The following is a 56,651-nucleotide window of genomic DNA, read 5'->3' as shown; positions in this document are numbered from 1 at the left end:
CAGAACCCCCACCATCACCCTCGCCGCATGACCACCCCAAACGCCCGCATACCCGGCACCACGTCCTTGACGAAGGACATAGAGACACCCCCCCCCGCAAAGCCCCTCGAAACGCCCCTCGAAACGCCCCTCGAAACGCCGCCGCACTCGGAGCCGGGTGCCCCCGTCTCCCGGGGCCGGTGCACCGACCCGGAAAGGTGGGTGCGGGGTCACATCGGACCTCGTCCACAGGCTTCCGCACCCGCATACTGCAGCGGATAGGCTGGGCGGATGACGCGAGCCGAGCAGCCGGCGGTCGTGACCGCCCCGGCGAACCCCACCTACGACGAAGCCCTAGCCGCGGATTCCCGCGAGCGTGCGGTGCGCGCACTGCTGCGCACTCCCAGGCTGCGCCGACTGTGGAGCGCCCAGTTGGTGAGCGGCATCGGCGATGCCCTGGCCCTACTGGTGCTGGTGCTGCTGGCCTACCAGGCAGCGGCCTCGGAAGGGGGCTTCGGCGGCGGGTACCGCGGCCAGGCCCTCGCCGTCGCCGCCGTCTTCGGGGTCCGGATCCTCGCCACCCTGTTCTTCGGCGCGGTCCTCCTCGGCCCGCTGGCCGGGCTGCTGGGTGCCGGCGGCAAGCTGGACCGCCGCTGGACCATGATCGGGGCGGACGGGGTCCGTCTCGGACTCTTCGTCGTCGCCCCGCTGTGGCTCGACTGGATCCCGGCCCACGCGCTGATCGCGCTGCTGGCCACCGTCTCCGTCTCCGGCGCCGCCGAGCGGCTGTGGACCCTGGCCAAGGAGAGCGCGGCGCCCGCCCTGCTGCCCGCGCCGCCGCCGGAGGGGGCGACCGTACGGCCGCTCCCGGACCACCTGGACGCGCTGCGCCGGCTGACCCTGCGCACGTCCTTCGCGGCGCTCCCGATCGCCGCGGCGGCGCTGCTCGCCGCGACCCTCGTCGGCAAGGCGCTCGGCCTCGGCATCGACTGGTTCGCCGCCAACCAGGCCGCCCTCGGCTCGTACGTGGCCTCCGGCCTCTTCGCCGCCTCGGTCTCCCTGCTGCTGCCGCTGGTGCTGCCCGGTGGGGCGACCCCGCGTCCGCGTTCGCCGCTGGAGGGCTTGCGCACCCCCAAGTCGGGCGACCGCCCCGACAAGGGCCGTACGGGTGCCGTCCCGCTCCTCGTCCTGAGCTGCGCCGCGGTCGCCGGAGCGGTGTCCTGCGCCGCAGCCGTGTCCGTACTGCACGCCTTCGACCTGGGCGGCGGCCCGGCCGCCTTCGCGCTGTTCGTCCTCGCGCTGGTCGGCGGCACCGCCGCGGGCATCCGTGCCACCCAGGCCGGCAAGGTGCTGCCCGCCCTGTCCCGCCGCCGACTGCTGGCCCTCGCCATAGCGGTCACCGGGCTCGCGCTGCTGCTGACCGGGCTCGTCCCGGACACCGCGACCGTGCTGTTCCTCTCGCTGCTCGCCGGCACCGCCGCGGGCGTCGCGGCCAACACCGGCCACACCCTGCTGGACCAGGAGACCGAGGAGTTCCGGCGGGCCCGGATCACCGAACACCTCCAGGCGGTCGTACGGGTGGCCGTGGCGCTCGGCGCCGTCGCCGCGCCCGCCCTGGCCGCGGCCATCGGCCCGCACCGGCTGACCGGCGCCGAGGTCGTCTTCGCACACGGCGGCGCCGCCTTCACCCTGATGCTGGTCGGCGCCCTGTTGCTGCCCGTCGCCGTGGTGGTGCTCACCAAGGCCGACGACCGCCGGGGCGTGCCCCTGCGGCGGGACCTGCGCGAGGCGCTGCGCGGCGGGGAGCCCGTACAGGCGGCGTCGGCCGCCGGGTTCTTCATCGCTCTGGAGGGCGGCGACGGAGCCGGCAAGTCCACCCAGGTCCAGGCGCTGGCCGACTGGATCAGGGGCAAGGGCCACGAGGTCGTGGTGACCCGGGAGCCCGGGGCGACCCCCGTCGGCAAGCGGCTCCGCTCGATCCTGCTCGACATCTCCTCGGCCGGCCTGTCGAACCGCGCCGAGGCACTGCTGTACGCCGCCGACCGGGCGGAGCACGTGGACACGGTGGTGCGTCCGGCCCTGGAGCGCGGCGCGGTGGTCATCTCGGACCGCTACATCGACTCCTCGGTGGCCTACCAGGGCGCCGGCCGTGACCTCTCCCCGACGGAGATCGCCAGGATTTCGCGCTGGGCCACCGACGGACTCGTTCCGAACCTGACCGTGCTGCTCGACGTATCGCCGGAGGCGGCGCGCGAGCGGTTCACGGAGGCACCGGACCGGCTGGAGTCGGAGCCGGCGGAGTTCCACGAGCGGGTGCGGTCCGGGTTCCTGACCCTTGCCGCGGCCGACCCCGGCCGCTATCTCGTGGTCGACGCGGGCCAGGATCCGGGGTCGGTGACCACCGTCGTACGGCACCGCCTGGACCGGATGCTTCCGCTCTCGGAGGCGGAGGTGGCCGCCCAGGCGGAGGCCCGGCGCCTCGCCGAGGAGGAGGCCCGGCGCAAGGCCGAGGAAGAGGCCGCCCGCAAGGCGGAGGAAGCGCGGCTGCGGGCCGAGGAGGAGGCCCGGCTGGCCCGCGAGGCCGAAGAAGCGCGGATCAAGGCCGAGGCGGAGGCCGCCCGCAGGGCGGAGGAAGCGCGGCTGCGGGCCGAGGAGGAGGCCCGGGCCCGGGCCGAGGCCGAGCGGCTGCGCCTGGAGGCCGAGGAGAAGGCGCGCGCGGCGGAGGCCGAGCGGCTGCGCCGGCAGGCCGAGGAGGAGGCCCGGCTGCGGGCCGAGGCCGAGGAACGGCGGCTGGAGAAGCAGCGGCGGGCCGAGGAGGCCCTGCTGAAGGCCGAGGAGGCGCGCCGGCTGGTGGCGGCCGAGGCGGCGGCGAAGGCGGCAGCTGCCGCGGCCGTGGCGGCCGCGGAGGCTGCTGCGGTCGCCCCGGTGGCTCCTGCGCCGGCTGCTCCCGCCCCTGCTCCCGCTCCCGCCCCTGTGCCTGCACCTGGGCCGAAGGTCGCCATGACCAAGAAGCCGGAGCCGGAGGCGGAGCCCCACCCGGGCGACGCGGTGACGGTGGAGACCCCGATCGTCCCGACGGCTCCGGTGGTCCCGGAGACCAAGCCGGTCAAGCGGGTCGTCCAGCCGGACGACGTCACCCAGACCGTCCCGGTGCCGAAGATCGACCCGGCCTCCATCGCGGAGACGGCGGTGCTGCCGCCCGTGCCTCCGGCCGCCCCGCAGGCGCCGCAGTCCCCTCAGGACAGCGGGACCGGGCGCGCCCGGTCCGCCACGCGGCCGACGGCCCAGCGCCCCGAGGAGAACCCGACCGACCGGGTGCCGTCGGGCATCTTCCGGGACTCCGGCAACGACCGGACGCGGGAGCTTCCCGTCCTCGACGGCGAGGGCCGGCCGCGCCGGCCGCGCCCGGACTGGGCCGAGGAGACCCCCCTGGACGACCTGCCGACGCTGGCGGACGAGCTGCTGGGCCGCCACCGGGACGACGAGGACGGCGACGAGGGCGACCGGGGCGAACAGGGGCCGCGCCGCCGCCGCTGACCTCGGCGGGGACGGGATTGTCAGTGCCGCCCGCCACAATGGGTGCACGGAGAGTGAAAGGTGGTGGGCGGGATGCCCGTATGGGACGACCTGGTGGGACAGGAGCGGGTCCAGGCGCAGCTGGCCGCCGCCGCCCGCGACGCCGATGCCCTGGTCACGGCCATTACGGCCGGGACCGAGCCGCCCGCGGCGTCCAAGATGACCCACGCCTGGCTGTTCACCGGTCCGCCCGGATCCGGGCGGACCACGGCCGCCCGGGCCTTCGCCGCTGCCCTGCAGTGCACCAGCCCCGACCGTGCCCTCGGCGGTGAGCCCGGCTGCGGGTTCTGCGACGGCTGCCACACCACGATGGTCGGCACGCACGCGGACGTCTCGACCGTCGTCGCGGTCGGCAGTCAGATCCTCGTCGACGACATGCGGGACACCGTCCGCAAGTCCTACACGTCCCCCGCCACCGGTCGCTGGCAGGTCATCCTGGTCGAGGACGCCGAGCGGCTGAACGAGAAGTCCGCCAACGCGGTCCTCAAGGCCGTGGAGGAGCCCGCGCCCCGCACGGTCTGGCTGCTGTGCTCGCCCTCCGTGGAGGACGTGCTGCCGACCATCCGCTCCCGCTGCCGCCACCTCAACCTCAGCACCCCCTCGGTCGCGGCCGTCGCCGACATGCTGGTGCGGCGTGACGGCATCGAGCCGACGACCGCCCTGGCGGCCGCCCGGGTCACCCAGGGGCACGTCGACCGCGCCCGTCGGCTGGCCACCGACGAGGTGGCCCGGGAGCGCAGGGCGACGGTCCTGAAGCTCCCGCTCCGGGTGGACGACGTCGGGGCCTGCCTCAAAGCCGCCCAGGAGCTGGTGGACGCCGCCGCCGAGGACGCCAAGCAGGTTGCGGAGGAGGTCGACGCCAAGGAGACCGAGGAGCTGAGGACCGCGCTCGGAGCCTCGGCGGGCGCCGGTAGCCGGATGCCGCGCGGCACGGCGGGCGTGATGAAGGAGCTGGAGGAGCGGCAGAAGCGCCGTCGCACCCGCACCCAGCGCGACACCCTCGAACTGGCGCTGACCGACCTCACCAGCTTCTACCGGGACGTCCTGGCCCTGCAGCTCGGTTCGTCCGTGGCCATCGCGAACGAGGAGATACGGCCCGACCTGGACCGGATCGCCCGTGCCTCGGGCCCCGAGCGGACCCTGCGCCGGATCGAGGCGATCATTGCCTGCCGGGACTCCCTCGACCGCAACGTCGCCCCGCTCCTCGCGGTCGAGGCGATGACGATGGCCCTGCGCGCGGGCTGACCGCGTCCGGGCGGCAGGGCGGTGGTCCACATCCGGTTGACCGGCTCACCCGTACGGGCGAACCGGTCGTCAGGGCCGGGTAGCAGCCGGTCCGTGCCGGGGCAGGTAGGGGCCACGGAAGGCGTGCGGCCGTCTGGTCCCGGAGCGCCTGCTCACGTCCTCCGTTAAGACGTACGCTCCGGGGATGGACACCAGTCGCCTGCTGCGTACCACCGGAACCGTGATCGCAGCTGCCGGGCTGCTGCTCTCCGGGTGCACCTCGGGCGGGCTGGGGGAGCCCGGGGCCGCCGCGTTCTCCCCATCGGGGTCCGGCACGGCAGCGGCGCAGCCGTCCCCCGACGCGGCCGCGTTGCGCCCGTACTACAACCAGAAGCTGACCTGGCGCGACTGTGGTGTCCCCGGATTCCAGTGCTCCACCATGAAGGCCCCCCTGGACTACGCGAACCCCGGCTCCGGCCAGGACGTCGACATCGCGGTGTCGCGCCGAACGGCCACCGGTCCCGGCAAGCGGCTCGGCTCGCTCGTGGTCAACCCGGGCGGCCCGGGCGGCTCCGGCATCGGCTACCTCCAGGCGTACGCGGGCATCGGCTATCCCGCGGCCGTCCGGGCCCGGTACGACATGGTGTCCTTCGACCCGCGCGGGGTGGAACGCAGCAGCCCCGTCGAGTGCCTGAGCGGCCCGGCCATGGACAAGTACACCCAGGTGGACCAGACGCCGGACGACCCGGCCGAGCGGGCCGAGCTGGTGAAGGCCTTCAAGGAGTTCGCAGCCGCCTGCCAGACGAAATCCGGGCGGGTCCTGCCGCACGTCTCCACCGTCGACGCCGCCCGGGACATGGACCTGCTGCGCGCGCTGCTCGGGGACAAGAAGCTCAACTACGTCGGCGCCTCGTACGGCACCTTCCTGGGCGCCACGTACGCGGACCTCTTCCCGGACCGGGTCGGCCGGCTGGTCCTGGACGGGGCGATGGACCCCACCCGGCCCGCGCTCGAATTGAACCGGGACCAGACGGAGGGCTTCAACACCGCCTTCACCGCCTTCGCCAAGGACTGCGCGAAGCAGCCCGACTGCCCGCTCGGCAAGGGCGACCCGAACGCGGTGGAGGCGCGCCTGAAGGAGTTCTTCCGCAAGGTCGACGCCCAGCCCGTGGCGAGCGGCGACCCGGACCGCCCGTTGGGTGAGGCCCTGGCCACGACAGGGGTGATCGCGGCGCTGTACGACGAGAGCGCCTGGCCGCAGCTGCGCGAGGCGCTCAGCTCGGCGATGAACGGCGACGGATCGGGCTTGCTGAGCCTGGCCGACACCTATTACGAGCGCGAGGCGGACGGCAAGTACGCCAACCTGATGTTCGCGAACGCCGCCGTCAACTGCCTCGACCAGCCCCCCGCCTTCAGCGGCCCCGAGGCCGTCGACACCGCCCTGCCGTCCTTCGAGAAGGCCTCCCCGGTCTTCGGCACGGGCCTGGCCTGGGCCGCGCTGAACTGCACGTACTGGCCCGTGAAGGCCACCGGCAAGGCGAGGGAGCTGACCGCGAAGGGCGCCGCGCCGATCGTGGTGGTGGGCACGACCCGCGACCCGGCGACCCCGTACAAGTGGGCCAAGGCATTGGCCGGCCAACTCGAATCGGGCCAGCTCCTCACCTACGACGGCGACGGCCACACGGCGTACGGGCGCGGCAGCGCCTGCATCGACACCGCGATCAACCGCTACCTCTTGGAGGGCAAGGCCCCGCAGGACGGCAAGAAGTGCTGAGACCGCCGCCCCGGTGCACGGCTTGCTCCCGGCGCACCTGCGGGACCCCCGTCCGGCTTGGTAGCGAAAGGTGTCGGCTATGAGGCGATCACCCTGATATGTGACCTGCGTCGCGCCGCGGCGAAACCTGGTTCGGGGCACCCGTCCAGAGCCTGTAGACTTGGCGCCGCTGCTGATGAGCGCCCCTCTTCGAGGGAACACTTGTCTGATCAGCGGTGCCGCCTTAGCTCAGTTGGCCAGAGCAACGCACTCGTAATGCGTAGGTCTCGGGTTCGAATCCCGAAGGCGGCTCCAGCGAAGCCCCGGGAATCACTCGCCGTGACCCGGGGCTTTTGCTATTCACCGGATCTTGCGCCGCCGCCGTGCACGGGCTGCCCGGGTGCTCTCGCTTTCGGTCCTGGTCTCAGACGCCGGATCTGGGCCAGGTGCGGACACCTCGCCCATCCGGCGCATCGCCTCGCGCGAGGGATCCGATCGCTGAGGATCGTGCCGGCCGTGTGACGGCTCCCGTCGTCACGCTGCCCGCTCGGGGCCGCACGGGCTACTGGATCCCTGAACACAGCTGGCAGAAGCACGAACAGTTCGTACACACCCATGTTCACGGCGGGCCACGGGACGGGCCGCGGCTCGCCGAACAGCTGCCGGTAGCGGTACGAGGCGCGGCCACGCGGAGCGGCGGGCGGGCGATCACGGCCCGGGGCCGGGGTCCTTGGGGTCGCCCGCCAGCCGGACCGTGCTCAGGATGCGCATGATCAGGGCGTCGTCGACGGCGCCCGGGACGCCCGTGCGGCCGTAGAAGTCCCAGGAGACGAGGTCGCCCCGGGAGTTCTTGAAGCCGAAGACGACCGCCTGGCCGTCGCCCGCGCAGCGGTTGGGCCGCGGGGCGCCCGAGGAACGGGCCTTGACGTAACTCCCCTTCACCCCCGACTTCGTGGTGTACGCCACCGGCGCGTCCGCCTTGACCACGCTCTTGTCCGGCTGGGTGTAGGCGGCGTAGACCCAGGTGGGCGCCTCCTTCACGGCGGTGTCGGTGGGGTCCTTGGCGCCACCGGCGCCCTTGGTGCCCACGTTGGCGAGCCGGACGTCCGTGACCTGGCCGTCGCCGTCCGCGTCGATGCTGCACCACTGGGACTTGTAGAAGGCCGGGGCCGTGTGCCCGATGAGGACCTTCTCCGGGTCCTTGCTGTCCTCGTAGCCGCTGAAGACCTGGGGTTCGAGGACCTCCCACCCGGGCGGGACGTCGAACGCCGTGCCGTGGGTGGGGTTGATCACGGTCTTCCAGCCCGCGACGAGCGGCTTCGTCGGGTCCGCCGCCGACGCCGCCGCGGCCGCCCGGATGCGGTCCCGGTTCGTGCGGGCGCCGAGTGCGACACCGGTCGCGGCGGCGGCGACCGCCAGGGCGGTCACGGTGCAGATCCCGACGGCGAGCCGCCTCCTGCTGATCCGGCGCCCGCCGCCGGGCTGCTGCGACGGCCGCGGCGGCGGCGGGTACGGGCCGCCGGGGTGACTCGGCTGCTGGTACGGATTGTCCACGGTGTCCCTCCTGGTACCTGCCTGCCCTACGTGCCGAAGGACAGGATCGCGCGGCTCGCCTTGCGCGGCTCGGGGCTGTAGACCCGGCCGTTGAGCAGGAACAACCGTCCGCCCGCCCACGCGATGCGGACGCCGTGGGGGTAGAAGACGCCCTCGGCGCCGCGGGCCGCGGCCGGGCTCTGCAGGACCGATCGCACGGCTCCGTCGGTCGCGGCGAGGGAGACGACCGCCCCCGCTTCGCCGTTGCCGGGGGTGACGTACGTGAGGACCCGACCGTCCTCGACGGCCAGCGGCCACATGGTGCGCCCCTTGGGCTGCTCGGCGGTGCGCCACCGCTCCTTGCCGGTGTTCAGGTCGACGGCGACGACCTGGCCGGTGTCCTCGGTGTCGAGGGTGGCCCCGGGCTTGCCCGCGCCGATGTAGAGGGAGTCGGCGTCGGCCGTGGCGGCGTAGCACTCCTGGAAGCCGCTCGCGTTGCCGAACCCGTTGCACCGGCCGCTCACCCCGAAGGCGGGGGAGCCCTGTGAGCGGACCGCGCCGTCGCCGGCGAACGCCGTGAGGTTCCAGGTCTTCTTGTCCTTGTGGTGCGCGGCGATCACCAACGGGTCGATGGAGAGCACGCGGCCGACCGTCCAGTTCTGGGCGTACTTGTAGCCCCACCGCGCGACGCCGGTGGCCGGATCCAGCTCCTCGACCATCGCCTGTCCGCGCGCGACGGCGTCCTTGGGGTCGGGGCACTGGCGGATGGCGATGAGCCGCGAGCCCCCGGCGACGGCGGACGGATAGCAGCCGTTCGGGCTCGACGTACCGAAGAGCTTGTGGCCGTCGGTGACCGAGAAGCCGCTCATGACGGCCGCCCGGGCGACGACCACGGTGTCACCGCTGATCGCCAGCTCGAACTGCGTCGTGGTGTCGTGGGCGTTCTCCGGCGGCACCGGAACCTTCCACCCCGCCCGCCCCGTGGCGAGGTCGATCTGCTGGAGGTGGGTGCAGCGCGAGGTCTCCGACGCGCTTTCCTTCACCCCCACGACGAGCTTGCCGTTCGTGGACGGGGCCGGCGGGACCCCGCACAGCGGGGTCTGGATCGAGAGCTTCCATTTCTCCTGGCCGTCGGCCACCGCATAGCCGGTGAAACCGCTCGTCAGGGCGCCTACCACGGTGTCGCCCACCCGCCAGGGGCCGTACTGCGAGGTGCCCGCCCCGGCCACCTCGGCCTGGTTGTCGCGCAGCCAGACCCGGGCCTCGCCCGCCCGGATGCCGGCGTTGGGGTCGTAGGCGTCGGGTCCCCCACCGGGGCCCTTGCCGTCGCCGCGGTCGACCGGGGGCGAACCGGAGGGTCCGGCCGGGGGCTGCGCGGACTCGTCGCGGACCGTGAGGTGGTGGGCGCCGCCGCCGATGAGGAGCAGGGCGGCGAGCAGCGCCAGGGCGGTGCCGACGGCGGCCACGGGCCGGGGCAGCCGTCGCCGGCCGCCGGATCGCGGGGCGCCCGGTGCGAAGGGTGCCGGCGGTGCCGGCGGTGCGGGCGGTGCGAAGGGTGCGGGCGGCGGGCCGAAGCCGTCGGGTCGCTGCTCGTCGGGTTCCGGCCAGGGGCCGGAGGTACGACCGGTCATGGGGGGAAGTCTGACCGATCCGGAGATATTTCTAGAATAGATTTTTGGACGAATTCGTCGTTGCCAGCTCCGGTCGCCCGCCCGGGTGCACAGGTCTAGCGTGGAGAGATGGTTCCTTGGCTCGGCGGGTGAGGAGGCCGGACATGACGACGCGCTGGTGCAGTGCCGCCGTGGCAGTGGCGGCGTTCGGACTCGTGGTGGGGCCCGTGGGTACGGGGGCCGGCGCGGGCACGGTGTACGCGGGGGACGCGGCGCGCGTGCCCGCCGCGACGGTTCCGGCGCCGAGCCCGACACCCGCCTCGGACGGGTTCGCGCAGCTGACCCCCGCCGTCACCCGCCAGTTGGACGCCGCGATCAAGAAGGTTCTGGCGGAGGCGAAGATCCCGGGCGTGATCGTGGCCGTGTCGGCTCCGGGCAAGGGCGACTACGTACGGTCCTTCGGCATCGCCGACAAGGCCACGGGCGCGCCGATGACCCCGAACCTGAACATGCGGATCGGCAGCGTGACCAAGACCTTCACCGTGACCGCCCTGCTGGAGTTGGTGGACGAGGGGAAGGTCGGTCTGGACGACCCGATCGGCAAGTACGTCGACGGCGTCCCGAACGGCGACCGGATCACCCTGCGCGAGCTGGCCGGCATGCGGAGCGGTCTGTTCAACTACTCGGCGGACGAGGACTTCTTCAAGGCGCTGACCAGCGATCCCGACCGGCGCTTCACTCCGCAGGAACTGCTCGACTATTCCTTCAAGCACCCGGTGCTCTTCGAGCCGAACGCCAAGTTCTACTACTGCAACACCAACCTGATCCTGCTCGGCCTGGTGGTGGAGAAGGTCAGCGGCGTCCCCCTCGACCGGTTCATCGACCGGGAGGTCGTCGAGCCCGCCGGGCTGAAGCACACGGTGTTCCCCACGGGCCCGGAGTTCCCGAGTCCGCACGCCCACGGCTACACGAACCAGACGGCCTCCGGGAAGGTCGAGGACTCCACCGACTGGGACCCCTCCTGGGCCTGGGCGGCCGGCGCGATGATCTCCGACCTCCCCGACCTGCGCAGCTGGGCGAAGACCCTGGCGACCGGGACCCTGCTGACCCCGGCCACCCAGGCCCAGCGCCTCGACGTGGTCGACGCGCTCCCGGGTACGGGCTACGGCCTCGGCATCTTCAACGTCCAGGGCTGGATCGGGCACAACGGCTCACTGCCGGGCTACGGGTCGCTGGTCCTCTACCTACCGGAATCGAAGGCCACGCTGGTCGTGTTGCTCAACACGGACATCGGGTACCAGGGCCAGGAGCCCAGCACTCTGTTCGGCGAAGCGATCACCAAGATCGTGACCCCCGACCGGGTCTACACGCTCCCCGCCCAGCCGACGTCGTAGCGGTGACGGTCGACGGCCCTTGTGCACGGCCGGCCCCGGGACTCCGGTCCCGGGGCCGGCCGTCGCACGGGCGGCCCGTCCTTCGTCACGGCCGACTCCGGCCGTAGCGTAGGCAGTCGAGGGCGCCGGGGGTCCGGACGGCTCGGCCCCTCCACCCACCATGGTCCACGGCGCGCCAAACACCCCTGAGGGAGACGCACATGAACGGTCAGGCAGTACAGCGGGACGGCCGGTCTCCGGCGGAAGACTCCGCTCCCGCAGTCTCGGTCCGTGCGGCCGGCGAGGCGGACGTCGACGCCGCGGCCGTGCTGTTCCGCGGCTACCTCGACTTCTACGAGGTGGACGTCGAGGACCCGGACGCCCCGCGGGCCTTCCTGGAGGAGCGGATCGCCAAGGACGAATCGCTGGTGTTGCTCGCCGACGTCCCGGAGGTCGGAACGGTCGGCTTCGCGCAGGTCTACCGCGGGTTCTCGTCCCTCTCCCTGCGCACCGCCTGGGTCCTCAACGACCTCTACGTCGCTCCTGCCGGCCGCCGCACCGGAGCCGGCCGGGCGCTGCTGCGCGAGGTGCTGCGCCGGGCCCGCGAGGCCGGGGTGTCCGGCGTGCAGTTGGAGACCGCGTACGACAACACCGTCGCGCAGGGGCTGTACGAGGCGGAGGGCTTCGTCCGGGAGGAGTTCCACGTGTACTTCCACGAGCTGGGCTGACCGGCCCGCGGCAGGAGTACCGACGGGGACGGCGGCGGAAAGGGCGGCGGGGGATGAAACATTCTCCGCCGCCATCGCGTCACAGGAGTGGGACGGACGCGAGGGGGGAGCAGATGCGCCACGGGCGCAGGGACGGGTTCCGTGAGTTCGCCGCGGGCCGCTCGGGCCCGCTGTACAGGTCGGCATGCCTGCTCGTGGGCGGGGACACCCACCTCGCGGAGGACCTGGTGCAGGAGACCTTGGGGCGGATGTACCAGCGGTGGGGCCGGATCTCCCGCATCGACAATCCGGCGGCCTACGCCCAGACGGTGCTGGTACGGGTCTTCCTCACGCACCAGCGCCGTCGTTCGGCGGGCGAACGGCCGGTCGGGGAGCTCCCCGACCGGGGTGCGCCCGCGCCGGGCGGCGGGGATCCGGCGCTACGGCTGACGCTGCTGGAGGCGCTGGGCCGGCTGGCGCCCAAGGACCGGGCGGTGCTGGTGCTGCGCTACTGGGAGGACCGCAGCGTCGAGGAGACCGCCGACGCGATGAACGCCTCCTCGGCGGCGGTCCGTACCCGGACCTCACGGGCGCTCGCACGGCTGCGGGAGCAGCTGGGCGGCAGCCTCACCGCCTTCGTGGACCACTGACACCGCCGGTCCGTTCGCTCCTCCGACCGCACCCGGCAAACGGAAGGCCTGGTTTCCCATGTCCTTTGAAGACGAACTCGCCGAAGCCCTCCGGCGCACGGGGGCGGGCTTCACGGCCGACCCCGGTGCCCTCGCCGAAGCGGGTGAGCGGCGGGGCCGGCAACTGGCGCGCCGCCGGGCCGCCGTGGCCGGCGGATCCGCGCTGGCCCTGGTCCTGATCGCCACCGCGGGGGCCTACTCCGGCGGCCTGTTCGCCGACTCCGGGGCCGCGGGCGCGGTCCGTGTCGCGGCGCCGGCGCCGAACCCGCCGGGCAACGGGCGGCTGACCGGCACCGGCGCGGTCACCGCCGAGCAGATGATCGCCAACCTGAAGTCGCTCCTGCCGGGCGGTCGACTCACCGAGCCCGAGGCGCGGGGCACGGACGCCGAGCTGGGACCGCGGGTCGGGGTCGTCTACGACGACGGGAAGGGCCCGGCGGCCATCTCCCTCAGCCTCCAGCGGGTGGACCCGTTCGGCAGCGGGGCCCGCGCACAGACCGAGTGCGGGGACGAGAACCTGCACGCCTACGACGCCTGCCGGACCGAGCAGTTGCCGGACGGCTCCCGGCTACTGCTTCACCAGGGGTACGAGTACCCGGACCGCCGTACGGACACCAAGGTCTGGCGGGCCGTGCTGGTGACCGCGCAGGGCTTCCTGGTCGACGCGTCCGAGTGGAACGCCGCGGTCGACAAGGGCGCCCCCGTCTCCCGGACCGACCCGCCGCTGACCATCGCGCAGTTGAAGACCCTGGTCACCTCGGACACGTGGCACCCGGCCCTGAACGACCTGCCGGCGGCCGATCCCGAGCCGGCGCCCGCGCCGGAGTCGATCGTCCTGCGGGACCGGAAGGCCGTGGACGCCCTGGAGCAGTTGCTGAACCAGTTCGCGATCACCGTCCCGATCGTCTCCAAGGGCGGGCAGGGGTCCTACGGCTACGTCGTGCACGACGACGGCAAGGGCAAGTCCCTGGTCCAGATCAACGTCCAGCCGAACGCGAACCCCTCGGGCTTCACCGGGAACTCCGCCGTCACCGAGGAGTCCGACGGGACCAAGGTGAAGGTCATGGCGGGGCCCGGCGAGAAGGACAGGAGCGTGACCCAGTGGAAGGTGGACACCCTGCGCAAGGACGGGCTGCGCGTGGTGGTCAGCGCCTTCAACACGGCGGACCAGAACGGTCCGACCACCCGCCCCGCACCCGCGCTGACGATGGCGCAGCTGCGGCAGATCGCGCTCGCCCCGGAGTGGAAACTGACGGCGCCCGCCGGCTGATCCCCCTCACTTGGCGTCCGCGTAGCACTCCACGACCGCCGTCGTGAACGGGAAGCGGACCGGGGTGTCACCGAAGGCGATTCGGCCGGCCCGCTCGCCGGCGGCCCGGATCGCCTCCACGACGGCCCCGGCCTCCTCGACCGGGCAGTGCACGATCACCTCGTCGTGCTGGAAGAACACCAGCTCGGCCCGCATTCCGGCGGTCGCCTGCCGCAGGGCCGCGAGCAGCAGCAGGGCCCAGTCGGCCGCACTGCCCTGGACGACGAAGTTGCGGGTGAACCGGCCGCGGGCCCGGGTGTTGGTGGAGGCGTAGCTCGGGGTCCAGCCGTCGTCCCGGTCTTGCGCGGTCCCGGCCCCGCCCTCCCCGTACCCCTCGCCCGGGTCGACACCGCCGTCACCGGCCTCGTCCCCCTCGCCGGAGCCGGCGGGCGGCGGGCAGGTGCGGCCCAGCCAGGTCCGTACGAGCCGGCCCTCCTCCCCGGCCTTCGCCGCGTCGTCCACGTACGCGACGGCCCGGGGGAAGCGGCGGCGCAGCGCGGCCAGGTTCTTCAGGCCGTCCCCGGAGGTCTGGCCGTAGACGGCGCCGAGCACGGCGAGCTTGGCCTTGTCCCGGTCGCCCGAGAAGCCCTGGCGGGAGACGGCGGTGTAGAGGTCCGAGGCCTCCCCGGCGACCTCCATGAAGGCGGGGTCGCGGGAGATCGCGGCGAGGACGCGCGGCTCCATCTGGTCGGCGTCGGCGACGACGAGCCGCCAGCCGGGGTCGGCGACCACGGCCCGGCGGATCACCTTGGGGATCTGCAGGGCCCCACCGCCGTTGGTGACCCAGCGGCCGGTGAGGGTGCCGCCGGGGATGAACTCCGGGCGGAAGCGGCCGTCCCGGACCCAGTCCGCGAGCCAGGCCCAGCCGTGGGCGGTGTAGATCCGGTACAGCTTCTTGTACTCGATCAACGGCTCGACGGCGGGATGGTCCAGCTCCTGGATCTCCCAGCGGCGGGTGGACCTGAGCTTGATCCCGGCCCCGGCGAAGGCCTTGATGACGTCGGCGGGCAGATCGGGGCGCACGCGCCTGCCGAAGGCCTCCGACACGCGGTCGGCCAGCTCGGCGAGGCGCCGGGGCTCCCCGCCGCCCCCGTACCGCTCACCGAGCAGCTCGGTCAGCAGGGCGCGGTGCACGTCGGCCCGCCAGGGCAGGCCCACGCGGTTCATCTCGGCGGCGACGAGGAAGGCCGCCGACTCGGCGGCGGCGAGCAGCCGCATTCGGTCGGGGTGGGCGGTGGCGCCGAGCCGCTCCGTCTGGTCGGCGTGGACGGCGAGCAGGGCGTCCAGGGGGACCGGGGCGGGCTGCGGCTCGAAGAGGGAGTCCTGGGCGCGGGGTCCGGCGGCGCGCGGGCGCGGATCGGGCGGTACGGGGGTGTGGGTGAGCCGGGCCCAGGCGGCGGCCGCCGAGCGGGGCTCCCCGAAGCGGCCCTCGTGGCCGAGGAGCAGCAGCTCGGCGTCCTCGATGTCGTGGCACCGCTCGACGCGGGTGCCCGTGGCGAGCAGGCGGGGGTAGACGGCCGCGGTGGACCGCCAGACCCAGCGGGTGCCGGGCGGGGCGGAGCGGATCGCTTCGGCGGGGTCGCGGACGCGGAGCCGGACTCCGTCCGTGGGGGGTACGGGCGCGGCGTGCCACCACCCGTCGCCGTCCTCGGCGAGGGCCCACCGGGGAGTGCTGTCGCTCATGGGTGCGAGTGTCCCACCGGGGTCTGACAGTGGCCGTGCCGCCGTGCCGCCGTGCCGCCGTGCCGCCGTGCCGCGGGGGTGCGGGGGTGCAGGTCCGCGGGGCAGGTGCGGCGCCGTCGCCGGAGGCCAGCCCCCGGACCCCCGCGCCTCAAACGCCGGCGGGGCTGGAGATCGGGCCGGTGGGGCTGGAGATCGGGGCTCCGCCCCGGATCCCCGCGCCTCGAAATCTCCCAGCTACTGCTGGGAGGTACCCCCTGCGGGGCTGGGCATCGGGGCTCCGCCCCGGATCCCCGCCGCCGTGGCGTAGATCTCCAGGGCCGGGCGCGGGGGGCGGCCGAGGAGGTGGCGCAGGGTGCCCGTGTCCGGGGCGTCCAGGAAGCCCGCCGCGACGGCCGAGTACGTGGCCACCAGCATCGGGGGTTGGAAGGGCGCCGCGGCCGGGCCGGAGAGGGCGCTGCGGGCCCGGGCCAGCGAGCCCGGGGCGTAGCGGGCGCCCACCGCCGCGGCAAGGTCCGTTCCGCCCAGCGGGCGGTCGCCCACCAGCTCGTGGACCTGCCCGGCATGCGCGTCGGGTGCCAGGGCCACCCGGACCGCCACCTCCGCGAGGTCCTCCCGCCCGACCGCCGCAAGCCGGCCTGCGCCCAGCGGGGCGGTGATCACCCCGTCGGGCCCCGGCGCGGCGAGCGCGGCCAGCAGCTCCGCGTACAGGCCGTTGCGCAGGACGGTCCAGGCCAGGCCGGAGCCGCGCAGGCGCCGCTCCGTCCAGCGGTGCGCCAGTGCGTACGGCAGGTGGTCGCCCGCCCCGGTGAGGCTGGTGTAGACGACGTGCCGCACCCCGTCCCGCTCGGCGGCCGAGACGGCGGCCCCGTGCCGCGCGATGACCTGGTCGTCCTCGCCGTAGCCGGCGGAGATGAGCAGCAGGGTGTCCACCCCGGTGAAGTCGAGGGAGTCCGGGTCGTCGAAGTCCACCCGGACCTGACCGGGGCCGTCCGGGGCGCGGGTGCCGAACCGTACCTCCGGCCGGCCCGCATCGACAGGGTGGTCCGCCAGCCGGCGCGCGATCAGTGAGCCGAGTCCGCCGGAGGTGCCGGTGATCAAAAGCATGGGGAGTCCTTCGTGTTCGCGCCCGTCGGCCTGATTGGCTTCAGGGGCGGGAACATCGTGTGCCGAAGGGTGCACGACGCGTAAGGAGGCACTTCCATGTCAGTAGGGCACACCGGGATAACCACCCCCGAGCCCCTGCCCGAGCCGCTGCTCAGCTGCGACGACGACTGCGGCATCCGCGACGTCCTCGACCGGCTCGGCGACAAGTGGTCCGTCCTCGTCGTGGTGGAACTCGGCGCCGGCATGCGCCGGTTCAAGGAGCTCCAGCGCGCGGTCGACGGCATTTCGCAGCGGATGCTCACCCTCACCGTCCGCCGCCTGGAGCGCGACGGCCTGGTCACCCGGACCGTGCACGCCACCGTGCCGCCCCAGGTCGAGTACGAGCTGACCGACCTCGGCCGCAGCCTGACCCTCCTGGTCAAGGGCCTCGCGGAGTGGTCGCTGGAGCACCGTGCACGGATCGAGGCCGCCCGCCGGGAATGGGACGCGAAGGCGGACATGCCAAGCTGAGGGGTGTGAGAGACCTTGCCGAGACCGTCGACCGAGCCTTCGCCGCCGCCCTCTACGCCCAGGATGACGCCGGGCTGGACACCGGCGCCTCGCTGCTCGTCGCGGACCAGGGGGGCTGGCCCGCGGTCGGGCGGGAGCTGCTGGCGCGCGGGGAGGCGTACGTACGCCAGGGCTGGGAGCGGGGCTGGCAGCCGGCCGACGTGCTGCGGCTGGTCCGCCGGGACCTCGACGAGCGGCACCTGCGGATCACCGGGGACCTGATCGCCGCCGAGGCGCGCCGCTACGCCCGGCTCCCGGCGCGTTGGGGCGCCGCCGAGGTGTGGTGGACGGGCGACGAGGAGTACGCCGACCGGCTCGCGCAGCGGGAACGGGCCGACCGGTTCACACTGGCCACCACCTTCCTGGAGGTGCTGCGGCTGCTGATCCGGCTGCCCTCGATAGAACCGGTGGGTCCGCTGCCCGGTGACCCGGTCGACGCGCTCGCCGAGCACGCCCACATCGAGCCGCGCATGTTGGGCCGGATCCGGGCCCTGCTCGCCAAGGCCGAGGCGACGACCTTCCCGGACGAGGCGGAGGCGCTCAGCGCCAAGGCCCAGGAGCTGATGGCCCGGCACACCGTGGACGAGGCGCTACTGGCGGCGAGCGGCAGGGGACCGGCCCAGGTGCCCGGCGCCTGCCGGATCGGTGTCGAGCCGCCGTACGAGGAGGCGAAGGCGGTGCTGCTCGACGCGGTGGCCACCGCCAACCGCTGCCGGGCGGTGTGGAACAGCGGCTTCGAGTTCTCCACGGTGGTCGGCTTCGAGAGCGACCTGGAGGCGGTGGAGCTGCTCTACACCTCGCTGCTCGTGCAGGGCACGGCGGCGATGACCCGTGCGGAGGCCGCGCAGCGCTCCGGCGGGCGCAAGCGGACGAAGACCTTCCGGCAGTCCTTCCTGCTCGCCTACGCCAGCCGGCTCGGCCACCGGCTCGCCGAGACCGCCGAGCACGCGGCGACGGAGGCCCCCGACAACCTGCCGGCCCTGGTGGCCCGCGACGTGGCGGTCACCTCGCGGGCGGAGGAGATGTTCCCCCGGACCACCACGACCCGGCTGCGCGGCGCCACCGACCACGCGGGCTGGGAGGACGGCACGGCCGCCGCCGACCGCGCCCACGTGGGCGGCAGGCAGAAGCCGCTGCCCCGCTAGGGAGTGCCCGTGCCCGCGCCCGTGCGCGGGACTGCGGGCGCGTTCGTACCTGCGTCCTGACCCGCGTCCCTAGGGGACTCCTCCGAGCGCAGGGCGTGCGCCTCCGACTTCAGGATGCGCATCGACCGGCCCAGCGAGCGGGCCATGTCGGGAAGCTTCTTGGAACCGAACACGAGCAGGCAGACCACCAGGAGCACGAGCAGGTGCCAGGGCTGGACGGCGTTGCGGAACACGGGCGTTCCACCTTTCGGGCGGGTCGGCTTCTTTTCGAACGACCGGTTCATGGAACAGGCCCGGCCCGGGTCAGGACAAATCTGAAGAAGTCCTGAAAGTCGTTGCGCTCGGCGCCATGGTTCGGGGCGCAGCGCGGCGACACCGGGACGGCGTGAGGGCGATACGGGAGCGTCGGGTGTCACGATGGGGTGATACCCGCGAGTAGGACCTGTCTGTGATCAACGGAGCACCCCGCGTGCACGTGCATCTGCCCGTGCAGCAGCTTATGAACACAGCTATGATCCGGAGGAGTTGACATCTGCACTATCGGGGGCTTCCTGTGGACCACGCGTACAACGGGATGGCATCTGCAGAACTCGCTACCTTGTTTGAGCTGACGTGGCAGAAGAGCCGACACAGCAACTCGCAGGGTTCCTGCGTGGAGTTCGCGCGGCTGCCGGGAGGCGATGTCGCCATGCGCAATTCACGCTTTCCCGATGGGCCGGCGCTCGTCTACACGCCGGCCGAGATCGAGGCCCTGCTCCTGGGCGTCAAGGACGGCGAGTTCGATCACCTGATCAACTGACGGAACAGCGCGCCCATCAAGCCATGCACGTGCACTGGCCGGGACCGATCGCAATGATCGATCCCGGCCAGTTGTCTTGTGTTCGCCCTCGGTCGGAGGCCGGCGGCCGTTCAGTCCTGGAGCAGGAAGAGCGCCCAGACCACCTTGCCGGTCAGCCGGCCCGCGAGCGGGTGCCAGCCCCAGCTGTCGCTGTACGAGTCCACCAGGAACAGCCCGCGCCCGGACTCCAGGTCGAAGTTCTCCTCGGTGTGCTCCGGCGAGAACGCCCCTCCGGGCCGGTCCTCGCTGGGGTCCCGCACCGCACACACCAGCCGCGTGCTCCACCGCATCAGGTGCAGCCGTACGGGCGGCTCCGGTTCGGCGTCCGCCCCCCGCGCGTCCTCGGGCAGGGCGTGGCGCAGCGCGTTGGTGACGAGTTCGGAGACGACCAGGGCCACATCGTCGAAGCGGTCGTCGAGGCCCCACTGGGACAGGGTCGAACGACAGAAGGAGCGTGCTCCGCGAACGGCGTCGTAGCGAGCGGGAAGGGCGCAGGAGGCGGACCCGGAGACAGCCGTGGGGTCGACCGGGGGCAGCCCCTGCCGTAACGGCTCGAGCATGGTCGATCCATTCGTCCCCATGCGAGGCACTCCCGGGATTCGCGGGCGGAGCGGTCATCTCCGTCCAGAAAGAACTGCGGGGTGGGTCCGGCGCCGGCGCGAACAGCACGCAGGTGCGCGGGGACCATCGTTCCGAATGCTCGAGCCGGATGCAAGGGCAGATGCACGTGCACGCGCCGGACCTGTCCACTCCCGTGACGGTTCTGACTCATTTCTTCCTACGCATCCTGACGGACTTCTTTTCGCGAAGACGGGATTCCGTTACAGAACGAGTACGAGCCGATGCGTTTTGGTGGCAGACTGCGGCCCCTGGGGTACGGGGGTCCCAAGACGCTCGCGCACACCACGCGCGTGCCAATTGAGATGGGGAGGGCAGTACTAGTGACCGCAGAAGCCAGCGGTTCCGTGGTGCGCCGCATCCTCCTGGGCTCCCAGCTCAGGCGACTCCGAGAATCCCGCGGCATCACCCGTGAGGCGGCCGGCTACTCGATCCGCGCATCCGAATCGAAGATCAGCCGCTTGGAGTTGGGAAGGGTGAGCTTCAAGGCGAGGGACGTCGAGGACCTCCTCACGCTCTACGGAGTCACGGACAGCACGGAGCGCGAGTCGCTGCTCGGTTTGGTCCGGGAGGCCAATGCGACCGGCTGGTGGCACAGCTACGGCGACGTGCTGCCCGGGTGGTTCCAGACGTACATCGGCTTGGAGGGCGCTGCTTCGCTCATCCGGATCTACGAAGTCCAGTTCGTCCACGGCCTGTTGCAGACCGAGGCGTACGCCCACGCCGTCGTCAGCCGCGGCATGCCCGGCGCCACCGCCGCCGAGGTCGACCGCCGCGTCGCCCTGCGCCTGGAGCGCCAGAAGGTCCTCGTCTCCGAGAACGCCCCCGTCTTCCACGCCGTCCTCGACGAGGCCGCGCTGCGCCGCCCGTACGGGGACCGCGAGGTCATGCGCGGTCAGCTGGAGCACCTCATCGAGGTTTCCCAGCGACCCAACGTGCAGCTTCAGGTGATGCCCTTCTCCTTCGGCGGGCACGCGGGCGAGAGCGGAGCCTTCACCCTGCTGCGCTTCCCCGAGTCCGACCTCCAGGACATCGTCTATCTGGAACAGCTCACCAGTGCCCTCTACCTGGACAAGGGCGAGGAAGTGGGGCAGTACGAGCGGGCGATGGAACGGCTCCAGGCGGATTGCCCCGATGCTGAGCGGACCAGGGATCTTCTCCGTGGCCTGCTCCAACTGTCTTGAATCGCACGTAGTATGACGTCTGATCAGTGCATGATGACCGATCGGTCTCCGGTGCAGCGCACGGGTGCGCGCTCGCAGTAAGGGATGGCATGTCCATATTCAGCGACCTGGCTCACCAGTACATCGACGGCGAATGGCTGGCCGGTACCGGTTCGTGGGACATCATCGACGTCAACCCCTTCAACGGGGAGAAGCTCGCCGCCATCACCGTGGCCACGGTCGAGCAGGTGGACCGGGCCTACCGCGGCGCCGAGCGCGCCCAGCGCGAGTGGGCCGCCACCAGCCCTTACGTCAGACGCGCGGTCCTGGAGCGCGCCCTGCGGATCACCGAGGAGCGCGAGAAGGAGATCGTCGAGGCGATGATCGACGAGCTCGGCGGGACGCGTCCCAAGGCCGAGTACGAGGTCCACCTCGCGATGGAGTTCATCCGCGAGTCCCTCCAGCTCGCCGTCCGGCCCGAGGGGCGGATCCTGCCCTCGCTGGTCAAGGGCAAGGAGAACCGGGTCCAGCGGCTCCCCGTGGGCGTCGTCACGGTGATCAGCCCCTTCAACTTCCCCTTCCTGGTGGCCTTGAAGTCGGTCGCCCCGGCCCTGGCGCTGGGCAACGCGGTCGTCATCAAGCCCAACCAGAACGCCCCGGTCGTGGGCGGCGGCGTGATCGCCAAGATCTTCGAGGACGCCGGGCTGCCGGCCGGCCTGCTGAACGTCCTAGTCACCGACATCGCCGAAATAGGCGACGCGCTCCTGACGCACCCCGTCCCCAAGGTCATCTCGTTCGCGGGATCGGACCGGGTCGGCCGGCACGTCGGGGCGATCGCCGCCCGCCACTTCAAGCGCACGGTCCTGGAGCTCAGCGGGAACAGCGCGCTCGTCGTGCTCGACGACGCCGACCTCGACTACGCGGTGGACGCGGCCGTCTTCAGCCGCTTCGTCTACCAGGGCCAGGTCTGCATGGCCGCGAACCGGATCCTCGTCGACGCCTCCGTCGCGCAGGAGTTCACCGAGAAGTTCACCGCACGCGTGCGCGCCCTCAAGACGGGCGACCCGCACGAGGCTGACACCCACATCGGCCCGCTGATCAACTCCTTCCAGGCCGACGCCCTGACCGCGCTCGTGGACCAGGCCGTGGAATCCGGTGCGCAGGCGCTCGTGCGCGGGTCTACGCGCGGCAACCTGGTCGAACCCACGGTGCTCGCCGGGATCCCCGAGGACTCCCCGCTGCTGAGTCAGGAGATCTTCGGCCCGGTGGCCCTGCTGGTGGTCTTCGACGGCGAGGACGAGGCCGTACGGCTGACCAACGCGACCCCCTACGGGCTGAGCGGCGCCGTGCACACCCGGGACGTGGAGCGGGGCGTCCGCTTCGCCCAGCGGATCGAGACGGGCATGATGCACGTCAACGACTCCACGATCGGGGACGAGCCGCTGGCCGCCTTCGGCGGCGAGAAGGCCTCGGGTCTGGGCCGACTGAACGGCGAGGCCACGATCGAGGCCTTCACCACGCAGAAGTGGATCTCCGTCCAGCACGGCCGGACGACCTTCCCGTTCTAGGTCTCACAGGTCGCACCCCTAGACTCGGCCGGGCGTAGGAAGCCGCCCGGGGGAGAACGAGTTGAGCAACATACCGGAGACCGGCCGGACCCCTCGGGTCCAGAACCGTCTCGTCGTCATCCAGATCGTGGTCTTCTCGCTGTTGCTCACGCTGGGCGGACGCTTGTGGTACCTCCAGATACGCAACGGCTCGGAGTACACGGACGAGGCGAAGAACAACCACGTCCAGCAGGTGGTCCAGCCCGCCGTGCGCGGGTCGATCCTGGATTCGCGCGGGATCCCGCTCGCCGACAACGCGACCCACCTGGTGGTCTCCGCCAGCCGCACCGAGCTGCTGACCATGAAGGACAAGGGCAGGTCCGTGCTGACCCGGCTCGCCGGGGTGCTGGGCATGGACGCCCAGGAGGTCATCGACAAGGTCCGGCTCTGCGACGCCAAGACCAAGCAGCCCTGCTGGAACGGTTCCCCCTACCAGCCGATCCCGGTCAGCGACGAGGCCACCACCGAGCAGGCCCTGCAGATCCGCGAGCACCCCGAGGACTTCCCGGGCATCACGGCCGAGGCGACCGCCCTGCGCCGTTACGCGGCCCCGGACCAGGCCAACACCTCCCAGGTGCTGGGCTACCTCTCACCGGTCACCGACGAGGAGATCGCCAAGGCGAAGAAGTCGGACTCGCCGTACCTGCGTTCCGACCAGGTCGGCCGCTCCGGCCTGGAGCGCACGTACGACAAGGAGCTGCGCGGCAAGGCGGGCGTCACCCGCTACGAGGTGGACAACCTCGGCCGGGTCATCGGCCAGGGGCAGACCGACCCGGCGCGGCCCGGCTCGAACATCGTGACCTCGATCGACTCCCGGGTGCAGGCGGTGGCCGAGCGCGAGCTGAACAACGCGATGGTCGAGGCCCGCAAGGTCCGGGACAAGAACACGGGCCGCAACTACGAGGCCGACTCGGGCGCCGTCGTGGTGATGGAGACCAAGACCGGCCGGGTCGTGGCGATGGCCTCGAACCCGACGTACGACCCCAACGCCTGGGTGGGCGGCATCTCCGCCAAGGACTACGCCGGCCTGACCCGCAAGGAGTCGAACTACCCGCTGCTGAACCGGGCCATCCAGGCCCAAGCGGCGCCCGGCTCCATCTTCAAGGTGGTCACCTCGACGGCCGCGGTCAACGCCGGGTACCCGTTCAACAACCGCTACCCCTGCCCCAGCTCGTACTCGGTCGGCAACCAGACCTTCACGAACTTCGAGTCGCAGGGCCACGGTGACATCACCATCGGGCGGGCGCTGGAGGTCTCCTGCGACACCGTCTACTACGCCATCGCGGACCAGGAGTGGAAGAAGGACGGCGGCATCAAGCCGAAGAAGGACCCGAAGGACTGGTTCCTCAAGACCGCCCACGAGTTCGGGCTGGGCAAGCGCACCGGCATCGACCTGCCGAACGAGGTCCCCGGCCGGGTCCCCGACCGGAAGTGGAAGCAGGACTTCTTCGACGCGAACAAGGACGCCTGGTGCCGCGACGGCAAGAAGAACGGCTCCTTCGCCGAGAAGATCGCCTACGAGAACTGCCGCCAGGGCAACCAGATGCGTGAGGGCGACGCCATCAACTACTCGATCGGGCAGGGCGACACGCTGGTCACCCCGATCCAGATGGCCTCCGTCTACTCGGCCATCGCCAACGGCGGCACGCTCCACCAGCCCAGCATCGGCAAGGCGATCGTCAGCGCCGACGGCACCTCGGTCCAGGAGATCGCGCCGAAGGAGCAGGGCAAGCTGCCGATGGACGCGAAGACCCGTGACGACATCGACGAGGCCCTGGCGGGCGTCGCCACCAACGGCAGCGCGGCCTGGCGCTTCGGCGGCTGGCCGCAGAAGCAGATCCCGATGCACGCCAAGACGGGTACGGCCGAGGTCCAGGGCAAGCAGACGACCTCGTGGTTCGCCTCGTACACCGAGGACTACGCGATCGTGATGACGATCTCCCAGGGCGGTACCGGCTCGGGTGCCTCGGGTCCGGCGGTCCGCAACATCTACGAGGCGATGTACGGGCTCGACCCGACGGGCAAGCAGGACCTCTCCAAGGCCCTGCTCCCGCAGCCCGCCACCGCCCTGCCGGCGATCCGCCCCGACGGGGAGATCGAAGGCAACTGAGCGGCCAATGAGGACAGGATCTGACCTCAAAGCTCCGTAGCGTGTGTCGTGTCGGGGGGAGGAGCCCCCCGGCGCGACACCTCAGGACACCTCACGCACAAGGCGGTCGGTCATGGCTCAGATTTCCCCCGAAGTCCCCGGCGACGAGCGCGGCACCCTCCTCGCCTTCGTCGAGGCCCAGCGCACGGCGATCCGCGAATCGGTCCTCGGGCTCAGCGAGGAGCAGGCCGCGAGCCGCCCCAGCGCCAGCGAGCTCACCCTGTCCGGTCTGCTCAAGCACGTGGCCGAGGTCGAGCTGAACTGGCTGCGCCTCGCCCAGCAGGCGCCGAACGAGAAGGCGCGCACCCAGGAGACCTGGGGCGAGGCCTTCCGCCTGGTCGACGGCGAGTCCATCCCCTCGGTCCTCGCCTTCTGGGACGAGGTCGCGGAGCAGACGGCGGCCTTCGTCGCCGCCCTCCCGAGCCTGGACGCGACCTTCCCCCTCCCGCCGGCGCCCTGGTTCCCCAAGGACGCCAAGGTCTCGATGCGCTGGATGCTCCTGCACCTGGTGGAGGAGTTCGCCCGGCACGCGGGCCACGCGGACATCGTCCGCGAGTCCCTCGACGGCACCAAGGCGATGGGCTAGGCGATGGGCTAGCGGGGCAGGGGCTTAGCCTGGCCCCATGTCAGCGATCCGGCTTCTTGTCCTCGGTGCGGTCCGCCAGCACGGGCGGGCCCACGGGTACCAGGTGCGCAACGACCTGGAGTACTGGGGCGCCCACGAGTGGTCGAACACCAAGCCCGGATCGATCTACCACGCGCTCAAGCAGATGGCGAAGCAGGGCGTCCTGCACGCGCACGAGGTGGGGCCGAGCGCGGCGGGCGGTCCGCCGCGGACCGAGTACGAGGTGACGGACGCCGGCCGCGAGGAGTACTTCCGGCTGCTGCGCGAGGCCCTCGCGGCGTACGACCAGAAGACGGACGTGCTGTCCGCGGCGATCGGCTTCATGGTCGACCTGCCGCGGGACGAGGTGCTCGCGCTGCTCCGGGAGCGGATGGCGAAGCTGGCGCTCTGGCGGTCGTCGGTGACGGACTACTACACGCCGGAGGGCGGTCCGGAGGTGCTGGGCCACATCGGCGAGATCATGCACAGGTGGGTCCACTCCGCGGACGCGGAGGCGGAGTGGACGCGGGGACTGGTCGCCCGGATCGAGGGGGGCGCGTACTCCTTCGCGGGCGAGGGCGGCGAACCGTTCGTCGGGGTGCTGGCGGAGGGCCAGGAGAACCCGTACGCCTAATCAAGTTTGACTAGCTCGTGAGCGGGCACTACTTTCGCGGGTCGTAGTAGTCAAATTTGATTAACGAGGAGTGGCTTTGGCGATCTCCGTCGAAGGTGTGCACAAGCGTTACGGCGACCAGCAGGCCCTGGCCGGGCTCGACCTGGAGGTGGCGCCCGGCACCGTGCACGCGGTGCTCGGCCCCAACGGCGCGGGCAAGACCACGGCCGTGCGGATCATGAGCACCCTGCTCCGCCACGACCAGGGGGTGGTCCGGGTGGCGGGCCACGACGTCACCACGGACCCGGCGGCCGTCCGCGCCCGCATCGGGCTGCTGGGCCAGCACGCGGCGCTCGACGAGGAACTGGCCGGGCGGCAGAACCTGGAGATGTTCGGCCGTCTCCACCACCTGGGCGCGCGCCGCGCCGGGCGGCGCGCCGACGAACTGCTGGAGCGCTTCGGCCTCACGGACACCGGCCGCAAGGCGGTGAAGCAGTACAGCGGCGGCATGCGGCGCCGGCTCGACCTCGCCGCCTCCCTGATCACGGACCCGGAGGTGCTGTTCCTGGACGAGCCGACCACCGGTCTCGACCCGCGCGGCCGCGCCGAGGTGTGGGCCGCGGTCCGCTCCCTGGTCGGCGGCGGTACGACCGTCCTGCTCACCACGCAGTACCTGGAGGAGGCCGACCAACTGGCCGACCGGATCGCCCTGATCGACGGCGGCCGGGTCGCGGCCGAGGGCACGGCCGACGAGCTGAAGGCCCTGGTCGGGGCGGACCGGATCGTCGTGGTCCTACGGGACGCGGCCCGGCTGGCGGAGGTGGCGCGGCTGCTGCCCGACCCCGCCGTCGATTCCGACACCCTGACCCTGAGCTTCCCGGTGGAGGACCGCATGGCGGGCCTGGCCCGGACCCTGCGGACGCTGGAGGAGGCGGGCGTCGAGGCGGCCGACCTCGCCGTCCGGCGCCCCACGCTGGACGAGGTGTTCCTGCACCTGACCGACCGCGAGGGGGTGGCTGCATGAGCGCGGCGTGGGTGGTCTCGGATTCCTGGACGATGACCCGGCGCGAGCTGGCGCACTGGGCGCGGCAGCCGGTCCAGATGGTCGTCGGCCTGGTCTTCCCCGTGATGATGTTGCTGATGTTCGGCTTCCTGGTGGGCGGCGGGCGCGGGATCGACGGCGAGTACGTCGAGTTCTTGGTCCCGGGGATGCTCGCCCTGACGATGGCCTTCGGGCTGGAAGCCACCCTGACGGCCGTCACCCAAGACCTGAACAAGGGGGTGATCGACCGCTTCCGCGCCATGCCGATGTCCTCGTCGGCGGTCCTGGTGGGCCGCAGCGCCGCCGACGTGCTCCAGTCGGCCGTGGGGCTGCTGGTCCTGGCCGCGGTCGGGCTGCTGCTCGGCTGGCGCTGGCACGGCGGCGCGGCGGCCGCGCTGCTCGCCTTCGGGCTGCTCCTGCTGCTGCGCTTCGCGATGCTGTGGATCGGGATCTGGCTCGGCATGGTCGCGGGCCGGCCGGAGCTGGTGCAGGCGGTGCAGATCCTGGTGTGGCCGGTGGGGTTCCTGTCCAACGCCTTCGCCACGCCGGAGTCGATGCCGGGCTGGCTGGGAGCGGTGGTGGAATGGAATCCGCTCTCGGCGACGGCCACGGCCGTGCGCGACCTGTTCGGCAACCCGGCCGCGGCGCCCGCGTCGTGGGCCGCCGACCACGCGGCCCTGCTGGCGGTCGCCTGGCCGCTCCTGCTGCTCGCGGTCTTCTTCCCGTTGGCGGTGGGCCGTTACCGGGGCCTGAGCAAGTAGCCGCCGAAGAGGACTTGCACCTCACGCGGCGTGAGGAACCACAGTGAAGGGCGTACCCGAGCAGAGGAGGGAAGAAATGGGCTTCTCCGTGGGCCAGGTCGCCGGATTCGCCGGAGTCACGGTGCGCACCCTGCACCACTACGACGAGATCGGTCTGCTCTCCCCGAGCGGCCGCAGCGGCGCGGGACACCGGCGGTACGACGACGCCGACCTGGACCGGTTGCAGCGGATCCTGTTCTACCGGGAGCTCGGCTTCCCCCTCGAAGAGGTCGCGGTCCTGCTGGACGACCCGGAATCGGATCCTCAGGAGCATCTGCGCCGGCAGCACGCCCTGCTGACCGACCGGATCGCCCGGCTCCAGCAGATGGCCAAGGCCGTTGAGCACGCCATGGAGGCGAAGAAGATGGGCATCAACCTCACGCCCGAGGAGAAGTTCGAGGTCTTCGGGGACGAGGACCCGGAGCAGTACGCGCAGGAGGTGGAGGAGCGCTGGGGCGACACCGATGCGTACGCCGAGTCGCAGCGCCGGGCGGCCTCGTACACGAAGGGCGACTGGCAGCGGATCCAGGACGAGTCCGCCGACTGGGGCCGTCGGTACGTGGCGGCCATGGAGGCGGGCGAACCCGCCGACGGCGAGCGAGCGATGGACCTGGCCGAGGAGCACCGCCTGCACATCCACCGGTGGTTCTACGACTGCTCGTACGAGATGCACACGTGTCTCGGTGAGATGTACGTGGCGGACGAGCGGTTCACGGCGTTCTACGACGCGATGAAGCCGGGCCTCGCCGAGCACCTGCGGGACGCGATCCTGGCGAACGGCGTGCGCAGGGTGTAAGCGGAATGTTACGCATGCGACCCCCTCCCTACCTGGAACTGGGCGGGGGTCGTGTGCGTTGATAATTGAAACCGCTCCTTCCGCAATACGCCCCCCTCGATCCAGGAGAGCCCGGAACCCGTGTATACGCTTGCGCTCGGCGGCCCTGAGTGGCTGTCCCCGGACTATCTGATCTCGCACTTCGGTCTGATCGGCATCCTGGTCATCGTCTTCGCGGAGTCGGGACTCTTCGCGTTCCTCCCGGGCGACTCCCTGCTGTTCACGGCGGGCCTGCTGGTCGCGGACGGGCAGTACATCAAGCAGCCGTTGTGGCTGGTCTGCACCCTGATCGTGGCGGCCGCGATCATCGGCGACCAGGTCGGCTACATGATCGGCAAGTTCTTCGGGCCGAAGATCTTCAACCGGCCGAAGTCCAAGCTCTTCAAGCGGGAGAACCTGGACAAGGCCCACGAGTTCATGGACAAGCACGGTCCGAAGGCCATCGTGCTCGCCCGCTTCGTGCCGATCATCCGCACCTTCGCCCCGATGGTCGCGGGCGCCGGCTCGATGAAGTACCGCACCTTCTTGACCTACAACATCATCGGCGGCATCGGCTGGGGAGCGGGCGTCACGATCGCCGGCTACTGGCTCGGCCAGATCGAGTTCATCAAGACGAACGTCGAGCCGATCCTGGTGGGCATCGTCCTGCTGTCGGTCATTCCGGTGGTCTTCGAGGTGCTGAAGGCCCGCAAGGAGAGCAAGGCGAACGCCGGCGCCGAGGCGCCCGAGGCCGTGGCCGACGGCTCCGTCCCGCAGGCCCCGGGCACGCGCGGCCGCCACGCCAAGCGCTGAGCGCCCGCCCACGGCGCCCTGCACGCCCGTAACGCCCCGGAAGGCCCACCAGAGGCCCCGGGGCGTACGTGTGCCCGTACAGGGGGCCCGCGTCCGTCCCGGGACCCCGCCTGCGGCATGGTGGGCGCATGACGCGATCTCTTGCCGCAGCGGGCCTGCGGGCCGTGGACGGGTGGGTCGAGCCCGAGGGGCTCATCCCGCCGTTCCTCACCGGCCAGGCGGCGAGCTGTCCGCCCTGGGAAGGCCGCGTCGAGGCGGTGCTGGACGTCACGGACCCGCTGCTGCACGAGAGGGCGAACGCCGACTGGTACCGCCTGGCGGTCGAAGGGGGGCTCTTCGCCGAGGCCGACCGCCGGTTCCTGCTCCCCCGCGCTTCCGCGGAGGGCGGCCTCGGCCGGTGGCGCTGCGTCGAGTTGCAGGACGACTGGGACATCATGGGCGAGGGCGCGGCCGGGCCGCTCGGCAGCGCGCCGTTGCGCCCCGAGTTCGTCATGCTGTCGCTCGACGGCAACGTGCTGTGCTTCGCCACGACGTGGCAACACTCGATCAGCACCTCGGTGCTGACGGCGCCGCATCGTTCGCGGGTCCTGCGCCGGTTCGCCGAATGGGTGGCCCAGGGGGCGATCGACCGGGCGAACGAGCCGCCGCTGAGCACGGCGGCGCGCCGCTGGCTCGATGCGTCTTCCGAGTGAGGTCCCCCGTCAGGGCGCTCAGAAGCCGCGGGTCCGCTTGGCCGCACGGCGCTTGGCTGCGCTCGCCGCCCCCGGGATGCGCATGAACAGCCGCGAGGCCTCCGACCCGAGGTTGACCCCGATCGCGATGGCCAGTGCGATGGCCGCGGCGTTCACCAGCGAGCCCAGGCCCTCGTTCAGCCGGTCCTCGGCGATCAGCAGCAGCCCGTAGTACACCGCCGAGCCGGGCAGCAGCGGGCCGATGGCGGCCGTCACGTACGGCAGGGCGGAGGCGAAGCGGTAGCGGGAGAAGAGCTGCCCGAAGAGGCCCACCAGCCCGGCGGCGATGGCCGTGGACGGTACGGGCGGGATGCCCCCCGCGTAGTGCAGGGCCCCGAAGGTGACCCAGGCGACCGCGCCGTTCAGCGTCACGATCCACACGGTGGAGCGTTCCTGCTGGAGCAGGATCGCGAAGGTGAATACCAGCACCATGGAGGCGGCGATCTGGATCAGCGGCCGCTGTTGGATCTGGAGGACCTCCTCCGGCCGCGGCGAGGCGTCGAACTGCAGCCCCACGTAGAGCACCACCAGTACGCCCATGATGATGCCGATGAAGAGGTACATGACCTCCAGCAGCCGGGCCGACGCGGTGATGTAGTAGCCGGTCAGGCCGTCCTGCACGGCCGCGACCACGGCCCGTCCCGGCAGCAGCGCGAACAGCCCACCGGTGATCACGGCGGAGGCCTTGACGTCGATCCCCGTCATGTTGAGCGCGACCCCGATGGCGGCCGGCGGCATCGCGGCGACCACGAACTGGTAGAACTCGGGCAGCCCGCGCCCGGCGCACAGCCAGGCCAGGCGGTCGCCGAGCATCGCGCCGATCGCAGCGGCGAAGAAGACGAGGATCCCGCCGCCGACGAGGGTGGAGGCCGCCCCGGCGAGCAGTCCGGCGGAGGCCGTGAGCATCCAGCCGGGGTACGGGTGCCGGTTGCGGCGGATCTCGGCGAGGCGCCGGTAGGCCTCCTCCAGCGTCACGTCGATCTCGTGGGCGCTGATGTCGTCCACGAGCCGGAACACGGCCGCGAGCCGGTTGTAGTCGGTGCCGCGGCGGCGCACGGTCCGGCTGGCCGAGACCGGGTCGCCCACCAGCGAGGGGTGGTGGCTGATCGACAGCATGGTGAAGGTGACGGTCGGCTCGCAGCGGTCCAGCCCGTACGAGCGGGCCACCGCGAACATCGCGGCCTCCACGTCCTCGGCGCCCTCGCCGCCCGCGAGCAGCAGCTCGCCGATGCGCAGGGTCAGGTCGAGCACGCGGCCCACGGCGGGCCCGGTCTCGCTGTGCCGCTGCACGAGCTCCGGTACGGGCCGCACGTCGACCGGCATGCGCAGCATCGTGCGCATGCGGTCCTGCCAGGGCGATTCCTTCATCTGTGCGACGGGGAAGCCCTGGCCGGGGGTGTAGGCGAGCGGGGACTGCGCGGCCCGGTACGTGGCCGGGGTGGCGAAGGCCGACCCCTCGGGCTCGGGCTCCACCGGTTCGGCGCCCGCCGGACGGGCGAATTCCGAGGTGGGCTGGTCCTCCTCGGGAACGTCCGGCTCCATGCCGGGCGGCGGCGTGAAGGCGCTGTGCGCCTCGTCGGACTGGGGCTTCCTGTCCTCTGCCCCGTCGGCCTCCGCCACGCGTCCTCCAGTCCGTGATCACCCGGGGTATCAGTATGCGGAATCGTTTCCTCCCACCGCATACCCAACGCACTTCCGGCGCGGACCCGGCGGCCCCGCCGGCCCCAGCAGACCCGGCCGCGCCCGCCGCAGCGGCCCGCGAACGCGACGGCGGGCGGCATCCCCGTGGGATACCGCCCGCCATGTCACGAGGGGCGCGGAGCAGTGCCCCGGCCCGTTACCGCCGAGCGCGAGCTCAGTGGTGGCCGCCCTGCGCCTCCAGGCGCTTGAACGAGGCCTCGATCTCGGCCTCGGCCTCGGTGCGACCGACCCAGTTCGCGCCCTCGACCGACTTGCCCGGCTCCAGGTCCTTGTAGACCTCGAAGAAGTGCTGGATCTCCAGGCGGTCGAACTCGGACACGTGGTGGATGTCGCGCAGGTGCTCGACGCGCGGGTCGGAGGCCGGCACGCACAGCAGCTTGGCGTCGCCGCCCGCCTCGTCCGTCATGTTGAACATGCCGATGGCGCGGCACTTGATCAGGCAGCCCGGGAAGGTCGGCTCGTCAAGGATGACCAGCGCGTCCAGCGGGTCGCCGTCCTCGCCGAGGGTGTTCTCGACGAAGCCGTAGTCGGCCGGGTAGCTGGTCGAGGTGAAGAGGCGACGGTCCAGACGGATCCGGCCGGTCTCGTGGTCCACCTCGTACTTGTTCCGCGAACCCTTGGGGATCTCGATGGTGACGTCGAACTCCACGTCCTGCTCCTCCATGATCAGCTGCATTGCTTCGGGACTGCGTCGTTTCACCTGCGTGCGCGTCCGGTCCAGCCCTGCCGGGTGGGGTGCCATGCTCGCGGCAAGACGCAGTGGTTAAGTGTCCCTCACGCATATGTGTGATCGCGAAAGGGGCTGGTCCGAGGTGCCATTGGTCAAGACCTGGCAGCTCATCGCGGGGTCGGCCGTCGCCGGCCTCGCCCTGTCGGTGGCAGCGGTGGCCGCCGCCGGTCCTTGGGACTCCGGCCAGCGTAAGGCCGAGCGGGTCAGAGCCGCCTCCTGGGGCCGTACGGGTGGCGCAGATCACGGTGGAGGGCCCGATTCCGGCGCCCTGCCCGAGGCGGCGCCCAGCGCACCCGGAGTCCTCGGCGCGATCGGCCCCGGCGTCCCGAGCGCGCAGAGCGCCCCCGCCGCGCCCGCCGCCGCCGGAGGCCTGGCCGCCGCCCTCAAGCCGCTGCTCGCCGATCCCGCGCTCGGCACCGTCCGCACCGCGTCCGTCGTCGACACCGCCACCGGGCAGGTCCTCTACGAGTCCGGGGCGCGGGACGCGATGACCCCCGCCTCCACCGTCAAGATCGTCACCGCCGCGGCCGTGCTGGCCGCCCTCGGGCCCGAGCACCGGATCAGGACCACCGTCACGCCCGGCGCCGCCCCCGGACAGATCGTCCTGGTCGGCGGCGGCGACCCCTCGCTCAGCGCGAAGAAGAAGAACCCCGCCGGATCCGGCGGCAGCCTCGTCGCCCTCGCCGGCGACACCGCGCAGGCCCTCAAGGCCGCCGGCACCGACACCGTGACCCTCGGATACGACGACGGCCTCTACACCGGCCCCGCCCGCCACCCGATCGGCGCCAACCCCAACATCGCTCCGGTGACCGCCTTGACGGCCGACGAGGGCCGCCCCGACGACTCCACCTCCGGGCCCGTGGACCGCACCGGCGACCCCTCCGGGGACGCCGCCCGGGCCTTCCGCACCCTGCTGGCCGATCGCGGCATCAAGGTCACCGGCGAACCGGTCAGGGCCAAACCTGCCGCCGGTGTCCAGCCGCTGGCCGTCACCCTCTCCACCCCGGTCGCGGGGCTCGTCGAGCGGATGCTGACCAACAGCGACAACGACATCGCCGAGGCCCTCGCCCGGCAGACCGCCCTCGCCTCCGGCCGCCCGGCGAGCTTCGAGGGCGCCGAACGGGCCGTCACCGACCGGCTCACCGCCCTCGGCATCGACACCGCCGGCTCCCGCTTCGCCGACGGCAGCGGCCTGAACCGCGCCGACAAGATCAGCGCGGGCCTGCTGACCGCGCTCCTCACCAAGGCCGCCGACCCCCAGCGCCCCGAACTGCGGCCGGTCCTCACCGGACTGCCCGTCGCCGGATTCACCGGAACCCTCAAGGTCCGCAACTCCGGCAGTTCCCCGGCGGCCGGCCTGCTCCGCGCCAAGACCGGCACCCTGTCCGGGGTGAACTCCCTCTCCGGAACGGTCGTCGACCCCTCCGGCCGACTCCTCGCCTTCGCCTTCCTGACGGCGAACACTCCCGGCCCCGAGGGCGCGGAGAAAGCCCTCGACAAGCTGGCCGCGGCCGTCGCGACCGCTTCGTAGGGGGTCCGCCCGAGGGCCGGTCCACGTACGGTTGACGCATGACGAGCATCGGTGGTGCGGAGATGGTCGACTGGAACCTCGCGGTGGCGACCGCGACCCGACTGGTACGACCCGGCCCGGAGGTCACCCGGGACGAGGCGCGGGCCGTCGTGGCGGAGCTGCGGCGGCACGCCAGGACCTCGGAACGGCACGTGCGCGAGTTCACCCGGATGATCCCCGAGGGGTCGGCCGTCCCCGACACGCCCGTCCTGGTCGTCGACCGGGCCGGCTGGGTCAAGGCCAACGTCGCCGGCTTCCGGGAGCTGCTCCAGCCGCTCCTCGGCAAGATGCAGGACCGCCGCGCGGGCGCCTCGGGCGGAGCCGTCCTCGGAGCCGTCGGCGGCAAGGTCACCGGCGTCGAGCTGGGCATGCTGCTGAGCTTCCTGGCCTCCCGGGTCCTGGGCCAGTACGAGACCTTCGCGCCCGTCTCCCGGGACCTGCCCGCCTCCGCCGCCGGCGGCCGGCTGCTGCTCGTCGCGCCCAACATCGTGCACGTCGAGCGCGAGCTGGAGGTGCACCCGCACGACTTCCGGCTGTGGGTCTGCCTGCACGAGGAGACGCACCGTACACAGTTCACGGCCGTCCCGTGGTTGCGCGAGCACCTCGAAGGCGAAATCCAGACGTTCCTCGGAGCGACCGAAGTGGACCCGTCCACCGTGCTGGAGCGCATCCGCGAGGCCGCCCAGTCCTTCGCGGGCGCCCGCCCCGACGCCGAGCGCGGCGACGAGGGACGCTCCCTCGTGGAGCTCGTGCAGACCCCCGAGCAGCGCGAGATCCTGAGCCGGCTCACCGCCGTCATGTCCCTGCTGGAGGGCCACGCCGACTTCGTGATGGACGGGGTCGGCCCCCAGGTGGTGCCCTCGGTCGCCGAGATCCGGGAGAAGTTCCAGCAGCGCAGGGCCAGCGGGGCCGGCCGCCTCGACGCCGCCCTGCGCAAGCTGCTGGGCCTCGACGCCAAGCTGCGCCAGTACCGCGACGGCGAGCGCTTCGTACGCGCCGTCGTCGGCCAGGTCGGCATGGACGGCTTCAACCGGGTGTGGACCTCCCCGAACACACTGCCGACCAAGGCCGAGATCGCCCGGCCCGCCGACTGGGTCGCGCGGGTCCACCGCAAGGGGAGCGAACCGAGCGAAGCGGAGTGACACAGGGGGCGTAAACATGTCTCACTGGGGGAAGCAGCGTCACCCGTCCGAGGGACCGTGGGGCGTTGAAGGGCGTGCGATGCTCGGGGAACGGCTCGGCTCTGTCACCATCGACGCACTCTGAGTGACATCCTCCCGTTCCGCGGGGGCAGCCGGGCAGCAGCACCCCAGCACACCACCCCAACGCCTCCGAGGCATCCGAACTCCATCGAAGGGCACCGGACATGGGTCCCCATCCTGCGGTCGCGGCGATACGCCTGGCGGTCCGCCGCGTACTCCACGACGTCCTCACCGACCACACCGGCAATTCCGCCGGCCCCCACCGCGCCGGGGGCACCCTGCCGCTCGTCCTCGTCGCCTGCTCCGGCGGGGCCGACTCCATGGCGCTCGCCTCCGCCCTCGCCTTCGAGGCCCCCAAGCTCGGCATCCGGGCCGGCGGCATCACCGTCGACCACGGACTGCAGCCCGGCTCCGACCTGCGCGCCGCCGAGGTCGTCACCCGGATGACCGCGCTCCGCCTCGACCCGGTGGAGTCCGTCGCCGTGCGCGTCGGCCGCGACGGCGGGCCCGAGGCCGCCGCCCGCGACGCCCGCTACGGGGCCCTGGACGAAGCCGCGGACCGCCTCGGCGCCGCCGCCGTGCTGCTCGGCCACACCCGGGACGATCAAGCCGAAACCGTCCTGCTGGGCCTGGCCCGCGGCTCCGGCATCCGTTCGCTCTCCGGCATGCCGGAGGTCTCCGGCGGCAGCGCGGGCCGCACGAACCGCTACCGCCGCCCCTTCCTCCAGGTCGACCGGCAGACCGCCCGCAAGGCCTGCATGGTCCAGTCCCTCCCCGTCTGGGACGACCCGCACAACATCGACCCCGCCTACACCCGCTCCCGACTGCGCCACGAGGGACTGCCCGCCCTGGAGAAGGCGCTCGGCAAGGGGGTCGTCGAGGCGCTCGCCCGCACCGCGCAGCTCTCCCGGGACGACGCCGACGCCCTGGACGCCTGGGCCGCCGAGGCGGAGACCGGCGTGCGCGACGCGGACGGCCGCCTGGAGTGCGCCAAGCTCTACGCCCTGCCCCCGGCCGTCCGCCGCCGCGTGCTGCGCAGGGCCGTCGTCGCGGCGGGTTCTCCCGCGGGCTCCCTCTTCGCCCGCCACATCGAAGAAGTCGACCGTCTCATCACCGGATGGCGGGGTCAGGGCGCCATCAACCTGCCCGGCCGGGTCGAGGCCCAGCGGCAGGGTGGCAGACTTGTCATCCGGCAGGGCTGATTGGTGCTGAAACACGGCTGAGTCCTCCGGGGTCGCCCCCGGAGCCCCGGCCGACAACGAAAGTGATGCGGGTGGACGAGAAGGACATGGGCAGCGACCTCCAGTCGGTGCTCATCACCAAGGAAGAGATCGACGCGAAGCTGGCCGAGCTGGCCGCGAAGATCGACGCGGAGTACGCGGGCAAGGACCTGCTCATCGTCGGTGTGCTCAAGGGCGCCGTGATGGTGATGGCGGACCTGGCGCGCGCCTTGTCCACCCCGCTCACCATGGACTGGATGGCGGTGTCGTCCTACGGCGCCGGGACCCAGTCCTCCGGCGTGGTGCGGATCCTCAAGGACCTGGACACCGACATCAAGGACAAGCACGTCCTGATCGTCGAGGACATCATCGACTCGGGCCTGACGCTGTCCTGGCTGCTGTCGAACCTGGGCTCCCGCCAGCCGGCCTCCCTGGAGGTCGTCACGCTGCTGCGCAAGCCCGAGGCCGCCAAGGTCGCGATCGACGTGAAGTGGGTCGGCTTCGACATCCCCAACGAGTTCGTCGTGGGCTACGGCCTGGACTACGCGGAGAAGTACCGCAACCTGCCGTTCGTCGGCACGCTCGCCCCGCACGTCTACGGCGGCTGATCACCGCTCCCGCCCCCGGGAACCCCGCCGGTCCGCGGGGAACCTGGGGGCGTTTCCCTCCGTTGAAGCAGGGGAAAGCGGGTCTGTCAGCCGTCCCACAGGGCCGCGGGTGACAATTCAGGGGTACATTCCGAAGAACAGTCTTTACTCACAGCAGCATTTACCTACGGGCAGGAGGGACGGGACGCCTGGCGTCCCGTATGGATGGACGTGAAGCGATACTTCCGTGGGCCGGTCATGTGGATCGTGCTGGCCGTCCTCGCCGTGGTCGTGTTGATGAATGTCGTCGGCTCCGGCGGCGGCTACAAGTCGGTGGACACCAGCGAGGTCATCAAGGCGATCAACACTGGCCAGGTGGAGACAGCCAAGCTGACCACCGGCGACAGCCAGATGATCAAGATCGAGCTCAAGCAAGGCGAGAAGCTCGGCAAGCACGACGGCACCAAGTTCCAGGCCAACTACATCGGGGATCAGGGCGTCCAGCTCGCCCAGAGCCTCCAGACCAAGTACGACGCCGGTCAGATCCCGGACGGGTACTCCGTCACTCCGGACAAGACCAGCCCGTTCCTGAGCGTGCTGCTCTCGTTCCTGCCCTTCGTGCTCATCGTCGTTGTCTTCCTGTTCCTGATGAACCAGATGCAGGGTGGCGGCTCCCGGGTCATGAACTTCGGGAAGTCCAAGGCCAAGCTCATCACCAAGGACACCCCGAAGACCACGTTCGCCGATGTCGCGGGCTCGGACGAGGCCGTCGAGGAACTCCACGAGATCAAGGAGTTCCTGCAGGAGCCGGCGAAGTTCCAGGCCGTCGGCGCCAAGATCCCCAAGGGCGTGCTGCTGTACGGCCCGCCCGGCACCGGCAAGACCCTGCTCGCGCGTGCCGTCGCGGGCGAGGCCGGTGTCCCCTTCTACTCGATCTCCGGATCCGACTTCGTCGAGATGTTCGTCGGTGTCGGTGCCTCGCGCGTCCGCGACCTGTTCGAGCAGGCCAAGGCCAACGCACCGGCGATCGTCTTCGTCGACGAGATCGACGCCGTCGGCCGGCACCGCGGTGCGGGTCTCGGCGGCGGTCACGACGAGCGCGAGCAGACCCTCAACCAGCTGCTGGTCGAGATGGACGGCTTCGACGTGAAGGGCGGCGTCATCCTGATCGCCGCCACGAACCGCCCGGACATCCTCGACCCGGCGCTGCTGCGCCCGGGCCGCTTCGACCGGCAGATCGCGGTCGACCGTCCGGACATGCAGGGCCGTCTGGAGATCCTCAAGGTCCACCAGAAGGGCAAGCCGGTCGCCCCGGACGTCGACCTGGGCGCCGTCGCCCGCCGCACGCCCGGCTTCACCGGTGCCGATCTCTCCAACGTCCTGAACGAGGCCGCGCTGCTCACGGCCCGCTCGGACAAGAAGCTGATCGACAACCACTCGCTGGACGAGGCGATCGACCGCGTCGTGGCGGGCCCGCAGAAGCGGACCCGGATCATGTCGGACCGGGAAAAGAAGATCACCGCGTACCACGAGGGCGGTCACGCCCTGGTCGCGGCGGCCTCCCCGAACTCCGACCCGGTCCACAAGATCACGATCCTGTCCCGCGGTCGGGCCCTGGGTTACACCATGGTCCTGCCCGACGAGGACAAGTACTCCACCACGCGCAACGAGATGCTCGACCAGCTGGCGTACATGCTGGGCGGCCGCGCGGCGGAGGAGCTGGTCTTCCACGACCCGACCACCGGCGCGGCGAACGACATCGAGAAGGCCACCGCCACGGCGCGGGCCATGGTCACGCAGTACGGCATGACCGAGCGTCTCGGTGCGATCAAGTTCGGTGGCGACAACACCGAGCCGTTCCTGGGTCGCGAGATGTCGCACCCGCGGGACTACTCGGAAGAGGTCGCGGCGCTGGTCGACGAAGAGGTCAAGAAGCTCATCGAGACCGCGCACAACGAGGCCTGGGAGATCCTGGTCGAGAACCGCGACGTCCTCGACAACCTGGTCCTCGCGCTGCTGGAGAAGGAGACGCTGGGCAAGGAGGAGATCGCCGAGATCTTCTCGACCATCGTCAAGCGTCCGGCCCGCCCCGCGTGGACCGGCTCCGCCCGCCGCACCCCCTCCACCCGTCCGCCGGTGCTCTCTCCCAAGGAGCTCCAGCTGACGAACTCGGCGAACGGCACGTCGGCCAGTGTCGCGCCGGTCTCCACGGAGAAGGGCATCGAGGTGGCTCCCGAGGACCGCCCCGAGTAACCGGCGGCTCGCCCCACCCGGAATGGAAGCCGCGCCCCCCAGGTTCTAGCCTGGGGGGCGCGGCACATTTGTACGACCGCGTGTGCGGACAGGAACGAGGATGAGATGACCGACCCAGTGACCCTGACCGGTGACGAGGGCAGGATCGGCGAGTTCGACGAGAAGCGCGCGGAGGCGGCGATCCGCGAGCTCCTGATCGCGGTCGGCGAGGACCCGGACCGAGAGGGCCTGCTGGAGACCCCGGCGCGCGTGGCGCGCTCGTACCGGGAGATATTCGCCGGGCTGTACCAGAAGCCCGAAGAGGTCCTGACGACGACGTTCGACCTGGGCCACGACGAGATGGTCCTCGTGAAGGACATCGAAGTCATGAGTTCATGTGAACATCATCTGGTTCCGTTCCACGGCGTGGCGCACGTCGGCTACATCCCGTCCACCGACGGCAAGATCACCGGCCTGTCGAAGCTGGCCCGCCTCGTGGACGTGTTCGCCCGCCGTCCCCAGGTTCAGGAGCGCCTGACCACGCAGATCGCGGACTCCCTGATGGAGATCCTGGATCCGCGCGGGGTCATCGTGGTCATCGAGTGCGAGCACATGTGCATGACCATGCGCGGGGTCCGCAAGCCCGGCGCGAAGACCATCACCTCGGCGGTCCGCGGCCAGCTCCGCGACTCCGCCACCCGCAACGAGGCCATGTCCCTGATCATGGCCCGCTGAGCCGGAACCCGGTCGGCCCCGGCCCGGGGCCGACCGGGTGGCCTAGGCCTTGGCCGGGGCCTTGCCCGGGTCCTCGTCCTCCGGGAGTTTGAGGACGTGCTCCAGGAAGAGCGCGGCGGCGATAACCGCGATGCCCGCCAGGACCGAGAAGCCGGCGTACCAGGCCTGGTCGCGGCGGGCGGGGACGTCGAGGGCGTCGGTCAGCAGGAAGACGCCCACACCGCCGTACATGCCCGCCACCAGCGCGGCCACCAGTGCACTGGCCTGTCCGAACACCACCGCGCGGGCCGCCATCAGCGGCTCCACGCCCTTGGCGCCCGGGCGCCGCTCGCGCTGGGCCTTGAGGCGGGCGCGCATGGACAGGGCCGTGGCCAGCAGTACCGCAGCGATGGCGCCCAGGACGATCGGCGCGGCCAGCGGAACGCCCGGCAGGGTGCCGTAGGCGTTCCACAGGCGCGCGCCCGCCCAGGACAGGACGCCGGCGACCACGAAAATGCCCGCCAGGACCGCCGGCCTCAGTTGCTTCAATTGCCCGTTCCCCACTTCTTGCAGCGAGTAGCCGTGAACAGGCTACTAACGACTACTCGGGGAGGTGGAGTTCCAGGTCGGGGCGCGGCTCCACGCCGACCAGGCCGATTTCGGCCAGCAGCGCCGTGACCGGGCCGCGGCCCGGGATCTGGGCCTCCGGGTCGATGTCGTGCCAAGGGGCCAGTACGAAGGCGCGCTGGTGGGCGCGCGGGTGCGGGAGGGTGAGGACCGGGTCGTCGGAGACCCGGTCGGCGTACGCGACGATGTCCACGTCGATCGTGCGCGGCCCCCAGCGCTCCTCGCGGACGCGGTCGAAGGCCTCCTCGACGGCGTGCGCGCGCTCCAGGAGCGAGGACGGCGGCAGGGTGGTCTTCACGGCGACGACCGCGTTGAGGTACGAGGGCTGCGAGCCGGGTTCGACGCCCCACGGCTCGGTCTCGTAGACGGGGGAGACGGCCTTGACCCGCATGCCGGGAGTGTCACCGAGGGCGTCGATGGCACCCTGCAGGGTCTCCAGCCGGTTGCCGAGGTTCGCGCCGAGCGCGATCACGGCCCATTTGGGGTTCGACAGGGTCACGTCCGCCGCGTCGACCGCCTCCACGACGGAGGCGGGGACCGGCTGGACGGTGGGGTCGCTCGGGGCGTTCAGTCCGTTGTTCATGCGCGGCTCCGGGTGATCGTGATGGTCACGTCGTCGAAGGGGACGGTGATGGGCGCGTCCGGCTTGTGGACGACGACCTCCACCTGCGCCACCGCTTCGTGCTTGAGGCACTGCTGGGCGATTCGCTCGGCCAGGGTTTCGATCAGGTCGACGGGTTCGCCCTGGACGACGTCGACGACCTCTTCGGCTACTACCCCGTAATGCACGGTCTTTGCCAGGTCGTCCCCGGCCGCGGCGGGACGGGTGTCGAGGTGCAGCACCAGGTCGACGATGAAGGTCTGGCCTTCCTCGCGTTCCCGGGGGAAGACGCCGTGGTGCCCGCGAGCCTTGAGGCCGCGCAGCGCGACACGATCCACGCGAATCACTCCTGCTTTCGTAGGTGCTTCCGGTCCCGGGGCTCCCCGGGGCCATGGCTGCGCCGAGTGCGGTCGGCGTCGTCCGTCTTCGAATTTACCTGCGAAATAGTCCGGCTCCCGCCGAAGGGGTCAGGAGGCGTCCTCCTCCTCGTCCTCGTCGGACTCGGTGAGGACGGGAGAACCGTGGTGGGACCAGAGCCGCCAGCCCTCGGATGTGCGTCGGAACACATTCGTCGCGACGACCAGCTGACCGACGAGCGGGCCGAGTTCTCCGCCGTCCTCGGCGGGGCCGCCGCTGAGGATGTTCTCCGTACACGTCACCAGGGCGGTATCACCTATTACGGCCACTTTGGTGTCGGTGAGGAAGAACTGGATGTAGTCGGTGTGCGACATGATGAGCGCGTACGAGCGCAGGACCTCGCCGCGGCCCGAGAGCACCGGCCAGCCGGGATGGACGCAGGAGATCTCGTCCTCCAGCCAGAGCGCCGACAGTGAGTCGAAGTCCCCCCGCTCCATTGCCTCGTAGAAGGCCGTGTTGACCTCTTCGACCGCCTCGATGTCGGTTCTGCTCACGGTGCTCCTTGTCGGTGGGTACGGATCAGAGTGCGCCTTCCACGGCACGGGCCACTCGAACCGCGTCCGCGGTCGCCCGTACCTCGTGCACCCGTACGGCCCAGGCGCCCTGGTGGGCGGCGATCGCGGAGACGGCGGCCGTGGCGGCGTCGCGCTCGCGGGCGGGCGGCGGGGTGATGTCGGCCCCGCCGGCCAGGACCCGGCCGAGGAAACGCTTCCTCGACGCGGCGACCAGCAGCGGGAAGCCCAGCGCGCGCAGCTCGGGCAGGTGGGCGACGAGGGCCAGGTCGTGCTCGGCGTTCTTGGCGAAGCCGAGGCCGGGGTCGACGAGGAGCCGCTCGGGGGCTATCCCGCCGGCCACGACCGCGTCGATCCGGGTCCGCAGCTCGGCGGTGACCTCGGCGACCACGTCGTCGTAGACGGCGAGGCTGTTCATGTCGGCGCTGAAGCCGCGCCAGTGCATCACGACGAAGGGCACCTCGGCGGCGGCGACGGCCGGGATCATCCCGGGGTCGGCCAGGCCGCCGCTGACGTCGTTGACCAGGGTCGCGCCGGCCTCGACGGCCCGGGCGGCGACGGCCGCGCGCATGGTGTCCACGGAGACGGTGACGCCCTCGGAGGCGAGGCCCCGGACCACGGGGACGACCCGGCGCAGCTCCTCTTCCTCGTCGACGCGGGAGGCGCCGGGCCGGGTGGACTCGCCGCCGACGTCGACGAGGTCGGCGCCGTGCTCGACGAGGTCGAGGCCGCGCTTGACCGCGGCGGTGGTGTCGAACCACCGGCCGCCGTCGGAGAAGGAGTCGGGGGTGACGTTGACGACGCCCATGACCGCGCAACGGTCCCAGTCCGGCAGACCTGCGACCCGGCCCCTGCCGGTGGCTCCGCGCTTCGTGTTCATAGGTCCAAGGGTAGGGCTGACCTGGATACGACAGGGCCCCGGCGCCCTTGCTCCGCCGGGCGGTGCGAGGGCGCCGGGGTCCTGTCCGGCGTTCGGGGCTGCGTCGGGTTCTCCCGGCTCCTGCCGGGTTCTCCGTCCGGGCCGCAGGTCCGGCGCGGGCTACGCGGCCTGGACCTCGCGCTCCTGCTGCTTGGGCACGGTCGTCATGTGGTTGTGCGTGCAGGTGCGCACCGGCTTGGGGCGGCGGCGGCTGGCGAACAGCCGGGGCAGGGCCACCGTGACGAAGCCCTCGGCCTGCATCACGGCGAAGCCGATGCGGGGCAGGTCGCGGCTGTTGCGGTAGACCATGAAGCGCGGCTCCCAGCGGGGGCGGAACTTCTCGTTGAACTTGTAGAGCGACTCGATCTGGAACCAGCGGGAGAGGAAGACCAGCAGGCCGCGCCACATCCGCAGGACCGGGCCGGCGCCGATCTTCTCGCCGCGGGCGAGGGCAGCGCGGAACATCGCGAAGTTCAGCGAGACCTTCTCGATCTTCAGGTCGGGGGCGGCCTGGAGGGAGGCGACGATCAGCAGCTCGTTCATGCCGGGGTCGGCGGCGCGGTCGCGGCGCATCAGCTCCAGCGACATGCCGTCCTTGCCCCACGGGACGAAGTGCAGGACGGCCTTCAGGTCGCCGTACGGGCTGGTGTCGCCCTCCTCGATGCGGTGCGCGGTGGCGATGAAGCAGTCGCCGTCGCCCTCCTCGCCGACCCGGCCCAGGGCCATCGAGAAGCCGCGCTCGGTGTCGGTGCCGCGCCAGGCCTCGGCCGCGCCGCGGACCCGCTCCAGCTCCTCGTCGGTCAGCTCGCTGACCCGGCGGACCTGGGTGGTGTAGCCGTTGCGCTCGATGCGCTTCACCATCTGGCGGACATTGCGCATGGGACGGCCCGCGAGGGAGAAGTCTTTGACATCGACAATCGCCTCGTCACCCAGCTCCAGGGCGTCCAGACCGGTCTCGCGGGTCCAGACCTCGCCGCCGGTCTCGCTGCAGCCCACGACGGCCGGGGTCCAGGAGTGGGCCTTGGCCTCCTCCATGAACCGCTCGATCGCGCCGGGCCAGGCCTCGACGTCGCCGATGGGGTCGCCGGAGGCCAGCATCACGCCGGAGACGACGCGGTAGGTGACGGCGGCCTTGCCGCTGGGGGAGAAGACGACGGCCTTGTCGCGGCGGAGCGCGAAGTGGCCGAGCGAGTCGCGGCCGCCGTGCTTGGCGAGCAGTTCGCGCAGCTTGCCCTCGTCGTCGGCGGTGAGTCGGGCGGCCGGGTGCTCGGGGCGGAAGGCCAGGTAGATGGTGGTGAGGGCGGTCAGCATGCCGAGGGCCCCGAGGGAGTATCCGACGGTCCAGGACACCTGGCCCGCGTAGTCGACGGGGCCCTCGAAGCCGAAGAGGCCGTAGACGACGTGCGTGATCTGCTCGTACAGGCTCGGGTTGCCGACGACCCGGTTCGGGTGGACGTTCACGATGAGCAGGCCGAGGCCGATGGATCCGGCGCTCATCAGTACGAAGTTGGCGAGGGCCTTCCAGCGGCTGCGCGGGTCGGGCAGCGCCTTGAACTCGCTCTGGTGGCGCAGCAGCAGCGCGAAGAGCACCGCTGCGATGACCACGCCGGGGATCGAGTGCCGGTAGAGGAACTGCGCCGCGGCACCGGCCGGCAGCAGTACGACCGCCGCCCGCCAGGCCCGGCGCTTGCGGCGCTTGAGGCCGTGCGCGAGCAGCAGGAGCAGTACGCCCGCGCTGATGGCGAGGGCCGCTGCGAAGGGGCCGAACACCGGCAGCACCTCGGCGAGCGCGTGGATCCGGCTGTGCCGGAACCGCGGGAACACCCCTGCTGCGATGTCCAGAAGGCCGACGATCATGACGGCCGTACCTACCAGGCCGGGCACCGACTCCGGCTGTGGGCCTCGGAGGATTCGGCGGACCCTGCTCGGAACCTGTCCCGACTTATCGCCATCTATCCTGCTAGACATCGCTTCCCGTTGCTCCGCGAGAGATCATGTGGTCGAAGGCCGCGACAGCCTCCGGTGTGTGGTGCGTCCCTTAGGACGACATCGACGAGGAGCGGGTTCACTCTTTCGTCGGAAAAAACGGTCCTGTTACAAGAAAGTCGACTGACTGCTCATGGGTCTCACCAGTAATACGGTTCTGGCGTTGGCCATCTTCGCCGGTGTGCTGCTCTTCGCGGCCACGGTGTGGTTCTGGCCGAAGCTCTCGGGCCGCACCTGGCGCGCGTTCGCCGGCCGCATCGGACTGCTGCTCGCGACCCAGCTGGCGCTGTTCTCGGCTGTGGGGCTGGCGGCCAACAAGTCGTTCCTCTTCTACGGTTCCTGGGCAGACCTGTTCGGCCAGGAGACGTCCATGGGCAAGGTCGTCGACCACTCGATGAGCAGCAAGGACATCAAGGTCGTCGACAAGCAGAAGCTGGACGTACCCGGTGGTGCCAAGCCCCAGGTCGGCGGTCAGATCCTGAAGGTTGCCATATCCGGGCAGAAGTCGAAGATAACGAGCCCCGGCTACGTGTGGCTGCCGCCGGAGTACTTCCAGCCCCAGCACAAGGACGAGAACTTCCCGGCGTCCGTCGTCCTGACGGGCTACCCGGGCACCGCCGAGAACCTGATCAAGGGGCTCGACTACCCGATGAAGGCCTTCAGCCTCTCCAAGTCGGGCAAGATGAAGCCGATGATCCTGGTCATGCTGCGCCCGACGGTGGCGCCGCCGCGGGACACCGAGTGCGTCGACATCCCCGGTGGCCCGCAGACCGAGACCTTCTTCGGGGTGGACCTCCCGCAGGCCATCCAGGACACCTTCCGGGTCGGCAAGAAGCCCCAGAACATGGGCTTCATCGGCAATTCCACGGGCGGTTACTGCGCCCTGAAGATCGCCGCGCACTACCCGCAGACCTTCGGTGCCGCCGCGGCCCTGTCCGCGTACTACGACGCTCCGGACGACCCGACGACCGGTGACCTGTTCCACGGCGACGCGAAGCTGAAGAAGCGCGCGGACGTCCTGCACGTCATGGAGAACAAGAAGCCGACCGGTACGTCCTTCCTCGTCACCAGCAGCGAGAAGGGCGAGCCGAACCTCGCCGACACCAAGAAGTTCATCAAGAAGGTGCAGGGCCCGGACCGGGTCTCCTCCATCATCCTCGACAGCGGTGGCCACAACTTCAACACGTGGCGACGTGAGATCCCGCCGATGCTGACGTGGATGAGCGGCCGCATCCAGGCCTGACCCGCCGCGTGCCGAACACCCGGCACCCCGACCGTCCGACACCCGTGACCGGCCTCCCGAGGCCGGTCACCGCTGTTTCCGGGGCCGCCCGCCCCCCCGGGCGTTACGCCTCCTGCAGCTGGGCCCGGCGCAGCGCCCGGTGGACGCCCTCCGGCGTCAGTACGCCGACCAGCGCGCCGGATTCGGGGTCCGTGACCCCGATGCGCCCCGAGTCCTCCTGGAGCAGGGCGGCGAGCGCCCCGCGCAGCGTCGACCCCAACTCCACCGAGGTCGCCGGGGCCGTCCCCTGGGCCGGTGCCAGGTCGGCCGCCTCGACCGGGGTGACGGCGAGCCGCTTGAGCCCCCGGTCGGCGCCGACGAAGGAGGCCACGTAGGCGGTGGCGGGCGCCCCGAGCACCGCCGCCGGGCGGGCGAACTGCTCGATGGTGCCGGAGCCGTAGACCGCGATGCGGTCGCCGAGCCGGATCGCCTCCTCCAGGTCGTGGGTGACCAGCAGGATGGTCTTGCGCACCGTCTTCTGCAGGGTCAGGAACTCGTTCTGCAGGCGCTCGCGCACCACCGGGTCCACCGCGCCGAACGGCTCGTCCATCAGCAGCACCGGTGGATCGGCGGCGAGTGCGCGGGCCACGCCGACGCGCTGGCGCTGCCCGCCGGACAGCTGCTGCGGGTACCGGCCCCCGTACACGGCCGGGTCCAGGCCCACCAGTTCCAGCAGTTCGGCGGCCCGGGCGCGGGCCCGCGCCTTCGGGGTGCCGATCAGCTGCGGCACGGTCGCCGTGTTCTCCAACACCGTCTTGTGCGGGAAGAGGCCGACCTGCTGGATGACGTACCCGATCCGGCGGCGCAGCTCGACCGGATCGGCGGCCGCGATGTCCTCGCCGTTCAGCAGGATCCGGCCGGAGGTCGGGTCGATCAGCCGGTTGACCATCTTCATCGTGGTCGTCTTGCCGCAGCCGGACGGTCCCACGAGCGTGACCAGCTCACCCTCCGCCACCTCGAAGGACAGGTCCTCGACGGCCGTCGTCCCGTCGGGGTAGCGCTTGGTCACGTGCTCGAATCGGATCACCATCCCATCCTTCCGTACGCCGGCAGCTGTTTTGTGAAGGGCGTGTTGCCCCCTGCGAAGGATTCCGGCCATCGGGGGTGGTGGAGGTTAGGGTCACTGTGACGGGTGACCATGAATACATACGTTCGAATGATGGATGCGGGGGTGAGGGGCATGGCGGCGCAGAACTGCCTGGTGGCGAACGACTGGATCTGCTGGGACTACGTCACCTCCCGCTCCCAGGAACTCACCGACGCGACCCTCGAACACATCTGGATCACGGGCGCGTCGGTCCTGATCGGCATCGCCGTGTCCGTGCCGCTCGCCCTGCTGGCCCGCCGCGGCCGCCACTGGGCGGCGCCCGTCCTGGGTCTGACCACCCTGCTCTACACGATCCCCTCGCTGGCCATGTTCTCCCTGCTGCTGCCGGTCTTCGGACTCTCGGCGGCGCTGGTGGTGACCGGGCTGGTGCTGTACTCGCTGACGATCCTGGTCCGCAACGTCCTGGTCGGCCTGGAGGCCGTCCCCGAGGACGTGCGGGAGGCCGCCCGGGGCATGGGGTACGGCCCGGGCCGCCTGCTGTGGCAGGTCGAACTGCCGCTCGCGCTGCCGGCGCTGCTCGCCGGGGTGCGGATCGCCACCGTCTCGACGGTCGCGCTGACCACGGTCGGCTCCATCGTCGGCAAGGGCGGCCTAGGCAATCTCATCGCTCCGGCCGTGAACAGCTCCTTCAAGGCGCAGGTGCTCACTGCCTCGGTGCTGTGCGTGCTGCTCGCGCTCGTGGCCGACCTGCTGCTGCTCGGCGTACAGCGGCTGCTCACCCCGTGGACCCGGGCCGGCGCCCGGCCCGCGGCTGCAGGTGCGAGTGCGGGTGCGGGTGCGGATTCGGCTGCGGGTCCGGCTCCGGATTCGGCTCCGACTGCTGCTCCGGCGAAGGGGGCCTGAAGCCGTGGACGTGATCACAGGGGCCTGGGACTGGCTGGCGAACGGGGCCAACTGGTCGGGGGAGAGCGGTGTCTGGCACCGGCTCGGCGAGCACATCTACGTCAGCGCGGTCGCGCTCGCGATCGCCTGCGCGGTGGCGCTGCCGATCGGCCTGTTCCTCGGCCACCTCGGCAAGGGCGGCACCCTCGCGATCAACATCTCCAACATCGGCCGGGCCGTCCCCGTCTTCGCGGTGCTGGCGCTGTTCATGGTCTCCCCGCTGCGCAACGCCGGCTACCTGCCCACCATCGCCGCACTCGTGCTCTTCGCCGTCCCGCCGCTGCTGACCAACGCGTACGTCGGCATGCGCGAGGTGGACCGCTCGGTCGTGGAGGCCGCCCGCGGCATGGGCATGTCCGGGACCCAGCTCTTCCTGCGCGTCGAACTGCCGCTCGCGCGCGCCATGGTGATGACCGGGCTGCGCTCGGGCGCCGTGCAGGTCATCGCCACGGCCACGATCGCCGCCATGGTCGGCCAGGGCGGCCTCGGCCGGATCATCACCGCCGGCTTCAACACGTACAACACCCCGCAGGTCGTCGCGGGCGCCCTGCTGGTGGCCGCGCTCGCCCTGCTGGTGGAGGGCGCGCTGGTGGCGGCGGACCGGCTGCTGCTGCCGCGGGCGGCGGCGTCCCGCTGATTCCTGTCCATCGCCTCGAACGGAGTACCTCCATGACCAAGACCACGCGCGTCCTCGGCGCGTCCCTGGGCGCCCTGGCCCTGACGGTTTCGCTGGCCGCGTGCGGCGGCGACAGCCTGGAGAAGAGCAAGGACGGCGGCTCGGCCTCCGCCGACTCCTCCTCGGCCGCGGGCGGCGGCAAGGGCAGCCTGGTGATCGGCGCGGCCGGGTTCACCGAGTCGAACGTGCTGGCCGAGCTCTACGCGCAGGTCCTGGGGGACGCGGGCTACAGCACGTCGGTCAAGACGGTCAACAACCGTGAGCTGTACGAGCCGTCGCTGGAGAAGGGCGAGATCGACGTCGTCCCGGAGTACGCGGCCACGCTCGCGGAGTTCCTCAACGCCAAGGTCAACGGTCCGAAGGCGCCCGAGGAGAAGCCGGTCGCCTCCAGCGACGTCGCGGCGACCGTGGCGGGCCTGGAGAAGCTCGCGGCCCCGCTCAGCCTGAAGGCGCTGACCGCCGGTGAAGCGGTCGACCAGAACGCATTCGCCGTGACCAAGGAATTCGCCCAGAAGAACAACCTGAAGACGCTTTCCGACCTCGGCAAGTCCGGACTCAAGGTCAAGATCGCGGCGGGCGACGAATGCAGCGTCCGGCCCTTCTGCGCGCCCGGGTTGACTAAGACGTACGGAATTCAAGTTTCCGGTATCGACCCGAAGGGCGTCGGTACCCCGCAGGCCAAGCAGGCGGTCAAGGACGGCGCCGACCAGCTCGTGCTCACCACGACCACCGACGCCACCCTCGACAGCTACGGCCTGGTCCTGCTGGACGACGACAAGAAGCTCCAGAACGCCGACAACGTCCTGCCGGTGGTCAACGCCAAGGACGCCGGGGCCCCGGAGGTCGCCGCCGCGCTCGAGAAGTTGACCAAGGCGCTCACCACGGCCGATCTGGTCGACCTGAACCGCAAGGTGGACGCCGAGCGCGCCAAGCCGGCCGACGTCGCGAAGGCCTACTTGGAGTCCAAGGGACTGGTGAAGAAGTAGCGCGCACGGGGTTGATGCAGAAAAGTGGCTCAACTGCCTGGGAAGAGTTTGCCGGGCGGGTATCCCACTCGACCCCCATGCCCTGTAAATTTCGGGCCATGCCCCGTGGACGCCACCGCAATCCCGAACCCCTGCACCGGCTGCTCACGCCGACGACCGTGGCCGGTGTATCCGTCGTCGGCGCCGGCGCGGCCTGGCTGCTGGCGGAACCGATGGCGCTCCGGCTCCTCGTGGCCGTCACGGCGGCGGCGGGGGTGGCCGGCGCCGTCGTCATGCGCGCCTGGGACCGCTCGGCGGGCCGCCGCGTCGCCGAGCTCGCGCGCGAGCGGGTCAAGGACGAGTGGCGGACGGACGAGCGGATAGCCGAGCTCGAATCCGAGCTCGAAGAGGCCCGGATGCTGCGGGCCAGGCTGGACGCCAAGCTGCGCGCCAAGCGGGTCGAACTGGCGGGCCTGCGCGGCGAGCACGCGGCGCTGCTGCGGCGGTACGCGACCGCCGAGACCGAGCGCGCCAGCGCTCTGGAGGGCCGCCGGCTGCTGGCCATCGAGGCCTCCGCGGCGCCGGCCGCCGCGCCCAAGGAACTTCCGGCCGTCACCGAGGAGCGCACCTCGGCGGGCGCGCCCACCGCGGTCGGCTACGCCCTGGCCCACTCGGCCCTGGAGGCGTTGGCCCGCAGGAGGGCGGCGCGGGCGCTGCCCGCCGGGCCGTCGGCCCCGGAGCCCGATCCCGGTCCCGGTTCCGGTTCCGGCCGGGGCCGTGCTCCGGCCCCGGCCGCCGCGCCCTCATCGGTCCCCGCGCGCCGTCCGGCGGCCGCGGTGGCCCCGTACGCGGCGCAGCGGCGCACGGCCTCGCGCGTCGAGGGCGGCTTCGACTTCTTCGGCACCAAGAACGCGGCGCAGGCCCGCGCGGTGATCGAGGCGGTGCAGAACGAGGACCTGGCCGACGTGGTCGGCGCGGAGGCCCTCGCGGTGCACAAGGCCGAGTCCGCCCGGGCCGTCGCCGAGCCGGAGTTCAAGCCGGCGACCGACGAGACCCGCGCGGTGGGCCAGGTCATCGATCTGACGGCCCACGACGAGACCGAGCCGATCGACGTGGTCCGGCTCCGGACCGCGATCTCCTAGGTCGCCCCTCCGCGAGGGACGGCCCGGCGCCCCTCACCGGCCGCCCCCGGGATCAGTCCCGGTACGAGGCCACCAGCCGGGCCAGGTGCCGGCCCGCCACCAGGAGCGGGGTGCGGCTCATGGTGACCTGTGAGGTCGTCTCGGCGCCCTCCAGGGTGTTGATCACGGTGATCGCCAGGTCGCGGGCTTCCGCCTCGGGGTAGCCCGACGCCAGGAGCTTCGCGGCCACCAGGTGCTGCCAGTTGGCGAAGGCCCGGGCGCAGGCCGCCTGGAGCTCGGGGAGGCGTCCGACCGTCTCCAGGGCCGTGGCGGTCACCGGGCAGCCGTCCCGCCAGTCGGAGTCCTCCAGCGCCTGCGCGAGCAGGGCGGCCACGCCCTCGACCGCCTCGGCGGGGTCGGTGTGGGCGGCGAGCCCGGTGCGGAGCAGTTCCGCGAATTCCTCGTCGCCGAAGTGGATCGCGGCCACCGCGAGTTCCTGCTTGCCGCCCGGGAAGAAGTGGTACAGCGAGCCGAGGGTGGCCTCGGCCTCGCGGACGAGCTGCTTGACCGGGGTGTTCTCGTATCCGCCGTGCTGCATGAGGCGGGATGCGGTGCGCACCAGCCGGTCGCGCGTCCCGGGCGCTGTGGTCATCGCTGCTGTTGCCATGGGCGCGATCCTACCGCCGAATCTAGATAGAGCGTTCGTTCTAGCTCCGTGCTACGGTCGTCCCGAGCGCTAGATAGAGCGTTCGTTCTAGACGATGCGTTGGGGGAGAACTCCGTCATGAACCAGATCCGTACCACCCGGGCCCAGGGCGCCGAGGTCACCGTCGTGGGCCTCGGCCCGATGGGCCGCGCCATGGCCGCCGCCTATCTCGACGCCGGCTACGAGGTCACCGTGTGGAACCGCAGCGCGGGCAAGGACGAGGAGCTCGTCGCCCGCGGGGCCCGCCGCGCCGCCGGCATCGCCGAGGCCGTCGCCGCGAGCCCGCTGACCGTGCTCAGCCTCATCGACGTCGAAGCCATGTACGGCACGCTCGGCGACACCGACCTCGGCGGCCGCGTGCTGGTCAACCTGTCCTCGGACGTCCCGGACAAGGCCCGCGCCGCCGCCCGGTGGGCCGGGGCGCGCGGGGCCGCGTACCTCACCGGCGGGGTCAACGTGCCGCCCACCGGCATCGGGCAGGAGGGGTCGTCGATCTTCATCAGTGGCCCGCAGGAGGTCTACGAGGAGCACCGCGCCGCGCTCGACCTGCTCGCCGCCACCGACTACCGCGGCGCCGACCCCGGCCACGCGCAGCTCTACTACCAGCTCAACATGATCCTCTTCTGGACCGCCTACACCGGCTGGTACCAGGCCGTCGCCGTCGCCCGCGCCAACGGGCTGACGGCGACCGACATCCTTCCGTACGCCGGCTACACGGCCGACACCATGCGCGGCTTCTACACCGCGGGCACCCCGCTGATCGACGCCGACGAGCACGGCGGTGAGCACCAGCGCCTCGCGATGTGCGCCGCGAGCGTCGAGCACATCCTGCACACGGCCGCGGACTCCGGTGTGGACACCGGGATCCTGGCCGCGCACGCCGAGCTCTACCGGCGCGGTGTCGAGGCGGGCTTCGGCGCGGACAGCAGCTCGCGCCTGGTCGGCCTGCTGGGCGGCAAAGCCTAGGACCGGCCCTGGCGGATCGAGTCGAACCAGCGGACCACCTGGGGCGCCGAGCGGACCGCCGTGGCCGTGTGGTCGGCGTCCGGGCCCTGGTCCACGACCTTCGCACGGACCCCGTGGCGGGCCAGATCGGTGGCGCAGGCCCGGGAGTTGGCGGCCGGTACGTCCGTGTCGCCGCCGCCCGCGTACAGGCGTACGGGCGCGGCGGGCTTCCAGTCGCAGACGCCGTCGTTTGCCCGTACGGCCTCCAGGAGGGCCCCGCGCGGGCTCCGGATGTTCTCGACCCACTGCGGGGTCAGCAGCTCCTGCGGTGTCGCCGGGAGCGCGGCCACGATGTCCTGCACCTGGTGGCTCCCGTCGAACAGGCCTTCCACAGCCTGTGCATAGGGTGCGCGGAACACCTCGGCCGGGTCCTCGTAGAGCGGGTGGAGCCGGTTCTGGGCCGTGAGGAAGTAGGAGAGGTAGAAGACGGCGACGCGCGGATCGACCCGACCGTCGGTGATCCCCGGGAACTCGGTGCCGAGCAGGTCGTGCGGTCCGGCCATCGGGGCCAGCGCCCGCAGCCGCAGGCCGTCCCGGCCGCGGGAGAGCTCGCGGCCCAGGGCCATCGCCACCTGGCCGCCCTGGGAGAAGCCGGTGGCGTACACGTCCCGGCTGACCGGGCGGCCCAGCCGGTCGGCGGCGGTGCGGGCGGCCTTCAGCATGTCGACGGAGGCCGTGACCGCAGACCGGGTGTCCATGTACGGGTGGCTGCCCGGGCCGCCGCCCAGGCCCAGGTAGTCGGGTGCGGCGACGGCCCGGCCGGCGGAGGCGTGCAGGTAGGGGGTGAGCCGGTTGTAGCCGGCGCCCCCGGACGGGGCGTCGTCGCGGGTGGCGACCGTGCCGTGGGTGTCGGAGACCAGGTCGGGGCGGTGCGGGCCGCCGCGCGGCAGGACGAACAACCCGGTCGCGGTGGTGGGCCGGCCCTGCGGGTCCACGGTGGCGTAGGTCAGCCGGTAGGCGCGCACGCCGTACCGGACGGTCGACGGGTCGATTCCCAGCGTGCCGAGCTCGGCGACGACCTGGTCGCGGTTGAGGGTGTTCAGCGGGACGACGGAAACCAGGTCGCCCCGGGTGGTCGACGCGGTCGATGCGGTGGCCCGCGCGGCGGGCGCGGCCAGCGCCGCCGGGGCGGCGATCCCACCGAGTACGGCGGCGAGGGCCACGGCTGCGGCGCCGCGCCGCAGCCACTGCCGGCGGCGCTGCTGGTTGTGCTGCGTGATCGTCATGCCAGGAACGCTACGGACGCCCGCCGCGCCCCGACATCCCGTCAACACCCTTCGCCCCAGGGGGTTTTCCCCCGGTCGATCGGGGGAGCCCGCCGGGGGGTCAGGGGAAGGTCAGGACGAGCAGCACGGCCACCGCCTCCAGCGCCACCTGCGCGGCGAGCGCGACCCGTCCCGCCCGCGCGGGCGCGGCCGTCGCGACGACGAAGGACACCACCAGGGCGGCGAGCAGCGCCCCGAAGGCGTCGACCGGGAAGGGCGCACACTCGAAGTCGTTCACGAAGCACCGGCCGCCCCGGTCGGTGGTCAGCACCAGCACCTTCACGACGAAGAGGGCGGGCAGGAACAGCAGGGCGGCGCGCACCGCGCGCGACCGGATCCGGGACGCGGGGACGGTGGCGGGCTGCGGCGTGCGGGTCATGCCACCACGGTGCCGCGGGGCCGCCGTACGGGGATCCGCGCTGCTACTCAGCCCGCGCGGCCCCCGTACTCAGCTCCCGGCTCCGCAGCGCAGCCGCTCCTCAGAACAGCGGTAGTTGCCCGGGGTGTTCGGACAACACGAAGCCGTCCAGGGTCGGGGCGGCGGCGCCGAGCACCACCCGGGCCCGAGATCCGGGGCAGGACACCAGACCGCCGCGGACCCGCCCGGAGGGCGGATCGTGGCGGGCGATCCGTCCGGCGGTGACGGCGCAGTCGCGACCGCAGGAGGGGCAGGCCCGGCGGGGAGAGTGGGACATGGCGCCCAGTCTGCCCTGCCGCACCGACATCAGTCCTGCTGGGAAGCGAGCCACGCCTCGTGCGCCCGCTCGATCCGGGCCCACAGCGCCGCCCGGTCCGCCGCCGTCAGGTCGTCGAGCTCCCGTCCGAAGACGGTGGACATGGCCTCGAAGAGCTCCTCCGGGCCGGCCAGTTCGCGCTTGTCGCGGCCGCCCTGCGGTTCGAGGGTCAGCAGGACCTTGCCGTGCAACCGGTTCATGACCTCGCCGTTGCGCCGCAGCATGAAGAAGGACTGCAGGAAGGGGGAGTCCTCGGCGGTGGACAGCCGCAGGTGCTCGGCCTCGAAGTCGGCCATGGTCGCGGGGGCCGAGCGGAAGTTCATCGCGGGGAAGGGCGAGCTCTCGTTGAGGAAGGTCCAGCCCGCGTCGGGTCCGTCCGCGCTGCCCAGCGGCCGCAGGCCGTAGCGGAAGCCCAGCTCGTAGGAGCCCTCGCGCAGCGGCAGCGGCTCGGGCGGGCCGTCGCCCAGGCCGACGTCCACGAAGTAGGCCTCCCCGTCGATCCGTACGGTCAGGGTGAGGTGGTCACCGCTCACCTCTCCGGACTCGCGGTCCGCCGTCATGCCCCCGACGTGGCGGGTAACGTCGTAGCCGAGGCGCTCCAGCAGCGCCGCGAAGGCGCCGTTGAGGTGGAAGCAGTAGCCGCCGCGCCCGGCGCCGATGCGGCGCACGGACAGCTCGGGGTCGATGCCCGGCGGTCGGCCCAGCTGGATCTCGGTGTTCTCGAAGGGGATCCGCTCCAGATGGGCCCGCGTGAGCGCGAACAGCCCTTCGACGGAGGGGGATCCGGGTTCGGCGATGCCGATCCGCTCCAGGTACGCGGCGTAGATACCAGAGATGATCATGAGATCACCCTAGATCGGGCATCGCCCCCGGACGGGCTATTTGTCGATGTCACCGACGACGAAGAAGAGCGAGCCCAAGATCGCCACCATGTCGGCCACCAACTGGCCCGGCAGCAGCACGGCCAGCGCCTGGATGTTGTTGTACGAGGCGCTGCGCAGCTTCAGCCGGTACGGGGTCTTCTCCCCCTTGGAGACGAGGTAGTAGCCGTTGATGCCGAGGGGGTTCTCGGTCCAGGCGTACGTGTGTCCCTCGGGGGCCTTCAGCACCTTGGGCAGCCGCTGGTTGATCGGTCCCGGCGGGAGGTCGTCCATCCGGTCCAGGCAGGCCACGGCCAGGTCGAGCGCGTTGTGGGTTTGGTCCAGCAGGCACTCGAAGCGGGCCAGGCAGTCGCCCTCGGTGCGGGTGATCACCTTCAGGACGTCCTGGAGCTCGCCGTAGGCCAGGTAGGGCTCGTCGCGGCGCAGGTCGAAGTCGACTCCGGAGGCGCGGGCGATCGGGCCGGAGACCCCGTACGCGTGCACCGCTTCGGCGGACAGGACGCCGACCCCGCGCGTGCGGGCGCGGAAGATCTCGTTCCCGTGGACCAGCTTGTCGTAGACGTCCATCCGGGTGCGGACGTCGGCGATCGCCGCGCGGGCCCGCCCGAGCCAGCCGGCCGGGAGGTCTTCCTTGAGGCCGCCGACGCGGTTGAACATGTAGTGCATGCGGCCGCCGGAGATCTCCTCCATCACGGCCTGGAGCTCCTCGCGTTCGCGGAACGCGTGGAAGATCGGGGTGATCCCACCCAGTTCGAGGGGGTACGAACCGAGGAACATCAGGTGATTCAGCACCCGGTTCAGCTCGGCCAGCAGCGTCCGCATCCACACGGCCCGCTCGGGGACCTCCATGCCGAGCATCCGCTCGACCGCCATGACCACGCCCAGCTCGTTCGAGAACGCCGACAGCCAGTCGTGGCGGTTCGCGAGCATCACGATCTGCCGGTAGTCGCGGGCCTCGAAGAGCTTCTCCGCACCGCGGTGC

Annotated in this window: 51 protein-coding genes, 1 tRNA gene and 2 pseudogenes (1 of these 54 running past the window's edge); 33 read left to right on the top strand and 21 right to left on the bottom strand. The window is 71.7% G+C overall.

Annotation, left to right across the window (positions count from 1 at the left end; genetic code table 11):
- Positions 1-270 precede the first annotated feature (270 nt).
- From tmk to ACIQK6_RS36430, 4 genes are all read left to right on the top strand, one after another.
- On the top strand, positions 271-3,516 hold the full coding sequence (gene tmk, locus ACIQK6_RS36445; RefSeq protein ID WP_402696780.1) for a dTMP kinase: 3,246 nt from the start codon (positions 271-273) through the stop codon (positions 3,514-3,516).
- A gap of 72 nt (positions 3,517-3,588) precedes the next feature.
- Positions 3,589-4,800 carry a DNA polymerase III subunit delta' gene (locus ACIQK6_RS36440; protein WP_329099869.1) on the top strand — a complete coding sequence of 404 codons (1,212 nt, stop codon included), beginning with the start codon at positions 3,589-3,591 and terminating at the stop codon, positions 4,798-4,800.
- A 184-nt stretch (positions 4,801-4,984) separates the two neighbouring features.
- Complete coding sequence (locus tag ACIQK6_RS36435; RefSeq protein ID WP_329099868.1) at positions 4,985-6,553, top strand: alpha/beta hydrolase; 1,569 nt, start codon at positions 4,985-4,987, stop codon at positions 6,551-6,553.
- Between the two features lie 217 nt (positions 6,554-6,770).
- Positions 6,771-6,847: transfer RNA gene (locus ACIQK6_RS36430), tRNA-Thr, on the top strand.
- Between the two features lie 393 nt (positions 6,848-7,240).
- Here ACIQK6_RS36430 and ACIQK6_RS36425 read toward each other — a convergent pair.
- On the bottom strand, positions 7,241-8,086 hold the full coding sequence (locus ACIQK6_RS36425) for a hypothetical protein (protein ID WP_329099867.1): 846 nt from the start codon (positions 8,084-8,086) through the stop codon (positions 7,241-7,243).
- A 26-nt stretch (positions 8,087-8,112) separates the two neighbouring features.
- Positions 8,113-9,696: a PQQ-binding-like beta-propeller repeat protein gene (locus ACIQK6_RS36420; protein WP_402696778.1), complete on the bottom strand. Its 1,584-nt coding sequence runs from the start codon at positions 9,694-9,696 to the stop codon at positions 8,113-8,115.
- Between the two features lie 143 nt (positions 9,697-9,839).
- Between ACIQK6_RS36420 and ACIQK6_RS36415 the strand changes: the two genes are divergently transcribed.
- The 4 genes from ACIQK6_RS36415 (at position 9,840) to ACIQK6_RS36400 (ending at position 13,714) form a co-directional block, all read left to right on the top strand.
- Positions 9,840-11,069, top strand: a complete 1,230-nt coding sequence (locus ACIQK6_RS36415; protein ID WP_329099865.1) for a serine hydrolase domain-containing protein — start codon at positions 9,840-9,842, stop codon at positions 11,067-11,069.
- A 200-nt stretch (positions 11,070-11,269) separates the two neighbouring features.
- Positions 11,270-11,776, top strand: a complete 507-nt coding sequence (locus tag ACIQK6_RS36410) for a GNAT family N-acetyltransferase (protein ID WP_402696776.1) — start codon at positions 11,270-11,272, stop codon at positions 11,774-11,776.
- Positions 11,777-11,889: 113 nt separating this feature from the next.
- Entirely contained in the window at positions 11,890-12,405 is a 516-nt protein-coding gene (locus ACIQK6_RS36405) for a SigE family RNA polymerase sigma factor (protein WP_402696775.1), read from the top strand.
- 58 nt (positions 12,406-12,463) lie between these two features.
- Positions 12,464-13,714, top strand: a complete 1,251-nt coding sequence (locus ACIQK6_RS36400; protein WP_329099862.1) for a hypothetical protein — start codon at positions 12,464-12,466, stop codon at positions 13,712-13,714.
- A 6-nt stretch (positions 13,715-13,720) separates the two neighbouring features.
- Here ACIQK6_RS36400 and ACIQK6_RS36395 read toward each other — a convergent pair whose 3' ends face one another.
- Both ACIQK6_RS36395 and ACIQK6_RS36390 read right to left on the bottom strand, forming a co-directional pair.
- Positions 13,721-15,436 (bottom strand): bifunctional 3'-5' exonuclease/DNA polymerase, encoded by a 1,716-nt coding sequence (locus ACIQK6_RS36395; RefSeq protein ID WP_402696774.1) that lies wholly within the window; start codon positions 15,434-15,436, stop codon positions 13,721-13,723.
- A gap of 234 nt (positions 15,437-15,670) precedes the next feature.
- Positions 15,671-16,540: an NAD(P)H-binding protein gene (locus ACIQK6_RS36390; RefSeq protein WP_329099860.1), complete on the bottom strand. Its 870-nt coding sequence runs from the start codon at positions 16,538-16,540 to the stop codon at positions 15,671-15,673.
- Positions 16,541-16,636: 96 nt separating this feature from the next.
- Here ACIQK6_RS36390 and ACIQK6_RS36385 point away from each other — a divergent pair, with 96 nt between their 5' ends.
- Positions 16,637-17,050, top strand: a complete 414-nt coding sequence (locus ACIQK6_RS36385) for a helix-turn-helix domain-containing protein (protein ID WP_329099859.1) — start codon at positions 16,637-16,639, stop codon at positions 17,048-17,050.
- Complete coding sequence (locus ACIQK6_RS36380) at positions 17,020-18,234, top strand: DUF2786 domain-containing protein (protein WP_402696771.1); 1,215 nt, start codon at positions 17,020-17,022, stop codon at positions 18,232-18,234. Before ACIQK6_RS36385 ends, ACIQK6_RS36380 begins: the two co-directional genes overlap by 31 nt.
- Here ACIQK6_RS36380 and tatA read toward each other — a convergent pair.
- Complete coding sequence (gene tatA, locus ACIQK6_RS36375) at positions 18,231-18,467, bottom strand: Sec-independent protein translocase subunit TatA (RefSeq protein ID WP_329099857.1); 237 nt, start codon at positions 18,465-18,467, stop codon at positions 18,231-18,233. The genes ACIQK6_RS36380 and tatA overlap by 4 nt on opposite strands.
- A 320-nt stretch (positions 18,468-18,787) precedes the next feature.
- Between tatA and ACIQK6_RS36370 the strand changes: the two genes are divergently transcribed.
- Complete coding sequence (locus tag ACIQK6_RS36370) at positions 18,788-19,033, top strand: DUF397 domain-containing protein (protein WP_329099856.1); 246 nt, start codon at positions 18,788-18,790, stop codon at positions 19,031-19,033.
- 110 nt (positions 19,034-19,143) lie between these two features.
- Here ACIQK6_RS36370 and ACIQK6_RS36365 read toward each other — a convergent pair whose 3' ends face one another.
- Positions 19,144-19,653: an ATP-binding protein gene (locus ACIQK6_RS36365; protein ID WP_329099855.1), complete on the bottom strand. Its 510-nt coding sequence runs from the start codon at positions 19,651-19,653 to the stop codon at positions 19,144-19,146.
- Between the two features lie 342 nt (positions 19,654-19,995).
- Between ACIQK6_RS36365 and ACIQK6_RS36360 the strand changes: the two genes are divergently transcribed.
- From ACIQK6_RS36360 to ACIQK6_RS36315, 10 genes and pseudogenes are all read left to right on the top strand, one after another.
- Positions 19,996-20,874: a helix-turn-helix transcriptional regulator gene (locus ACIQK6_RS36360; RefSeq protein WP_051880232.1), complete on the top strand. Its 879-nt coding sequence runs from the start codon at positions 19,996-19,998 to the stop codon at positions 20,872-20,874.
- Positions 20,875-20,963: 89 nt separating this feature from the next.
- Entirely contained in the window at positions 20,964-22,421 is a 1,458-nt protein-coding gene (locus ACIQK6_RS36355) for an aldehyde dehydrogenase family protein (RefSeq protein WP_402696769.1), read from the top strand.
- A gap of 61 nt (positions 22,422-22,482) precedes the next feature.
- Positions 22,483-24,561 (top strand): annotated as a pseudogene (mrdA, locus tag ACIQK6_RS36350) (penicillin-binding protein 2); the annotation flags it as partial.
- Between the two features lie 121 nt (positions 24,562-24,682).
- Positions 24,683-25,195 carry a DinB family protein gene (locus ACIQK6_RS36345; RefSeq protein WP_329099853.1) on the top strand — a complete coding sequence of 171 codons (513 nt, stop codon included), beginning with the start codon at positions 24,683-24,685 and terminating at the stop codon, positions 25,193-25,195.
- A gap of 37 nt (positions 25,196-25,232) precedes the next feature.
- Positions 25,233-25,847, top strand: coding sequence for a PadR family transcriptional regulator (locus tag ACIQK6_RS36340; RefSeq protein WP_329099852.1), 615 nt, complete (start codon positions 25,233-25,235; stop codon positions 25,845-25,847).
- A gap of 76 nt (positions 25,848-25,923) precedes the next feature.
- Positions 25,924-26,850 carry an ATP-binding cassette domain-containing protein gene (locus ACIQK6_RS36335; protein WP_402696766.1) on the top strand — a complete coding sequence of 309 codons (927 nt, stop codon included), beginning with the start codon at positions 25,924-25,926 and terminating at the stop codon, positions 26,848-26,850.
- Entirely contained in the window at positions 26,847-27,629 is a 783-nt protein-coding gene (locus ACIQK6_RS36330; RefSeq protein WP_329099850.1) for an ABC transporter permease, read from the top strand. Before ACIQK6_RS36335 ends, ACIQK6_RS36330 begins: the two co-directional genes overlap by 4 nt.
- A 76-nt stretch (positions 27,630-27,705) precedes the next feature.
- Positions 27,706-28,464, top strand: coding sequence for a MerR family transcriptional regulator (locus ACIQK6_RS36325; protein ID WP_329099849.1), 759 nt, complete (start codon positions 27,706-27,708; stop codon positions 28,462-28,464).
- A 120-nt stretch (positions 28,465-28,584) separates the two neighbouring features.
- Positions 28,585-29,265, top strand: a pseudogene (locus ACIQK6_RS36320) (DedA family protein); the annotation flags it as partial.
- A gap of 158 nt (positions 29,266-29,423) precedes the next feature.
- Positions 29,424-29,987 (top strand): hypothetical protein, encoded by a 564-nt coding sequence (locus tag ACIQK6_RS36315; RefSeq protein ID WP_329099848.1) that lies wholly within the window; start codon positions 29,424-29,426, stop codon positions 29,985-29,987.
- An 18-nt stretch (positions 29,988-30,005) separates the two neighbouring features.
- Here ACIQK6_RS36315 and ACIQK6_RS36310 read toward each other — a convergent pair whose 3' ends face one another.
- Positions 30,006-31,646 (bottom strand): threonine/serine exporter family protein, encoded by a 1,641-nt coding sequence (locus ACIQK6_RS36310; protein WP_329099847.1) that lies wholly within the window; start codon positions 31,644-31,646, stop codon positions 30,006-30,008.
- A gap of 235 nt (positions 31,647-31,881) precedes the next feature.
- Entirely contained in the window at positions 31,882-32,376 is a 495-nt protein-coding gene (locus ACIQK6_RS36305) for an inorganic diphosphatase (protein ID WP_030756147.1), read from the bottom strand.
- A 133-nt stretch (positions 32,377-32,509) separates the two neighbouring features.
- Here ACIQK6_RS36305 and dacB point away from each other — a divergent pair, with 133 nt between their 5' ends.
- From dacB to folE, 6 genes are all read left to right on the top strand, one after another.
- Positions 32,510-33,988: a D-alanyl-D-alanine carboxypeptidase/D-alanyl-D-alanine-endopeptidase gene (dacB, locus tag ACIQK6_RS36300; protein WP_402696763.1), complete on the top strand. Its 1,479-nt coding sequence runs from the start codon at positions 32,510-32,512 to the stop codon at positions 33,986-33,988.
- Between the two features lie 38 nt (positions 33,989-34,026).
- Positions 34,027-35,169 (top strand): zinc-dependent metalloprotease, encoded by a 1,143-nt coding sequence (locus ACIQK6_RS36295; protein WP_329099845.1) that lies wholly within the window; start codon positions 34,027-34,029, stop codon positions 35,167-35,169.
- Between the two features lie 224 nt (positions 35,170-35,393).
- Positions 35,394-36,431, top strand: coding sequence for a tRNA lysidine(34) synthetase TilS (gene tilS, locus ACIQK6_RS36290; protein ID WP_329099844.1), 1,038 nt, complete (start codon positions 35,394-35,396; stop codon positions 36,429-36,431).
- A 65-nt stretch (positions 36,432-36,496) separates the two neighbouring features.
- On the top strand, positions 36,497-37,057 hold the full coding sequence (hpt, locus tag ACIQK6_RS36285; RefSeq protein ID WP_030228417.1) for a hypoxanthine phosphoribosyltransferase: 561 nt from the start codon (positions 36,497-36,499) through the stop codon (positions 37,055-37,057).
- Positions 37,058-37,261: 204 nt separating this feature from the next.
- A complete protein-coding gene (gene ftsH / locus ACIQK6_RS36280; RefSeq protein WP_329099843.1) occupies positions 37,262-39,289 on the top strand; it encodes an ATP-dependent zinc metalloprotease FtsH in 2,028 nt (675 codons plus the stop codon).
- A gap of 105 nt (positions 39,290-39,394) precedes the next feature.
- Complete coding sequence (folE, locus tag ACIQK6_RS36275; protein WP_329099842.1) at positions 39,395-40,003, top strand: GTP cyclohydrolase I FolE; 609 nt, start codon at positions 39,395-39,397, stop codon at positions 40,001-40,003.
- A gap of 42 nt (positions 40,004-40,045) precedes the next feature.
- Here folE and ACIQK6_RS36270 read toward each other — a convergent pair whose 3' ends face one another.
- From ACIQK6_RS36270 to ACIQK6_RS36245, 6 genes are all read right to left on the bottom strand, one after another.
- Positions 40,046-40,531, bottom strand: coding sequence for a DUF3180 domain-containing protein (locus tag ACIQK6_RS36270; protein ID WP_329099841.1), 486 nt, complete (start codon positions 40,529-40,531; stop codon positions 40,046-40,048).
- Between the two features lie 52 nt (positions 40,532-40,583).
- Positions 40,584-41,192 carry a 2-amino-4-hydroxy-6-hydroxymethyldihydropteridine diphosphokinase gene (folK, locus tag ACIQK6_RS36265; protein WP_329099840.1) on the bottom strand — a complete coding sequence of 203 codons (609 nt, stop codon included), beginning with the start codon at positions 41,190-41,192 and terminating at the stop codon, positions 40,584-40,586.
- Positions 41,189-41,548, bottom strand: coding sequence for a dihydroneopterin aldolase (gene folB, locus ACIQK6_RS36260; protein ID WP_030010912.1), 360 nt, complete (start codon positions 41,546-41,548; stop codon positions 41,189-41,191). The genes folK and folB overlap by 4 nt, the downstream gene beginning before the upstream one ends.
- A gap of 129 nt (positions 41,549-41,677) precedes the next feature.
- Positions 41,678-42,121 carry a nuclear transport factor 2 family protein gene (locus ACIQK6_RS36255; protein ID WP_266603374.1) on the bottom strand — a complete coding sequence of 148 codons (444 nt, stop codon included), beginning with the start codon at positions 42,119-42,121 and terminating at the stop codon, positions 41,678-41,680.
- A 25-nt stretch (positions 42,122-42,146) separates the two neighbouring features.
- Positions 42,147-42,947: a dihydropteroate synthase gene (folP, locus tag ACIQK6_RS36250; RefSeq protein ID WP_402696786.1), complete on the bottom strand. Its 801-nt coding sequence runs from the start codon at positions 42,945-42,947 to the stop codon at positions 42,147-42,149.
- Between the two features lie 231 nt (positions 42,948-43,178).
- Positions 43,179-45,026, bottom strand: coding sequence for a phosphatidylglycerol lysyltransferase domain-containing protein (locus ACIQK6_RS36245; RefSeq protein WP_329099838.1), 1,848 nt, complete (start codon positions 45,024-45,026; stop codon positions 43,179-43,181).
- A 151-nt stretch (positions 45,027-45,177) separates the two neighbouring features.
- Between ACIQK6_RS36245 and ACIQK6_RS36240 the strand changes: the two genes are divergently transcribed.
- Positions 45,178-46,287 carry an alpha/beta hydrolase-fold protein gene (locus tag ACIQK6_RS36240; RefSeq protein WP_329099837.1) on the top strand — a complete coding sequence of 370 codons (1,110 nt, stop codon included), beginning with the start codon at positions 45,178-45,180 and terminating at the stop codon, positions 46,285-46,287.
- A gap of 103 nt (positions 46,288-46,390) precedes the next feature.
- Here the strand turns inward: ACIQK6_RS36240 and ACIQK6_RS36235 are convergent, their stop codons facing one another.
- Entirely contained in the window at positions 46,391-47,353 is a 963-nt protein-coding gene (locus ACIQK6_RS36235) for an ATP-binding cassette domain-containing protein (protein WP_329107748.1), read from the bottom strand.
- 153 nt (positions 47,354-47,506) lie between these two features.
- Here ACIQK6_RS36235 and ACIQK6_RS36230 point away from each other — a divergent pair, with 153 nt between their 5' ends.
- The 4 genes from ACIQK6_RS36230 (at position 47,507) to ACIQK6_RS36215 (ending at position 51,099) form a co-directional block, all read left to right on the top strand.
- Positions 47,507-48,277 (top strand): ABC transporter permease, encoded by a 771-nt coding sequence (locus ACIQK6_RS36230; RefSeq protein WP_329099836.1) that lies wholly within the window; start codon positions 47,507-47,509, stop codon positions 48,275-48,277.
- 4 nt (positions 48,278-48,281) lie between these two features.
- Complete coding sequence (locus tag ACIQK6_RS36225; RefSeq protein ID WP_329099835.1) at positions 48,282-48,953, top strand: ABC transporter permease; 672 nt, start codon at positions 48,282-48,284, stop codon at positions 48,951-48,953.
- 32 nt (positions 48,954-48,985) lie between these two features.
- On the top strand, positions 48,986-49,978 hold the full coding sequence (locus ACIQK6_RS36220) for an ABC transporter substrate-binding protein (RefSeq protein WP_329099834.1): 993 nt from the start codon (positions 48,986-48,988) through the stop codon (positions 49,976-49,978).
- 98 nt (positions 49,979-50,076) lie between these two features.
- A complete protein-coding gene (locus tag ACIQK6_RS36215; protein WP_329099833.1) occupies positions 50,077-51,099 on the top strand; it encodes a hypothetical protein in 1,023 nt (340 codons plus the stop codon).
- Positions 51,100-51,151: 52 nt separating this feature from the next.
- On the opposite strand, the gene ACIQK6_RS36210 is transcribed toward ACIQK6_RS36215, so the two are convergent.
- On the bottom strand, positions 51,152-51,745 hold the full coding sequence (locus ACIQK6_RS36210; RefSeq protein ID WP_329099832.1) for a TetR/AcrR family transcriptional regulator: 594 nt from the start codon (positions 51,743-51,745) through the stop codon (positions 51,152-51,154).
- Between the two features lie 117 nt (positions 51,746-51,862).
- Here ACIQK6_RS36210 and ACIQK6_RS36205 point away from each other — a divergent pair, with 117 nt between their 5' ends.
- A complete protein-coding gene (locus tag ACIQK6_RS36205) occupies positions 51,863-52,750 on the top strand; it encodes an NAD(P)-binding domain-containing protein (protein WP_329099831.1) in 888 nt (295 codons plus the stop codon).
- On the opposite strand, the gene ACIQK6_RS36200 is transcribed toward ACIQK6_RS36205, so the two are convergent.
- The 5 genes from ACIQK6_RS36200 to ACIQK6_RS36180 all read right to left on the bottom strand — a co-directional run.
- Positions 52,747-54,015, bottom strand: coding sequence for an alpha/beta hydrolase (locus ACIQK6_RS36200; RefSeq protein WP_329099830.1), 1,269 nt, complete (start codon positions 54,013-54,015; stop codon positions 52,747-52,749). The genes ACIQK6_RS36205 and ACIQK6_RS36200 overlap by 4 nt on opposite strands.
- Before the next feature lie 100 nt (positions 54,016-54,115).
- A complete protein-coding gene (locus ACIQK6_RS36195) occupies positions 54,116-54,433 on the bottom strand; it encodes a hypothetical protein (RefSeq protein ID WP_329099829.1) in 318 nt (105 codons plus the stop codon).
- A 100-nt stretch (positions 54,434-54,533) separates the two neighbouring features.
- Entirely contained in the window at positions 54,534-54,749 is a 216-nt protein-coding gene (locus ACIQK6_RS36190; protein ID WP_329099828.1) for a hypothetical protein, read from the bottom strand.
- A gap of 29 nt (positions 54,750-54,778) precedes the next feature.
- Complete coding sequence (locus ACIQK6_RS36185; protein WP_329099827.1) at positions 54,779-55,630, bottom strand: arylamine N-acetyltransferase; 852 nt, start codon at positions 55,628-55,630, stop codon at positions 54,779-54,781.
- Between the two features lie 36 nt (positions 55,631-55,666).
- Positions 55,667-56,651, bottom strand: partial view of an NADH-quinone oxidoreductase subunit D gene (locus tag ACIQK6_RS36180; protein ID WP_189744048.1) — the 3' portion only. It continues 158 nt past the right edge of the window; only the last 985 of its 1,143 coding nucleotides appear in the window; the start codon falls outside the window, past its right edge; its stop codon occupies positions 55,667-55,669.

Origin of the sequence: Streptomyces sp. NPDC091682, assembly GCF_044756625.1 — a bacterium.
In the GTDB taxonomy this organism is placed as follows: Bacteria; Actinomycetota; Actinomycetes; order Streptomycetales; family Streptomycetaceae; genus Streptomyces.
The sequence above is the reverse complement of the archived record's forward strand: the minus strand, read 5'-3'. Positions and strand labels throughout refer to the sequence as shown.

Coding starts and splice junctions, on each gene's coding strand:
- ACIQK6_RS36420 (WP_402696778.1), bottom strand. CDS start 9,696: ATGACCGGTCGTACCTCCGGCCCCTGGCCGGAACCCGACGAGCAGCGA.
- dacB (WP_402696763.1), top strand. CDS start 32,510: ATGTGTGATCGCGAAAGGGGCTGGTCCGAGGTGCCATTGGTCAAGACC.
- ACIQK6_RS36380 (WP_402696771.1), top strand. CDS start 17,020: ATGGGACGCGAAGGCGGACATGCCAAGCTGAGGGGTGTGAGAGACCTT.
- ACIQK6_RS36415 (WP_329099865.1), top strand. CDS start 9,840: ATGACGACGCGCTGGTGCAGTGCCGCCGTGGCAGTGGCGGCGTTCGGA.
- ACIQK6_RS36385 (WP_329099859.1), top strand. CDS start 16,637: ATGTCAGTAGGGCACACCGGGATAACCACCCCCGAGCCCCTGCCCGAG.
- ACIQK6_RS36205 (WP_329099831.1), top strand. CDS start 51,863: ATGAACCAGATCCGTACCACCCGGGCCCAGGGCGCCGAGGTCACCGTC.
- ACIQK6_RS36395 (WP_402696774.1), bottom strand. CDS start 15,436: ATGAGCGACAGCACTCCCCGGTGGGCCCTCGCCGAGGACGGCGACGGG.
- hpt (WP_030228417.1), top strand. CDS start 36,497: ATGCGGGTGGACGAGAAGGACATGGGCAGCGACCTCCAGTCGGTGCTC.
- ACIQK6_RS36345 (WP_329099853.1), top strand. CDS start 24,683: ATGGCTCAGATTTCCCCCGAAGTCCCCGGCGACGAGCGCGGCACCCTC.
- ACIQK6_RS36195 (WP_329099829.1), bottom strand. CDS start 54,433: ATGACCCGCACGCCGCAGCCCGCCACCGTCCCCGCGTCCCGGATCCGG.
- ACIQK6_RS36360 (WP_051880232.1), top strand. CDS start 19,996: ATGGGGAGGGCAGTACTAGTGACCGCAGAAGCCAGCGGTTCCGTGGTG.
- ACIQK6_RS36330 (WP_329099850.1), top strand. CDS start 26,847: ATGAGCGCGGCGTGGGTGGTCTCGGATTCCTGGACGATGACCCGGCGC.
- folP (WP_402696786.1), bottom strand. CDS start 42,947: ATGGGCGTCGTCAACGTCACCCCCGACTCCTTCTCCGACGGCGGCCGG.
- folK (WP_329099840.1), bottom strand. CDS start 41,192: ATGAACAACGGACTGAACGCCCCGAGCGACCCCACCGTCCAGCCGGTC.
- ACIQK6_RS36185 (WP_329099827.1), bottom strand. CDS start 55,630: ATGATCATCTCTGGTATCTACGCCGCGTACCTGGAGCGGATCGGCATC.
- ACIQK6_RS36400 (WP_329099862.1), top strand. CDS start 12,464: ATGTCCTTTGAAGACGAACTCGCCGAAGCCCTCCGGCGCACGGGGGCG.
- ACIQK6_RS36210 (WP_329099832.1), bottom strand. CDS start 51,745: ATGGCAACAGCAGCGATGACCACAGCGCCCGGGACGCGCGACCGGCTG.
- ACIQK6_RS36355 (WP_402696769.1), top strand. CDS start 20,964: ATGTCCATATTCAGCGACCTGGCTCACCAGTACATCGACGGCGAATGG.
- ACIQK6_RS36220 (WP_329099834.1), top strand. CDS start 48,986: ATGACCAAGACCACGCGCGTCCTCGGCGCGTCCCTGGGCGCCCTGGCC.
- ACIQK6_RS36240 (WP_329099837.1), top strand. CDS start 45,178: ATGGGTCTCACCAGTAATACGGTTCTGGCGTTGGCCATCTTCGCCGGT.
- ACIQK6_RS36365 (WP_329099855.1), bottom strand. CDS start 19,653: ATGGGGACGAATGGATCGACCATGCTCGAGCCGTTACGGCAGGGGCTG.
- tilS (WP_329099844.1), top strand. CDS start 35,394: ATGGGTCCCCATCCTGCGGTCGCGGCGATACGCCTGGCGGTCCGCCGC.
- ACIQK6_RS36390 (WP_329099860.1), bottom strand. CDS start 16,540: ATGCTTTTGATCACCGGCACCTCCGGCGGACTCGGCTCACTGATCGCG.
- ftsH (WP_329099843.1), top strand. CDS start 37,262: ATGGACGTGAAGCGATACTTCCGTGGGCCGGTCATGTGGATCGTGCTG.
- ACIQK6_RS36435 (WP_329099868.1), top strand. CDS start 4,985: ATGGACACCAGTCGCCTGCTGCGTACCACCGGAACCGTGATCGCAGCT.
- tmk (WP_402696780.1), top strand. CDS start 271: ATGACGCGAGCCGAGCAGCCGGCGGTCGTGACCGCCCCGGCGAACCCC.
- folE (WP_329099842.1), top strand. CDS start 39,395: ATGACCGACCCAGTGACCCTGACCGGTGACGAGGGCAGGATCGGCGAG.
- ACIQK6_RS36325 (WP_329099849.1), top strand. CDS start 27,706: ATGGGCTTCTCCGTGGGCCAGGTCGCCGGATTCGCCGGAGTCACGGTG.
- ACIQK6_RS36410 (WP_402696776.1), top strand. CDS start 11,270: ATGAACGGTCAGGCAGTACAGCGGGACGGCCGGTCTCCGGCGGAAGAC.
- ACIQK6_RS36295 (WP_329099845.1), top strand. CDS start 34,027: ATGACGAGCATCGGTGGTGCGGAGATGGTCGACTGGAACCTCGCGGTG.
- ACIQK6_RS36315 (WP_329099848.1), top strand. CDS start 29,424: ATGACGCGATCTCTTGCCGCAGCGGGCCTGCGGGCCGTGGACGGGTGG.
- ACIQK6_RS36245 (WP_329099838.1), bottom strand. CDS start 45,026: ATGTCTAGCAGGATAGATGGCGATAAGTCGGGACAGGTTCCGAGCAGG.
- ACIQK6_RS36440 (WP_329099869.1), top strand. CDS start 3,589: ATGCCCGTATGGGACGACCTGGTGGGACAGGAGCGGGTCCAGGCGCAG.
- ACIQK6_RS36230 (WP_329099836.1), top strand. CDS start 47,507: ATGGCGGCGCAGAACTGCCTGGTGGCGAACGACTGGATCTGCTGGGAC.
- ACIQK6_RS36190 (WP_329099828.1), bottom strand. CDS start 54,749: ATGTCCCACTCTCCCCGCCGGGCCTGCCCCTCCTGCGGTCGCGACTGC.
- ACIQK6_RS36200 (WP_329099830.1), bottom strand. CDS start 54,015: ATGACGATCACGCAGCACAACCAGCAGCGCCGCCGGCAGTGGCTGCGG.
- ACIQK6_RS36340 (WP_329099852.1), top strand. CDS start 25,233: ATGTCAGCGATCCGGCTTCTTGTCCTCGGTGCGGTCCGCCAGCACGGG.
- ACIQK6_RS36215 (WP_329099833.1), top strand. CDS start 50,077: ATGCCCCGTGGACGCCACCGCAATCCCGAACCCCTGCACCGGCTGCTC.
- ACIQK6_RS36405 (WP_402696775.1), top strand. CDS start 11,890: ATGCGCCACGGGCGCAGGGACGGGTTCCGTGAGTTCGCCGCGGGCCGC.